This is a genomic window from Streptomyces sp. NPDC029296, from assembly GCF_055569255.1.
The window spans coordinates 262,591-306,731 of the sequence record NZ_JBVHXT010000003.1 but is presented as its reverse complement, the minus strand read 5'-3'; the positions used below and the strand labels follow the sequence as shown (position 1 = coordinate 306,731).

General features: G+C 72.9%; 41 protein-coding genes (1 of these 41 running past the window's edge). 30 read left to right on the top strand and 11 right to left on the bottom strand.

Going from position 1 to position 44,141, the window contains the following annotated elements:
* The first annotated feature begins 1,042 nt into the window (after positions 1–1,042).
* From ACZ4W9_RS04390 to ACZ4W9_RS04350, 9 genes are read left to right on the top strand one after another with little or no spacing between them, the layout of a single operon-like run.
* Positions 1,043–1,693, top strand: a complete 651-nt coding sequence (locus ACZ4W9_RS04390) for a hypothetical protein (protein WP_467933087.1) — start codon at positions 1,043–1,045, stop codon at positions 1,691–1,693.
* Positions 1,680–3,416, top strand: coding sequence for a GH3 family acyl-acid amido synthetase (locus tag ACZ4W9_RS04385; protein WP_467933086.1), 1,737 nt, complete (start codon positions 1,680–1,682; stop codon positions 3,414–3,416). The genes ACZ4W9_RS04390 and ACZ4W9_RS04385 overlap by 14 nt, the downstream gene beginning before the upstream one ends.
* A complete protein-coding gene (locus ACZ4W9_RS04380; protein ID WP_467933084.1) occupies positions 3,413–4,270 on the top strand; it encodes a class I SAM-dependent methyltransferase in 858 nt (285 codons plus the stop codon). The genes ACZ4W9_RS04385 and ACZ4W9_RS04380 overlap by 4 nt, the downstream gene beginning before the upstream one ends.
* Before the next feature lies 1 nt (position 4,271).
* Positions 4,272–5,690: an NAD(P)/FAD-dependent oxidoreductase gene (locus ACZ4W9_RS04375; protein WP_467933083.1), complete on the top strand. Its 1,419-nt coding sequence runs from the start codon at positions 4,272–4,274 to the stop codon at positions 5,688–5,690.
* Positions 5,687–6,835 (top strand): hypothetical protein, encoded by a 1,149-nt coding sequence (locus ACZ4W9_RS04370; protein ID WP_467933082.1) that lies wholly within the window; start codon positions 5,687–5,689, stop codon positions 6,833–6,835. Before ACZ4W9_RS04375 ends, ACZ4W9_RS04370 begins: the two co-directional genes overlap by 4 nt.
* Positions 6,832–7,557, top strand: coding sequence for a DUF6182 family protein (locus ACZ4W9_RS04365; RefSeq protein WP_467933081.1), 726 nt, complete (start codon positions 6,832–6,834; stop codon positions 7,555–7,557). Before ACZ4W9_RS04370 ends, ACZ4W9_RS04365 begins: the two co-directional genes overlap by 4 nt.
* A 15-nt stretch (positions 7,558–7,572) precedes the next feature.
* Positions 7,573–8,211: a LysR substrate-binding domain-containing protein gene (locus ACZ4W9_RS04360; protein WP_467933079.1), complete on the top strand. Its 639-nt coding sequence runs from the start codon at positions 7,573–7,575 to the stop codon at positions 8,209–8,211.
* The gene (locus tag ACZ4W9_RS04355; RefSeq protein WP_467933077.1) at positions 8,208–8,972 is read left to right on the top strand and encodes an alpha/beta fold hydrolase; all 765 of its coding nucleotides are present in this window, start codon (positions 8,208–8,210) and stop codon (positions 8,970–8,972) included. The genes ACZ4W9_RS04360 and ACZ4W9_RS04355 overlap by 4 nt, the downstream gene beginning before the upstream one ends.
* Entirely contained in the window at positions 8,966–9,805 is an 840-nt protein-coding gene (locus ACZ4W9_RS04350) for a class I SAM-dependent methyltransferase (RefSeq protein WP_467933076.1), read from the top strand. Before ACZ4W9_RS04355 ends, ACZ4W9_RS04350 begins: the two co-directional genes overlap by 7 nt.
* Positions 9,806–9,846: 41 nt before the next feature.
* Here ACZ4W9_RS04350 and ACZ4W9_RS04345 read toward each other — a convergent pair whose 3' ends face one another.
* From ACZ4W9_RS04345 to ACZ4W9_RS04305, 9 genes are all read right to left on the bottom strand, one after another.
* Positions 9,847–11,373: a long-chain-fatty-acid--CoA ligase gene (locus ACZ4W9_RS04345; RefSeq protein ID WP_467933074.1), complete on the bottom strand. Its 1,527-nt coding sequence runs from the start codon at positions 11,371–11,373 to the stop codon at positions 9,847–9,849.
* Positions 11,370–12,617, bottom strand: a complete 1,248-nt coding sequence (hemA, locus tag ACZ4W9_RS04340; RefSeq protein ID WP_467933072.1) for a 5-aminolevulinate synthase — start codon at positions 12,615–12,617, stop codon at positions 11,370–11,372. Before hemA ends, ACZ4W9_RS04345 begins: the two co-directional genes overlap by 4 nt.
* A 42-nt stretch (positions 12,618–12,659) precedes the next feature.
* The gene (locus ACZ4W9_RS04335; RefSeq protein ID WP_467933071.1) at positions 12,660–14,240 is read right to left on the bottom strand and encodes a class I adenylate-forming enzyme family protein; all 1,581 of its coding nucleotides are present in this window, start codon (positions 14,238–14,240) and stop codon (positions 12,660–12,662) included.
* Between the two features lie 102 nt (positions 14,241–14,342).
* Entirely contained in the window at positions 14,343–15,170 is an 828-nt protein-coding gene (locus ACZ4W9_RS04330) for a class I SAM-dependent methyltransferase (protein ID WP_467933070.1), read from the bottom strand.
* Positions 15,171–15,194: 24 nt separating this feature from the next.
* Positions 15,195–15,434, bottom strand: a complete 240-nt coding sequence (locus tag ACZ4W9_RS04325) for a phosphopantetheine-binding protein (protein WP_392202426.1) — start codon at positions 15,432–15,434, stop codon at positions 15,195–15,197.
* Positions 15,415–15,831 (bottom strand): holo-ACP synthase, encoded by a 417-nt coding sequence (locus ACZ4W9_RS04320; RefSeq protein ID WP_467933068.1) that lies wholly within the window; start codon positions 15,829–15,831, stop codon positions 15,415–15,417. The genes ACZ4W9_RS04325 and ACZ4W9_RS04320 overlap by 20 nt, the downstream gene beginning before the upstream one ends.
* The gene (locus ACZ4W9_RS04315; RefSeq protein WP_467933067.1) at positions 15,828–16,673 is read right to left on the bottom strand and encodes a class-II aminoacyl-tRNA synthetase family protein; all 846 of its coding nucleotides are present in this window, start codon (positions 16,671–16,673) and stop codon (positions 15,828–15,830) included. Before ACZ4W9_RS04315 ends, ACZ4W9_RS04320 begins: the two co-directional genes overlap by 4 nt.
* Positions 16,670–17,539, bottom strand: coding sequence for a diiron oxygenase (locus ACZ4W9_RS04310; protein WP_467933066.1), 870 nt, complete (start codon positions 17,537–17,539; stop codon positions 16,670–16,672). Before ACZ4W9_RS04310 ends, ACZ4W9_RS04315 begins: the two co-directional genes overlap by 4 nt.
* A gap of 73 nt (positions 17,540–17,612) precedes the next feature.
* Positions 17,613–19,025, bottom strand: a complete 1,413-nt coding sequence (locus ACZ4W9_RS04305; protein ID WP_467933065.1) for an NAD(P)/FAD-dependent oxidoreductase — start codon at positions 19,023–19,025, stop codon at positions 17,613–17,615.
* Positions 19,026–19,264: 239 nt separating this feature from the next.
* Here ACZ4W9_RS04305 and ACZ4W9_RS04300 point away from each other — a divergent pair, with 239 nt between their 5' ends.
* The 17 genes from ACZ4W9_RS04300 (at position 19,265) to ggt (ending at position 37,592) form a co-directional block, all read left to right on the top strand.
* Positions 19,265–20,764: a carboxylesterase/lipase family protein gene (locus tag ACZ4W9_RS04300; protein WP_467933063.1), complete on the top strand. Its 1,500-nt coding sequence runs from the start codon at positions 19,265–19,267 to the stop codon at positions 20,762–20,764.
* A 48-nt stretch (positions 20,765–20,812) separates the two neighbouring features.
* Positions 20,813–22,933, top strand: coding sequence for an aminodeoxychorismate synthase component I (gene pabB / locus ACZ4W9_RS04295; protein ID WP_467933062.1), 2,121 nt, complete (start codon positions 20,813–20,815; stop codon positions 22,931–22,933).
* 27 nt (positions 22,934–22,960) lie between these two features.
* Positions 22,961–23,086 carry a hypothetical protein gene (locus ACZ4W9_RS04290; protein WP_467933061.1) on the top strand — a complete coding sequence of 42 codons (126 nt, stop codon included), beginning with the start codon at positions 22,961–22,963 and terminating at the stop codon, positions 23,084–23,086.
* 170 nt (positions 23,087–23,256) lie between these two features.
* Positions 23,257–24,057, top strand: coding sequence for an aminotransferase class IV (locus tag ACZ4W9_RS04285; RefSeq protein ID WP_467933059.1), 801 nt, complete (start codon positions 23,257–23,259; stop codon positions 24,055–24,057).
* Positions 24,058–24,129: 72 nt separating this feature from the next.
* Positions 24,130–24,459: an ArsR/SmtB family transcription factor gene (locus tag ACZ4W9_RS04280; RefSeq protein ID WP_467933058.1), complete on the top strand. Its 330-nt coding sequence runs from the start codon at positions 24,130–24,132 to the stop codon at positions 24,457–24,459.
* 54 nt (positions 24,460–24,513) lie between these two features.
* Positions 24,514–25,701 (top strand): 3-deoxy-7-phosphoheptulonate synthase, encoded by a 1,188-nt coding sequence (locus tag ACZ4W9_RS04275; RefSeq protein ID WP_467933057.1) that lies wholly within the window; start codon positions 24,514–24,516, stop codon positions 25,699–25,701.
* A 110-nt stretch (positions 25,702–25,811) separates the two neighbouring features.
* Positions 25,812–27,191 carry an MFS transporter gene (locus tag ACZ4W9_RS04270; protein ID WP_467933055.1) on the top strand — a complete coding sequence of 460 codons (1,380 nt, stop codon included), beginning with the start codon at positions 25,812–25,814 and terminating at the stop codon, positions 27,189–27,191.
* Between the two features lie 499 nt (positions 27,192–27,690).
* Positions 27,691–28,695 (top strand): helix-turn-helix transcriptional regulator, encoded by a 1,005-nt coding sequence (locus ACZ4W9_RS04265; RefSeq protein WP_467933054.1) that lies wholly within the window; start codon positions 27,691–27,693, stop codon positions 28,693–28,695.
* A gap of 252 nt (positions 28,696–28,947) precedes the next feature.
* Positions 28,948–30,252 carry a bifunctional 3-oxoadipate enol-lactonase/4-carboxymuconolactone decarboxylase PcaDC gene (gene pcaDC / locus ACZ4W9_RS04260; RefSeq protein WP_467933053.1) on the top strand — a complete coding sequence of 435 codons (1,305 nt, stop codon included), beginning with the start codon at positions 28,948–28,950 and terminating at the stop codon, positions 30,250–30,252.
* A 38-nt stretch (positions 30,253–30,290) separates the two neighbouring features.
* Positions 30,291–30,926, top strand: a complete 636-nt coding sequence (locus ACZ4W9_RS04255; RefSeq protein WP_467933051.1) for an MBL fold metallo-hydrolase — start codon at positions 30,291–30,293, stop codon at positions 30,924–30,926.
* A 35-nt stretch (positions 30,927–30,961) separates the two neighbouring features.
* Positions 30,962–31,741 (top strand): exodeoxyribonuclease III, encoded by a 780-nt coding sequence (locus tag ACZ4W9_RS04250; RefSeq protein ID WP_467933050.1) that lies wholly within the window; start codon positions 30,962–30,964, stop codon positions 31,739–31,741.
* A gap of 15 nt (positions 31,742–31,756) precedes the next feature.
* Positions 31,757–32,176 carry a DUF6278 family protein gene (locus ACZ4W9_RS04245; protein WP_467933048.1) on the top strand — a complete coding sequence of 140 codons (420 nt, stop codon included), beginning with the start codon at positions 31,757–31,759 and terminating at the stop codon, positions 32,174–32,176.
* 128 nt (positions 32,177–32,304) lie between these two features.
* Positions 32,305–33,048 carry an amino acid ABC transporter ATP-binding protein gene (locus ACZ4W9_RS04240; protein ID WP_467933046.1) on the top strand — a complete coding sequence of 248 codons (744 nt, stop codon included), beginning with the start codon at positions 32,305–32,307 and terminating at the stop codon, positions 33,046–33,048.
* Positions 33,049–33,065: 17 nt separating this feature from the next.
* Positions 33,066–33,977, top strand: a complete 912-nt coding sequence (locus ACZ4W9_RS04235; protein ID WP_467933045.1) for a glutamate ABC transporter substrate-binding protein — start codon at positions 33,066–33,068, stop codon at positions 33,975–33,977.
* Between the two features lie 11 nt (positions 33,978–33,988).
* A complete protein-coding gene (locus ACZ4W9_RS04230) occupies positions 33,989–34,633 on the top strand; it encodes an amino acid ABC transporter permease (RefSeq protein ID WP_467933044.1) in 645 nt (214 codons plus the stop codon).
* Positions 34,630–35,508 (top strand): amino acid ABC transporter permease, encoded by an 879-nt coding sequence (locus tag ACZ4W9_RS04225; RefSeq protein ID WP_467933043.1) that lies wholly within the window; start codon positions 34,630–34,632, stop codon positions 35,506–35,508. The genes ACZ4W9_RS04230 and ACZ4W9_RS04225 overlap by 4 nt, the downstream gene beginning before the upstream one ends.
* Positions 35,509–35,789: 281 nt before the next feature.
* Positions 35,790–37,592, top strand: a complete 1,803-nt coding sequence (gene ggt, locus ACZ4W9_RS04220; protein ID WP_467933041.1) for a gamma-glutamyltransferase — start codon at positions 35,790–35,792, stop codon at positions 37,590–37,592.
* Positions 37,593–37,635: 43 nt separating this feature from the next.
* Here ggt and ACZ4W9_RS04215 read toward each other — a convergent pair whose 3' ends face one another.
* Both ACZ4W9_RS04215 and map read right to left on the bottom strand, forming a co-directional pair.
* Complete coding sequence (locus tag ACZ4W9_RS04215) at positions 37,636–40,212, bottom strand: ATP-dependent Clp protease ATP-binding subunit (RefSeq protein WP_467933040.1); 2,577 nt, start codon at positions 40,210–40,212, stop codon at positions 37,636–37,638.
* Positions 40,213–40,396: 184 nt separating this feature from the next.
* Entirely contained in the window at positions 40,397–41,173 is a 777-nt protein-coding gene (gene map / locus ACZ4W9_RS04210) for a type I methionyl aminopeptidase (RefSeq protein ID WP_467933039.1), read from the bottom strand.
* Positions 41,174–41,244: 71 nt separating this feature from the next.
* On the opposite strand from map, the gene ACZ4W9_RS04205 reads away from it, so the two are divergent.
* The 4 genes from ACZ4W9_RS04205 to hydA form a co-directional block, all read left to right on the top strand.
* A complete protein-coding gene (locus ACZ4W9_RS04205) occupies positions 41,245–41,496 on the top strand; it encodes a helix-turn-helix domain-containing protein (RefSeq protein ID WP_467933037.1) in 252 nt (83 codons plus the stop codon).
* 177 nt (positions 41,497–41,673) lie between these two features.
* A complete protein-coding gene (locus tag ACZ4W9_RS04200; protein ID WP_467933036.1) occupies positions 41,674–42,516 on the top strand; it encodes a nitrilase-related carbon-nitrogen hydrolase in 843 nt (280 codons plus the stop codon).
* A gap of 29 nt (positions 42,517–42,545) precedes the next feature.
* Positions 42,546–43,796, top strand: a complete 1,251-nt coding sequence (locus tag ACZ4W9_RS04195; protein WP_467933127.1) for an aspartate aminotransferase family protein — start codon at positions 42,546–42,548, stop codon at positions 43,794–43,796.
* Between the two features lie 61 nt (positions 43,797–43,857).
* A protein-coding gene (gene hydA, locus ACZ4W9_RS04190) for a dihydropyrimidinase (RefSeq protein WP_467933035.1) crosses the window boundary here: on the top strand, positions 43,858–44,141 show its beginning. 1,111 nt of this gene lie beyond the right edge of the window; 284 of the gene's 1,395 nt are visible here — the first part of the coding sequence; it begins with the start codon at positions 43,858–43,860; its stop codon lies off the right edge, out of view.

The following is a 44,141-nucleotide window of genomic DNA, read 5'->3' as shown; positions in this document are numbered from 1 at the left end:
CGTCGTCCGCCGGGCCGCTGGCTGGGTCCGGTTCCTGTGTCTTGTCCGCCGGGCCCCGCAGGGGTGCTACGCGCCGTACGTCGATCCCGTCGGCCCACGGGTCACCGGTCCCGCTGGGTCACCGCCCCCGGACACCGGTGCCGTCGTCCGCCGGGCCGCTGGCTGGGTCCGGTTCCTGTGTCTTGTCCGCCGGGCCCCGCAGGGGTGCTACGCGCCGTACGTCGATCCCGTCGGCCCACGCGTCAGCGGTCCCGCTGGGTCACCGCCCCCGAGCACCGGTGCCGTCGTCCGCCGGGCCGCTGGCTGGGTCCGGTTCCTGCGTCTTGTCCGCCGGGCCCCGCAGGGGTGCTACGCGCCGTACGTCGATCCCGCCGGCCCACGCGTCACCGGTCCCGCTGGGTCACCGCCCCCGAGCACCGGTGCCGTCGTCCGCCGGGCCGCTGGCTGGGTCCGGTTCCTGTGTCTTGTCCGCCGGGCCCCGCAGGGGGTGGCGCGCGTCGTACGCCGGTCCCGGCGGTCCGTGTGAGGCCGGCCCCGGCGAGCCGCGCCCCCGAACTCCCGCACCGAAGGGGAGTACACCGCCGCCGCACGACACCTCGGGCGGCGGCGGGGTGGCGGGAAGCGACCCGGTCGCACGGCGGCGCCGGGGACGCGAAGGCCATTGCGGAACACCGGTGTTCGCCTACGGCAACATCGCGGCACCCGACACCGAGGCAGCCTCCGGGACCGGACCGGCGGTCAAGGACGCTCCGTGCCGTCGCCGGACACGCGAGCCGGCGCCGGCTTCCGCGTGCCGCCGTCACCCACCCCGCCCCCGGCCCCGCCCGCGTCCTGCGCGCCCGGCCACCTCGCCCGGCCCCCCATCGACACCCCACCCCCGCCCCACCCCGGGTCAATCACCCCCGCAGACAAGCGCGTTACCAGCCGGTGGCAGTGGGGAGAGTCCGCCGTTCCCGGCCTCTGTTTGCATGATCGAAGCGGTTGGCCGGTCGTCACGGTCCCCAGCCGCCTGATCATCTGACGCCGTGCAGGGGGAGGATCGATGACCGTCGGCAGTGGGGGACACCCGCCGTTCTGCGTACTGCTCGGGCCCGACTACGCGGGCAAGTCCTCGGCGCTGGACCGGCTCGGCCGGAACGCGCCCGGATGGCGGGTGCTGTCGCTCGACGACGCGTTCCTCGGCCCGGAGCACGCGCTGATCGGCCGGCTGCGGCGGCACGCCCTGCGGGACGTCGCGGCCCACCCCGCCGCCTGGTCCCCGGAGTTCTTCGCCACCCTGGTCCAGACCGGGGTCGTCCACCTGCGCGACCAGTTGTGCCAGGGCGACCCGGACACCCCGGTGATCGTGGACTCGTACTACTACAAGCTGCTCGCCAAGTGCCGGCTCGCCGGCGCGCCGGACGGCCCGCCGCTCACCTGGTGGCGCACCTTCCCCCGGCCCCGCCGGATCCTCTACCTCGACGTACGCCCCGAGACGGCCTGGCGGCGGGCCCGGTACGGCGCCGCCCTGAACCTCCTGGAGCACTACGGACCACGGCCGGACCGGGACGGCTTCCGCCGCTACCAGCGCGACCTGGCCAAGCTCCTGCACGACGAGATCCGGCACCTGCCCGTGACCGTGCTGCCCGAACGCGACCGCCCCGAGGACACCGTGGCGGAGATACGAGAGGTGCTCACCCGTGAGTTCCGCTGAATCCGCCCCCGCCGTCCCGGACTGGACCGACCCCGGCCGCCTGCGCCGCTACCGCGACCGCGTGCTCGGCGAACGCCGCCGCCTGCGCGCCGCCTTCGCCGGCCCCGAGGCCGAGCAGCGCCGCGTCCTCGCCGACCTGCTGGAGTTCAACTCCCGCACCGAGTTCGGCAGACGGCACGGCTTCGACCGCGTCCGCACCCTCGACGACTACCGTGAGGCCGTCCCCCTCCAGACGTACGACGACCTCGCCCCGTACATCGAACGCGCCGCCGCCGGCGAACCGGACGTGCTGACCGCCGACCGGCCCGCCCTCTTCTTCACCAGCAGCGGCAGCACCGGCGCGCACAAGAAGATCCCGGTCACGCCCCGCTTCATGCGCACCACCTTCTTCCCCTTCTACTACGCCGCCTGGGCACCCCTGATCGAACACTTCCCGGACGTCCTCGCCCACCCGGCCGCCGTCCTCAACCTCAAGCACGATCCGGTCTCCGCCCCGCCCACCACCGCCTCCGGCCGCCCCCATGTCGGCGCCAGCCAGGCCGACTTCGGCCGCTTCTTCGGCGAGCCGCTGTCGGCCGAGCCTGGCACCGGCGCACCCTGGGCGATGCTGCCGGTGCCGGTCGCGGCCGGCGCACACACCGAGAAGATGTACCTGCGGCTGCGGCTGGCCGTGGAGCACGACGTGCGCTGCGTCATCGGGATCAACCCCGCGATGGTGGCGGCCCTGCCGTACCAACTGCGCCTGTGGTGGCCGAGGATCGTCAAGGAGGTCCGCGACGGCACCCTCGGCGGGTCGCCGTACGGCTCGCCGAACCCGGAGCGCGCCGCCGGACTGGAGCGGATCGCCGCCCGCCACGACACGATCCGCCCGGCCCACGTCTGGCCCCGGATGCGCGCCCTGTTCTGCTGGACCACCGCCGCCGCCGCGCTGTACCTGCCCCGGCTGCGCGAGGAGTACGGCGTCCACGTCACCGCGCTGCCCGCCCCGGTCGCCGCGTCCGAGGGCCCGGTCGGCGTCGCCCTGGACCGGCATCCCACCGCCGGCAGCCTCGTGGTGACCGCCTCGGTGTACGAGTTCCTCGACGCGGACGAGGACCCGGCCCCCGACTCCGTCACCCTGCGCCCGCACGAGCTGGAGCCGGGCCGCGACTACCACGTGGTCTTCAGCCACGTCGGCGGCCTGTACCGGTACGCCGTCGGCGATGTCGTACGGGTCGTCGACCACCTCGACGGCGTCCCCCGCCTGGAGTACGCCGGGCGTGCCGGCCGCTCGGACCACGCCGGGGAACGCCTCAGGGACGCCCAGGTGATCCGCTCGCTGGACGCCGCCCTGCGCGCCACCGGCCTCGAACTGCGCGGCGCAGCCTGCCGGGTGACCGCGTCCGGGGCGGGACCCGCCGGCTACGAGTTCGCCGTCGCGCCGCTCACCCCGGTCACCCCGGAGGAGTCGCGCCGTTTCACCGGGCTGCTCGACCAGGCCCTCGCCCGCGAGTCCGCCGGCTACCGCGCGGCCCGCGCCCGCGGCCTGCTCGCCGCCCCGGCCCTGCACCCGCTGGACCGGGACGCCTTCCAGCGCGACTGGCAGGCCCGGGTCGACGGCGGCACCCGGCCCACCCAGGTCAAGGACCGGATCTTCCGCCAGGACCCGGAGCAGTGGGCCTCGCTGACCGGCCGCGCGCCCGCCCGGCACCCCGCCACCACCAAGGAAGAGGCACTCTCATGACGACCCAGCTGGACGCCGTGGAACGGACCGCGCTGCTGACCGCCGCCCTGCGGGCCGCCGAGACCCGGCGCCCGGACCGGCTGTACGAGGACCCGTACGCCGAGCGGCTCGCCGGCGAGATCGGGCCGGACCTGCTCGCCGAGGTACGGGCGGCCACCTTCCCGCCCGGACGCGAGCGCACCCTGCCCAGCACCCCCGACTACAACGCGATCCGCACCCGGTTCTTCGACGACTTCCTCCAGGAGGCCGTCCGGGACCCGGACACCACCCAGATCGTGCTGGCCCCCGCCGGCATGGACTCCCGGGCCTACCGCCTCGACTGGCCGGACCGCGTGCGCTGGTTCGAGGCGGACCGGCCGGCCGTCCTCGCCCACAAGGACGCGTGCCTCGCCGGCGCCGAGCCCCGGGTCCGCCACCACAAGGTGGCCGTCGACCTCACCGACGACGACTGGCCCGACCGGCTGTGCGAGGCCGGCTACGACCCCGCCGTCCCCTCCACCTGGCTCCTGGAAGGGCTCCTCTACTACATCCCCGAACCCGACGCCCACCGCATCCTGGAGCAGGTCGCCGCGCTCTGTGCCCCGGGCAGCCGGATCGCCGCCGACATCGTCAACGCCGCCGCGCTCACCCTGCCCGGCATGCGCGGCCTGCTCGACGTGTTCGCCGGCTGGGGCTGCCCCTGGCTGTTCGGCAGCGACGAACCCGAGGCGCTCTTCGACGCCTACGGCTTCACCGTGCGCGCCGCCCAGCCCGGCGAGGAGGACGCCGACTACGGCCGCTGGCCCGACCCCGTGCCGCCGCGCTCCGCACGCGAGGTACGGCGGGTGTTCTTCGTGCACGGCAGGCGGCGCTGACATGCCGACCGCAGTCGTCGCCGGAGGCGGGGTCGCCGGACTGGCCGCCGCCCTCGCGCTCAGCCGCCTCGGCCTGACCGTCCTGGTCCTCGACGGCGCCCCCGCCCCGCCCGAAGGCCCCCTCGGCGAGGCGGTGGAGCGCTGGCAGCACCGGCCCACCGTGCCGCAGGCCCACCACTCGCACACCCTGACCTCGCTCGGCGTACGCGTGCTGCGCACCCACGCCCCCGACATCCTGGCCGGGGCGCGGGCGGCGGGCGCCCCGCTGCTCCGCCTCACCGACGCCCTGCCCGCCGCCGACCGCGCGCCCCGGCCGGGCGACGACGACCTGGTGGGCCTCGGCTGCCGCCGCCCCACCCTGGAACTCCTGCTGTACCGCACGGTCCGCGACCTGCCCGGCGTCACCGTCCGGCACCGCACCACCGTCGGCGGCCTGGAACTGGACCGCGCCGCATCCCGCGTCCGCGGCGTCGTCACCACCGACGGCGAGCGCGTCCCGGCCGACCTCGTCCTGGACGCCACGGGCCGCCGCGCCCGGTCCCGCGTCTGGCTGGAGCAGGCCGGCGTCCCGGTCGCCGCGGACCTCACCAGCCCCTCCGGGCTGGCCGGCCACACCCGGTTCTACCGGCTGCGCACCGCCGTCCGGCCGGGCCCGCTGAACCGGGGCAACGCGGCCGGCGACATCTTCGCCCACTACGCCGGCGTCCTCCACCCCGGCGACCACGGCACCTTCTCCATCGCCCTCGGCACGCTCCCCGGCGACCGCGCCCTGGACGCCCTGCGCACCCCGGCCGGGTTCACCGCCGCCGCCCGCGTCACCCCGGGCCTCGCCCCCTGGCTGGACGCCGCCGTGAGCACGCCTGCCTCCCCGGTCCGGTCGATCACCATGCCGGCCAACGTGCTGCGCGGCGTGGCCGGACCCCTCCAGCGGCCGGTGGCGGGCCTGTTCTCCGTCGGGGACGCGGCCTGCGTCACCAACCCGCTGTTCGGGCGGGGCATGTCCCTCGCCCTCGACCACGCCTTCCGCCTCGCCGCCCTGCTCGCCCGCATGCCCGACATCACCGTGGAGCAGCACCGGGCCGCCGCCGCGCTGACCGACGGGCTGTTCAGGCCCTGGTACGAGCACGCCACCGCCGCCGACCGGGCCCGCGTCACCCGCTGGCGGGCCGCCGTGGAAGGCGTCGAACCCCCCGCCGCCCCCGCCACGGCCGAGCGGATCGCCGCCGCGGCCCGCACCGACGGCGCCGTGTGGCGGGCGCTGACCCGCATGCTGATGTCCCTCACCCCGCCCGCCGACCTGTACGGCGACCCCGCTCTCCTGGAACGGGCCCGCCGGGCCCCGGCCGCCCCGCCTCCCTCCGGCCCGGACCGCGCCGGCCTCGTGCGCTGCGTGGCGGCGGCGGAAGGAGCCCCCGTATGACCGCCCTCACCACCGCACCGGCGGCCCCCTGGGCGCCGCCGGACACCACCCGCCGGGTGCTGCTCGCCCCCATCACCATCACCCCGTCCAAACCGCTCACCCCGAGCCACCTCAAGGGCCTGCTGTGGACGGACGTGATGTACCGGGCCACCCGCGCCCTGGCCGACGTCACCTACCGGTACAGCCACACCGCCTACCACCCCACCGAACAGACCCTCGGTTTCTGGGAGTTCCTCGACCGCACCGAGGGCGACACCGACTACGACGACCTCACCGAGGAGGACATCGGCACCCTGTACGTGGCCTTCCGCGCCGCCCCGCGCCCCGACGCCCGGCACCTGCGGCCGTACGCCGAAGCGGTCGAACACGGCTGGGTGCACCCGGCGAGCACCCGCGTTTTGTCCCTGTGGAGCGGGCACTACGCCCGCCTCGGTCTGCACGACCCCGGGCTGCTCGAACACCAGCCGCCCGGCCTCGGCCTGCAGGGCGCGCTCGACCGGCTCGCCGCCCTCGGCATGTGCCTGGACCAGCGCGCCGTGGGCGGCCCGGTCTTCCTGGACCTCACCCGCCACGGGCTGCCGCTGCGCCGCCTGGTCACCGCCGACGGCCACCCCAACTACCTGGCCTGCGCCCTGCGCGACCTGCTCCCGCTCGCCCCCGCCTACGACGAGATCGTGCTCCTCTACGACACCGAACTCGACGCCGACCACCGGCTGCTGGCGCGCGTCCTGACCGAACTGGGGCCCGGCGTCAGGCGGGTTCCCGTCGGCCGGGTGCCCGTCGACGGCACCGTCCGCTCCGCCCGGCACGGCGGCTGGCGGGACGTGCACGCCGGCGCGCTGCTCGCCGCCACCGCCGACGAGGACCCGGCCGTCGTACGCCTCGGCCTGCGGCTGTACTTCATCGCCGTCCTCGGGCCCGGACAGGGTGAGTCGTTCCGGCCCGACCTGCTCGCCCAGAGCCTGAAACGGGCCGGACGCCTCCTGGCGGCGGCCGGGCGGGAGCGGACCGAGCCGCTGCCCGCCCGCCTCGCCCGGCACCGCAAGGACCACCTCCACGTCGACCCCTACCGGCTCACCTCCGGACTGCTCGGCAGACGCCGGGCCGCCCCCGGACTCGACCTCCTGACCTCGGTGTACCTATGACCCCGACCCAGCGGCTGCTGCACGAGCACACCGCCGCCCGCATCCGGGCGGCCCGTCCCGGCCTGGCCGCCCGGTACGACCTCGCCGCCCACGACGGTCTCCTCGCCGCCCACCGGCACCTCGCCGAGGAGGACGGCCGGACCCTGGCCGCCGTCGTGGTCCGGGACGTCGACCTGGCCCGCTGGGCGCGGGACACCTGCGCCTTCGTCCTCGCCCTGCCGCCCGGACCGGCGGCCGACTGGCGGGCCGCCTTCACCCGCACCGTGTTCCTCGCGGGCAACCCCGACCACCTGCGCGACCGGTTCTCCTTCGCGCACCGCGCCGCCGACGGCTCCGCGGCCTGGACCGCGCCCGGACCCGCCGCCGGCAGCGCGACCCTGCGCAGGCTGCTGAAGCTGTTCGACGCCCCGGACGAGGTGCCGTCCGGCCCCGCCCGGACCGTCACCGTCCCCGGTGGCCCGCCACCGGGACGCGCCCCCGCCGCGCACGGCCTGTACCTCGCCACCGCCGGCTGCGCGGTCGCCGAGGCCCTGGTCCACCTCAACCACGTCCTCGCCGAAGCCGTCCTCGACGGCCTCGTCGGCCCCGGCGACCGGATCACCCTGCACCGCGTGCCGCGCCTGACCGCCCTGCCCGGACCCCTCACCCGGGTGCGCGCCGTCCCCGACCCCTGGCTGCCCGGCCGGCTCCGGGCCGCCGCCGCCCTGTCCGCACACCACTGACCGAGGAAGCCCGCCATGCCCGAAGCAGCCCCGACCGTCCTCGACAGCCGGCTCGTCCGGCTCGGCTACCACGGCTCCGCCTCCGTGGCGTCCGACATCATCCGGCTCGCCGGCCGCGACGAGACCGGTGTCCACTTGAGCGAGTACGACATCGCCGACCCGTTCCGGGCCGTGCGCGCCGGCCGGCAGGACGTGATCATCGCCAAGTTCGCCGTCCGGGAACCCGATCTGGCCACCACCCGCACCCTCGCCCGGGACGCCCGCGCCGTCGTCGTCGCGGCCCACCATCCGCTCGCCGCCCACGACCGCGTCTCCGTGGAGGACGTCGCCGCCTACGACTGCTTCGACCGGCCCGGCGACTTCCCCGCCTACATCTGGGACGAGGTGGTCCCGCCGCTCACCCCCGCCGGACGCCCCCTGCGCCGCCGGCACCGGGTCGCGACCGTCCCCGAGATGATGCGCCTGGTGGCCGGCGGCGCGGGCGTGCACCTGTCGGTGCTCTCCCTCGCCGACCTCGCCCCGGCCGGCGTCCGCGTCGTCCCGGTCCACGACCTGCCACCCGCCCCGGTCACCCTCGCCTGGCCCCGCTCCCGCGAACTTCCCGCACACATAAGGGACTTCATCGCGACGGCGGAACGGCGGGCCACCCGATGACCACCACCCCCGTCGTGCTGCTGCACGCCCTCACCCTGCACGCCGGCATGTGGCGCGAGACCGCCGACGCGCTGCGTGCGCACGGGCACCCGGTGCTCGCCGTCGACCAGCGGGGCTTCGGCACCGCCCCCCTCGGCACCGCCCCGCCCTCCCTCGACGTCCTGGCCGACGACCTGGCCCGCACCCTCGACGCGCACGGCGCCGGCCGGGCGGTCCTGGTGGGCTCCTCCATGGGCGGCTACACGGCCATGGCGTTCCTGCGCCGCCATCCCGGCCGGGTCGCCGGCCTCGCCCTGCTCGCCGCCCGGGCCACCGCCGACACCCCGGAGGCCGCCGCCCGGCGCCACCGGTTCGCGGACCTCGTCCAGCAGGACGGACCCCGTCGTGAGCTCCTGGCGCGGACCACGCCGGCGCTGGTCGGCGCCACCACCCGGGCCACCCGCCCCGACGTCCTCGCCCGCGTCCACGCCGACGCGGCGGCGGCCGACCCCGCCGCGCTGGCCTGGGCCCAGCGGGCCATCGCGGACCGGCCCGACTCCACCGACGTGCTGCGCACCGCCCGGGTGCCCGCCCTCGTCGTCGCGGGGGAGGAGGACGCGCTGGTGACCGCCGCCGAATCCCGGCACGTCGCCGGCACCCTCCCGCTGGGGCGCCTCGTCACCGTGCCCGGCGCCGGCCACCTGCCGCCGCTGGAGACCCCCGAGGCCGTCACCGGCGCCCTGCACGCCTTCCTCGCCGAGGCCGGAGCCCCGGCATGGTGACCCGCGACCACCAGGAGTGGGGGTACACCACCTCCACCGGACTCGGCTTCACCCACCACACCGTCGTCGACGCCCACTTCCGCGCCTGCGAGGACACCTATCTGAGCCTGCTCGCCGAGGCCGGACTGCCGGCCGGCGGGCACATCCTGGACGCGGGCTGCGGCCCCGGCGACTACCTGCCGCACCTCGCCGCCCGCACCGGACCGGCCGGCCGGATCACCGCCGTCGACCTCGCCGGGGAGAACGCCCGGCTCGCCGCCGAACGCGCCGCCGCCTGGCGGCTGGTCTGCCCGGTGGAGGTGCGGCAGGCCGACCTGCTCGCCCTGCCGTACCCCGACGACGCCTTCGACGCCGCCTGGTGCGCCAACACCACCCAGTACCTGGACGACGACCAACTCACCGTTGCCCTGGCTGAGTTGCGGCGCGTCGTACGCCCCGGCGGGATCGTCGCCGTCAAGGACCTGGACGCCCGCCTGATCACCGCCCGCCCCGGCGACCCCTACCTGTTCACCGACTTCTTCCGGGCCGCCGGCACCGGCCCCGGCTACGCCCGCCAGCTCCTGCGCACCCGCGACCTGGACCGCCACCTCAAGCGCGCCGGGCTCACCGAGGTGCGCCGGCGCACCGTCCTCATCGAGCACCACGCCCCGCTGACCGAGGCGGCCCGGGACTTCTACGCGGCGGCCTGCGCGCGGATCGCCCACCAGGCCCTCGCCCTCGGGCAGAGCGATGCCTGGCGGCGGTTCACCGACCCGGCGGGACCCGGCCACCCGCTGGACGACCCCGACGCCTACATCAGCGAGGGCAACGTCCTCGCCGTCGGCACCGTGTGAGTCCACGGCCGGGTGCGCCCCGCGCACCCGGCCCGGGCGCCCTACGCGTAGCGCTCCACCAGCCGGCGCTTGAGCACCTTGCCGCTGTGACCGGTGGGCAGCGCCTCCACGAACTCCACCCGGCGCGGACACTTGTAGCCCGCCAGCCGGTCCCGGCCGAAGGCGACCAGGTCGGCGGCCAGCGCGGCACCGGGCGCGAACCCGGGACGGGGCACCACCACCGCGCACACCTCCTCGCCCAGCCGCTCGTCCGGAAGGCCGATCACCGCGGCCTGCTCCACGGCGGGATGGCGCAGCAGCACCTCCTCGACCTCCCGGGGATAGACGTTGTAGCCGCCGCGCAGCACGACGTCCTTCTTCCGGTCGACCAGCCGCAGCAGGCCGTCCTCCTCCAGCACGCCGAGGTCCCCCGAGCGGAACCAGCCGTCCACGAGCACGGCCGCCGTCTCCTCGGGCAGCCCCAGGTAACCGGCCATCACGTTGTGCCCGCGGATCACGACCTCGCCCACGGTGCCCGCGGGCAGCAGCTCGATGCGGCCCTCCAGCCCGGCGCGGGCGATGCCGACCTCCACCCCGGCGATCGGCGTGCCGACCGTGCCCGGCCGGGTGACCGAGCCCGGCTGGTTGTAGGCGACGCACGGGGAGGTCTCGGTCAGCCCGTACCCCTCGTACACCCGGCAGCCGAAGACCTCCTCGACCCGCTCCAGCACCGGCACCGCCAGCGCCGAACCCCCGCTGTACACCCGGCGCAGCCGCGGGGCCGGGACACCGTTCGCCACCGCCTCCAACAGGGCGTGGTACATCGTCGGCACCCCCATGAACACCGTGCAGCCGTGCCGGACCATCAGCTCCAGCGCGGCGCCCGCGTCGAACCGGGGCATCAGCACGACCGTCGCCCCGGTGTGGAACGCCACGCCCATCACACAGGTCTGGCCGAAGGTGTGGGACAGCGGAAGGGCGCACAGCAGGACGTCGTCGGACCGGGCGGCGAACGGGGAGACGGCCGTCACCTCGATGTTGGTCACGACGTTGCGGTGCGTGAGCACGGCCCCCTTGGGGCGGCCGGTGGTGCCCGAGGTGTACAGGATCGCCGCGATGGCGTCCGGCGCCACCGGCACGTGGCCCGGGAGGAGGGGAGCGGGGTCGGGCGGGTCCAGCCGCACCCCGTCGGCGAACCCGGCGCCGAACGTGAACAGCGTGGCACCGGTGGCCGCCGCCGCCTTCGCGCCCTCCTCCACCGTCGTCTCCGCGCAGATCAGCCCCCGCGCGCCGCTGTCGGCGAGCACGAACTCGATCTCCCCGGCCCGGAAGCGGGCGTGCAGCGGGACCACGGTGGCACCCAGCGCGAGCACGCCGTAGTAGGCCACCGGGAACCGCGGGCCGTCGGGCAGCAGCAGCGCGACCCGGTCGCCCGGGCCGATCCCGTGCCGGCGCAGCTCGGCCGCACAGCCGCGGGCCCGTTCCCACAGCGTCCCGTAGCCGACGGTGGTGGACCCGAAGACCAGCGCCGGCGCGTTTGGCCGCCGTGCCGCGGTGTCGGCGAGCACGGCGGCCAGCGGTCGGGTCACACCGGTTCCTTCACGTCCGCGGACTCCTTCGCCCGCACCGAGGCGGACGGGATGGACAGCTCCAGCCAGATGCCCGCGAGCGCCTCTGCGAACTTCTTCACGTCGGTCGTCGTGTGCGACGCCGACGGCGCGATCCGCAGCAGCTCGTCGCCCTCCCGCACACTGGGGGCGTTGATCGCCTGCACATAGATGCGGTGCCGGTCGAGCAGCAGCGCGGACGCCTGCTTGCACAGCGCGTCGTCGCCGACCAGCGCCGAGACGATGTGCGAGTCGGAGGACTTGTACGGGATGTCGGCCTCGTCCAGCAGCCGGTGCAGCAGACGGGCGTTCTCCGCGAGCCGCCGCCGCTCCTCCTCGGACCCGCGCAGGTGCCGCACCGCGGCGAGCGCGCCCGCCGCCGTGGCCGGCGGCAGCGAGGTGGTGAAGACGAACGCCCGGGAGACGGCCCGGACGTAGTCGATCAGCGCGTTCGGCCCGGCGATGTAACCGCCCACCGTGCCGATCCCCTTGGCCAGCGTCCCCATGATGACGTCGAACCGGTCGGCGATGCCCTCGCGCGCCGCGACCCCGGCGCCCTCGGGCCCGTACATGCCGATCGCGTGCACCTCGTCCAGGAACGTCGTGGCCCCGTACCGCTCGGCCAGGTCCGCCACCTCGGCCAGCGGGGCGACGTCACCCGACATCGAGTAGATGGACTCCAGCACGATCAGCTTCGGCAGCGCCGGGTCGGTCTCGGCGAGCAGCCGCTCGAGGTGACCGACGTCGTTGTGCCGGAAGATCCGCTTCGTGGCGCCGCTGTGCCGCAGCCCGTCGATGATCGAGGCGTGGTTCAACTCGTCGGAGAACACGACCGTGTTCGACGGCGTGCCGGCGAGGACGGTCAGCGCGCCGTCGTTGGCGGTGTACCCGGAGGTGAACAGCAGCGCCGCGTCCTTGCCGTGCCAGTCGGCGAGTTCCCGCTCCAGCTCGACATGGCAGTGGTTGGTGCCGCCGATGTTGCGCGAACCGCCCGACCCCGCGCCGAACTTGGCGACGGCGTCGTGCACGGCGGCCAGCACCAGCGGATGCTGCCCCATGCCGAGATAGTCGTTGCTGCACCACACGCTCACCTCGGTGTCCCCGTCGGGGACCCGTGCCACGGCGCTCGGGAAGTGCCCGGCGCGCCTGCCGATCTCGAGGAACGTGCGCGTGCGCGTCTGCTCCGGAGGGACCTCGGTGCTGAAATATTCCAGATGGCTGGGCATGATGCTCCGAATCGTCGGTGAGGATCGGTGTCCTGCCTGCTGTCAGGCGTGCGACGCGTGTTCCAGTCGCAGGCGTGGTTTGTCGGGCTTGCCGGCGGCGTTCAGGGGGATCTCGTCCAGGACGAGGACCCGTTCGGGGACATGTGCCGGCGAGAGGATGTTGCCGAGGTGGCCGCGCACCGCGTCGACACCCACACGGGCGCCCGGGCGCAGGGTGATCGCCGCGTGCAGATGCTCGAAGCCGTCCTCGCCGAGGAAGCCGTACACGACCGACTGCGCGATCCCCGGGATCGTCAGCATCGCGCGCTCGACCACCGTGGGGTACACCTTGACCCCGTCGATCTTGACCATGTCGGCGACCCGGTCCAGCAGCCGCAGATAGCCGCGCTCGTCGCGGTAGCCGATGTCGCCGGTGTGGTACCAGCCGTCCCGCAGCACCTGCCTGGTCAGCGCCTCGTCCAGATAGCCGTCCATGACGTGCGGGGAGCGCACCCGCACCTCACCGACCTGCCCGTCGTCGAGCGGGGCGCCCGTCTCCAGGTCGCTGAAGCCGATCTCCACCCCGGGGAACGGACGCCCCACCGTCGCCAGCAGCTCCGGATCGGTGTGGTCCTCCCCCGACAGACAGGTGATCCGGGCGCTCTCGGAGGTGCCGTACTGCTGGAACAGCCCGGCGCCGAACAGCTTCACGGCCTCGGCGAGCCGGGCCGGAGCCGCCGGGCTGCCCGCGTAGTCGATGCGGCGCAGGCTCGCCAGTCCGGCGGCCTCCGTGTCCCGCAGCCCCAGCTCCTCCAGGCGGTCCAGCAGCCGGTACAGATGGCTGGTGGCCATGAAGGTCCGCGTCCCCGTGTGCTCCCGGACCGCGCCGAGGAAGGCGTCCGGGGTGAACTCCTCCAGCAGCACCAGCCGGCCCCGGTCGATCAGCGCGGCATCGGCGAGCTGCCCGACCGTCTGGCCCAGCGGGGTCACCACCACCGCCGTGATCTCCTCGGCCTCCCGGCCCAGGGCGATCGTGCCGTACGCCACGCTGTCCCAGGACCGCCGCGACTTCCTGATGCCCTTCGGCCGCCCGGTGCTGCCGCTGGTGAACGCGATGGCCGCGAGATCCTCCGGCGACCACGGCACGACCTTCGCCGGTCCCGGATCGTCCCCCGGTACGACGTGCCGGGCACCGGGCACCCGGGGCCCGATCAGCGGTACGCCGGCCAGCTCCGCCAGCTCGGCCGCGCGTCCGGCGCTGTCCGCGTCGGCGTACAGCACGGCCGCGCCGGTGGAGCGCAGGATCTCCAGCTGGTCGTCGACCGACAGCATCGCCGTGCTCGACCCCGGGTTGGTCGACCGCAGGTGCGCGACCGCGGCCCGGTGCAGATGGGCCGCGTGCCGCACCCCGAGGATCTCCGGGCTGTTCGACGAGGTCAGCACCCCGACGACCGTGCCGTGGCCCACGCCGGCCTCGTGCAGCGCCCGGTAGATCCCGGTCACCGAGCCGATGTGCGCGCCCCCGGTCACCCAGGAACCGCGGTAGTGCAGGACCGGCCTGTCCGGTTCCATCGCGAGAACGGTGAGCAGTTCGGCCACGTAGCCTCCCGCCGCCGCCCACCATTCCCCGCTGTCGGTCGCCATACCGATCTCTCCCTTCGACCCGGAATCCTTGACTGACAGGGGGAGTCCTCACGGGTGGACCCGAGGGGGTACGGACGGGGCCCCCGCGTCAGGTGTGGGCGCTCAGCCGCCCACGTACTCGGCGCGCACCAGCCAGCTGCGCGAGGGACCCTTGCGGTCCCGGGGCTGCACCTGGAACGGCCAGTCGTCGTGCGCGGTGCTCGGCTCGCCGGGCTCCTTCACGTCGCGCGCCTTCCAGCCGAGGCCGGCCAGATACTCCTCGGGCTCGTCGGTGCCGAACAGCCACGGCGTGCCGTCCTCCTCCAGCTTGCGCCGGAAGTCCCGGGAGAACGGGCTGCGCAGCAGCGCCTGGCTGACGAAGTCCACGCCCAGCCAGCTGCCCGGCGCCGACGCCGAGCCCAGCGCCCGCAGCAGACCGGTCGCCTGCTCCTCGGTGAGGAAGAACAGCAGCCCCTCGACGATCCACAGGGTGGCGCCGTCCCGGTCGAACCCGGACCGTTCGAGGTCCGGCAGCCAGTCCTTGCGCAGGTCGACGGCCACCTCGCGGCGGGTCACCCGCGGCCGGGCGTCCAGCGCGGCCAGCCGGCGGCGCTTCTCCTCGAGCAGCGCCGGGAAGTCGACCTCGTACACGATCGCCTCGTCCGGCCAGTCGAGCCGGAAGGGGCGGGTGTCCATGCCGGCGGCGACGAACACGATCTGCCGGATGTCGTTGTCCGCAAGGATCTGCGCGATGCTCTCGTCCAGATATCGGGTGCGGATGGCGATGAACGTGGCCAGTCCACTGCCCTGGTTCTTCTCCAGCAGCTCGAATCCGCGGGGCGCGGCCAGCGCGCGGGCGAAGGGGTCGCGCAAGGTCGCCCGGTCGCCGCGTTCGGTCTCCAGCGCGCGCGCCGCGGCCGTCCATTGGGCGGTGTACGAGACGGCTTCCATCAGTTGCCTCTCTCCTGGTGCCGGTCAGGCCGCGACGAAGAACGCCTTCTCGATGGCGGCCAGGGTCTGGAAGTCCTGGATGTCGATGTTGTCGAAGTCGATCTCCACGCCGGTCGCGTTCTCGATGACGTAGACCAGCTCCACGAAGGTCAGTGAGTCGACCAGACGGGTCTGGATCAGGTTCTCCTCGGCGTCGATGGTCTGCCGCTCCGGATGGCGTTTGAGGATCCAGTTGCGGACCTCGTCAATGCCTGTCGCTGCCATCTCCACTCCTGTTCTCTGGGTTGCAGGCCGTGAACGCCACGGCCACGGCACAGGGTTCGTCGTGGCTGATGCTCACCGAGATGTCCTCGATGCCCGCCTGCCGGGCCAGCTCGGCGGCCCGGCCGGCCAGCCGCACCACCGGATGGCCGCCGTCGGCGGTGAGGATCTCGATGCCGCGCCACGGCAGGGTCTGGCCGGCCGCGTGGAAGAGCTTGAACACCGCCTCCTTGGCGGCCAGCCGGCCCGCGATCCCCGGGATGTCCGGCCCGGTGTCGCGGTGGGTGAGCCGGATCTCCTCGGGGGAGAGCATCCGGGTCAGCAGGGACGCGTCGCGCGCCAGGTCCCGTACGCGGCCGAACGGAACCATGTCGATGCCGACCCGGCCGGTCACCGTCACCGGTCCCGCGCGGCGGCGTCCCGGACGGCCGCCAGGGCCTTCGGCGCGGAGCCGTGGGCGTCCAGCAGCACGGCCAGCCAGCGCTCCAGCCCGAACGCCACACAGCTGGTGTAGGCGTAGCCGGATTCGCCGGCGAGGCGGATGCGACAGCGCTCGCCGAAGAAGTTGCGGTGGGTGTTGACCGACGCGATGGCCAGGTCACCGGCCTGGAACTCGTACTTCACCGGGCTGAGCCGGGACAGCAGCGCCCGCGCGCCGTCGTTCTCGAAGAACGGGTCGCTCGCGGCCACCCGGTCCAGCTCCACGCCCACCGCCGCGCCGAACGCGGTGATCCGGTCGGTGAACTCGGCGAGGAGGCGCTGGGTGTGCTCGAAGGAGCCGAGCGCCACGATCTCCCGCATCTGGAAGCTGGCCAGCCGGCGCAGCGGGACGTAGTGGTCCTCGTTGCGGAAGCACCGGTTCACCAGGGTCACCAGGGTGTCCCGGTCGAGTTCCGCCTCCTCGTAGAAGAGGTAGGCGCCGAAGCAGGTCGCGTGCGGCAGGCCGAGCCGGGCCTCGTGGAGCGCGGCCGGGGCGAAGGCGCCGTCCCCGGGGGCGGCCGGGCCGTCCGCCAGGTCCAGCGGGGCGGCGACCAGGGCGAGGTGCGGGAAGTTGGTGTACACGTCGAACTTCTGCAGGTCCGCCACCGGATACAGCGGCGGCGGCAGGATCTCCCGGGCGCCGGCGGCCCGGCCCCAGCCGGTGAACACACCGTCCAGCTCGCGCAGCAGATCGGTCTGGTCGGGGTCGAGAACGGCCGGCGCGTCGGCACGGGCGGCGACCGGTGCGGCATCCGCGGTCATGAAATGATCCCGATCTTCTCGAGGAACTTCGAGGTCTTGCGGAAGATGCCCTGCTCGAACTCCGCCCGCCCGGGCGACTCGAGCAGTTGCTGGCGCACGTCCAGCGGGTCGGCGAGACCGGCGTCCCGGTAGACGTGCGGGTTGAACAGCGACTCGAAGCTGTACGTCAGGTACCGGCGCAGATAGCCGGAGATCTCGCCCAGTTCGTGCTCGGTGGAGGTGCGTTTCACCTGGGCGTACAGCGCGGTCACCAGCTCGCGGCCGAAGGCGATGTGCCGCGACTCGTCCTGGTGGTGGATCCGGTTGATGGCCCGGATGGTCTCGTGCAGCCGGTCGTCCGCGGCCATCCGGGAGTTGAAGTGGTCCACCAGCTCCTCGAAGATCAGGATGCGGGCGAAGACCAGCAGGCTCTCCACGTCCGACTTCGGGATCTCCACGTTCGCCCCGGCCGGCTGGCGGTAGATCTTCCCGCCGTAGCGCAGACAGAACTCCGCGAAGAACCACATGTGTTCGTTCTCCTCACCGATGAAATGGTGGAAGAACTCCGACGGCGTCTCGAATCCCCTGGTGTGGATCCGCCGGGTCACCTCGATGAGCAGTTCCCGGATCCCGTGCACGTTCAGGCTGTAGAAGTTGATGCTCTCGTACTTCGAGAGCGCGAACAACTGCTCCTCGGTCAGGGACGTGCCGAGCGGGCTGCCATGGGTGGTGGTCAGTTCGGGACTCATCCACCACATGGAATCCGGCAGGCTGTCCGGCCATGCGAAGAGCCGATAGGGATTGTAGTAGTCCTCGATGGATTTGTTGGTCAGCCGGTCGAGGATCTGCAGGAAACGGTCGTCGGAATTGATCAGTTCACTGACCATGGTGCGCCACTCCCTTTGCGTCTGGCTGTGGTCGGACCCGGAGGGGAGCCCCATGCCTCACGGCGCCACGGGGTCACTCGGCCTCGGCCGGCTGCCCGGTCCGCCGGATCCGCAGCTTCGGCTCCAGTTCGAGGTACAGCCCGCCCACGGCCTTCTCCGGCGAGGCCGGCATCGAGTTCATCGCCTCGTTGTGGCCGGCCAGGATGCCGCCCTCGGTGTCCAGGTCGCCCTGGTCGCGGATGCGTTCCGCGACCTTGTCCAGCGCGCTGGTGCCGTCCTGGGTGTCGTCCAGGTCCTCCACGCCGGTCACGATGTGCAGGAACGATTCGTACAGGTTCAGCATGTGCCGTTCGCGCCGGGTCAGCTTGTCCGCCTCGAAGAACTGCGACTGGCGGTTGTAGCTCTTGTAGAAGAAGGACACCACCACCAGCAGCCGCTCGTACGCCTGCCGGTACGCCCGGCCGAAGAAGGAGGTCGCCTCCTCCTCCGTCAGGTCGCCGTCCACCACGGCGGAGATGGCCGCGGCGGCCAGCAGCGCGCTGAAGGTGGCCAGGTGCACGCCGGTGGACAGCAGCGGGTCCAGGAAACAGGCCGCGTCGCCGATCATCAGATAGCCCGGACCGGTGAACTGCTGCGAGCTGTACGAGTAGTCCTGCTCGACCTTCAGTTCGGGCAGCCGGGTCGCGCCGTCCGTCATCCCGAGGATGCGCGGGGCCTGGGCGAGCGCGTCGAAGTACACCTGCTCGATGCCCCCGAGGCGCTCCCGTTCGGCGTCGAACACCGTCTTCTTGGCGACCAGGCCGATCGAGTGGGTGCCGTCGTGCAGCGGGATCGACCAGAACCACCCGTACGGCACCGAGCACACCGCGATCGCGCCGGCCGGCCCGCGGTCCAGCGGCTTGACGTCACGCCAATACGACCACACCGCGATGTTCTTGAAGGCTTCCTGGTAGTGCCGGTTCTTCAGGTACTTGGTCGCCATCACGCCGGCCCGCCCGGAGGCGTCCACCAGGAAGTCGAAGGAGATCTCGCCGGTGACCGACCGGTCGCCGGTGGCGGCCCAGCGGGCCTTGACCGGCCGGCCCTCGCTGAACTCGATGTCGGTGACCTTCACCCCCTGCCGCACGTCCACGCCGAGGTCGGCGGCGTTGTCCAGCAGGATGTGGTCGAACTCCGAGCGGACCACCTGGTAGCTGTACCGGCCGGAGCCGGTGAGGTGGTCGAAGTTCAGGTCCCAGTTCTCCGGGCCCCATTCGAAGTAGGCGCCGTCCTTGCGCACGAAGCCGTGCTTGTCGACCTTCTCGCGGACCCCGAGCAGGTCGAGTATCGGAAGCACCGACGGCAGGATCGACTCGCCGATGTGGTACCGCGGGAAGGTCGCGCTCTCCAACAGGGTCACCCGGATGCCCTGTCGTGCCAGCAGTCCGGCGGCCGTACTCCCCGCCGGCCCGCCGCCGATCACCAGTACCTGGGTACTTTCCCCCATCAGCGATTCCTCGTCTCGGTAGGCACCGACATTCGGACGCACGAGACGCTAGATATCCGGAGTGGAAAACCGCAACAACCTAAAGAGGCTGGCCGCATGCGGCCAGCGCGGCTCGGCGACCGCCCCAGTGGCCGTGTCCGGCCAGCCACTTCCGGCAATTGCTATCGCCGATGCGCCGTCCTTAGGGTTTGCGCAGCGACGCCCCGGTGCCGGGAGATCGTTTCTGGAAAGGACCAGCTTTGACCGCACAGGAGAACGCGAAAAAACCGGCTCTGGCGACCACGACCTCGGGGGTCGTCGCGGGCCGGGTCCACGAGGGCGTCATCTCCTTCAAGGGAATCCCGTACGCGGCCGAGCCCTACGGCGAGAACCGGTTCCAGCCGCCGAAACCGCCGCGGCCGTGGGACGGGGTGCGGGAGGCGTTCGAGTTCGGCGCGTGCGCGCCGCAGCCCCACACCTACTCGCTCACGGACGCCACACCGCTGTATCCCTGGGGGACCGACTGCCTCACCCTCAATGTCTACACCCCCGAACTGGGGGCGGCGGCCCGGCTGCCGGTCATGGTGTGGGTGCACGCCGGCGGCTACATCTCCGGCAGCGCCGCGACCCCCTGGGCGGACGGGTCGGTCTTCGCGCGCGAGGGCGTCGTCATGGTGGCGATGAACTACCGCCTGGGCGTGGACGGTTTCCTCAACGTGCCCGGCGGCACCACCAACGCGGGCATGCGCGACGTCGTCGCCGCCCTGCGCTGGGTGCGGGAGAACATCGAGGCGTTCGGCGGCGACCCGGACGCCGTCACCCTCTTCGGCAACTCCTCCGGCAGCGCCATCATCTCGGCCATCGCCAAGACCGTGGCCGGCGAGGGGCTCATGCACCGGGCCATCCTGCAGAGCCCGTGCCTGTCGGTGATCGCCGAGGCCGAGGAGGGGCACGCGCTCGCCAAACGCGTCCTCGCCGACCTCAGGGCCGAGACCGGCCTCGCCGACGTCCCGCTCCCGGAACTCCTCGGCCGCCGCCAGCGCCGCCTGGACGTGCGCTTCCGCGACGCGAGCGTCTGGCACCCGTACACCTACTGGTTCAGCCCCTACATGCCGGTCGTGGACGACACCCTGTTCACCGACTCGGCGCTGACCGAACGCATCCCGCCCTCCGTCGACCTGCTGATCGGCACCAACCGCGACGAATCGCGCTACTTCCTGATGCGCAACGGGCAGTTCAGCACCGCCACCGAACAGGACCTGCGCGACGCCCAGAACGCCTACGACCTGCCCGACGCCTGCCGGGCCGCCGCGCGGTCCCTGTACGGGCACCTTCCGCTCGGCGAACAGCTCGCCGAGGCGGTCACCAACTGGGTCTTCCGCGGCAGTGTCGTCGAACTCACGCGGATCCACGCCGCCGCCGGCGGCAACACCTACGCCTACGAGTTCACCTGGCAGGACTCGCCCGCCTTCGACGGTCACTACGGCGCCGCGCACTTCCTCGAAGTGCCCTTCCTCTTCGACCAGCTCGACGATCCCGCCTTCGCACCCCAGGTCGGACCCGACGCCCCCGCCGGACTCGGCGACACCATGCGCCGCGGCTGGATCCGGTTCGCCAAGACGGGCGACCCCGGCTGGCCGCGCTACGACGAGCGGCAATCGGTCATGATCTTCGACAACTCCTGCCGCGTCGAGTCCGACCCCCGCGAACACCACCGTGCCGCCTGGGACGCTCGAGCCGCCAGACCCACCACCGCTTAGGTGACCATGCCGACGCCGCATCCCGGCGTCCCGTCTGGGAGTATGCCGATGCGTAGCCTGATCATCGACAATTACGACTCGTACACCTTCAACCTCTTCCAGTTGATCGCGGAGGTGAACGGACGCGAGCCGGTCGTCGTGCGGAACGACGATCCGGCGCTGACCACGCTGGACCTCGCGGAGTTCGACAACATCGTGATCTCGCCGGGTCCCGGCAGTCCGACGATCCCGCGCGATCTGGGCCACGTCGGGGACGTGCTGGCCCGGGCGGACCTGCCGGTGCTCGGGGTCTGCCTCGGTCATCAGGCGATCGCCCACGCCGCCGGGGCGACGGTCGGCCGCGCCCCGCGGCCGCGGCACGGCCATCTCACCCGGGTGCGGCACACGGGGGAGGGCGTGTTCGCCGGCATCCCGCAGGACTTCACCGCCGTCCGCTACCACTCGCTGTGCGCCGACGAGCCGCTGCCCGCCGCCATCGAGGCCACGGCCTGGTCGGAGGACGGCGTGGTCATGGGCATCCGGCACCGCACCCGCCCCCAGTGGGGCGTGCAGTTCCACCCGGAGTCCATCGCCTCCGAGTACGGCCGCGAGATCATCGCCAACTTCAAGGCGCTCACCGCCGCCGGCGCCCGGTACACCGCCCCCGCGGCCCCCGCCCGCCCGCCCGGCGAGCCGGCGCACGCCACCACCGCCGAACCGGCGGACAGCGCCTACCAGTTGCTCGACCTCACGGTCCCCGGCGCGGTGGACACCGAGACGGCGTTCACCGAACTCTACGGCCAGTCGCCGTACGCGTTCTGGCTCGACAGCAGCCGGGTCGAACCGGGACTGTCCCGGTTCTCCTTCCTCGGCGACGCCTCCGGCCCGCTCAGCGAGGTGCTGACCTACCGGCTCGCCGACCGCGCCGTCCTGGTGCGCGGCGCCGGGGAGGTGTCCACGCAGGACGGCACCATCTTCGACGTCCTGGAGCGCCGCCTCGCCGAACGCCGGATCGCCGACCCGGGGCTCCCGTTCGACTTCACCAGCGGCTACGTCGGCTACTTCGGCTACGAGCTGAAGGGCGACCTCGGCTCCCGGAACCGGCACACCGCCGAGACCCCCGACGCCGCCTGGATCTTCGCCGACCGTCTGATCGCCGTCGACCACGAGCGCGGACTCACCCATGTCGTCGCGCTGCACCGCGGCGACGCGGAGACCCACGCGTCGGCCAAGCAGTGGATCGACGACACCGCGGGCGCCCTGGTCGCGCTGCTCGGCCGGGCCGACGCCGACGAGAAGGCCGACGACGGGACCGAGCCGGCCGACGACACCGCGGACCCGCGCCCGTGGCTGGTCCGGGACACCGACGGCTACGCCCGGGACATCGAGGAGTGCCAACGCCAGCTCGTCGCCGGCGAGAGCTACGAGATATGCCTGACGAACAAGGTGAAGGTCCCCTTCGACGGCGGCGACCTCGCCTACTACCGCAGACTGCGCGCCTCCAACCCGGCCCCCTACGCCGCACTGCTGCGCCTCGGTGACGTCACGGTCTTCAGCTCCTCGCCGGAACGATTCCTCAAGATCGACGCCGAGCGCGTGGTGGAGACCAAGCCCATCAAGGGAACGGCGCCCCGCAGCGCCGACCCCGCCCGCGACGCGGCGCTGGCCGCCGAACTCGCCGACAGCGCCAAGACCCGGGCCGAGAACCTGATGATCGTCGACCTGCTCCGCAACGACCTGGGCCGCGTCTGCGAGATCGGCAGCGTCGGCGTGCCCCGCTTCATGGCGGTGGAGTCCTACGCCACCGTGCACCAACTGGTCTCCACCGTCAGGGGGGTGCTGCGGCCGGACGTCGGCGCGGTGGAGTGCGTACGGCACTGCTTCCCGGGCGGTTCGATGACCGGGGCGCCGAAGCTGCGCACCATGGAGATCATCGATGGGCTGGAGACGGAGGCCCGGGGCATCTACTCGGGCGCGCTCGGCTATCTGGGGCTGACCGGCACGGCCGACCTCAACATCGTCATCCGCACCGCCGTCCGGCACCGCGACGAACTGAGCATCGGCGCGGGCGGGGCCATCGTCCTCGACTCCAGCCCCGCCGGCGAGGTGGACGAGATGCTGCTCAAGGCCAGCGCCGCCCTGCGGGCCCTGCCACCCCTGCCGTCCCGGCCCGCGGGACACGCGCGGTGACCGGCGGGGAGGCGGAGGACAAGGCTGGTGCCGGTGGTGCCGGTGGTGCCGGTGGTGCCGGTGGTGCCCGTGGTGCCGGTGGTGCCGGTGGTGCCGGTGGTGCCCGTGGTGCCGGCGGTGCGCCCGGCGCGACCGATGCGGGCGATGCCGTGAGTGCCCACGGCGCCGGTGGCGTCGGTGCCGCCGGGGGAGACGGTGCCGCCCGTGCCGGTGGTGCCCAGGGCGCCGGGGCACGTGCCGGTGGCGCCGGAACAGGCGGTGCCGGTGGGGCGGGCAGGGCCGACGGGGCCGGCGGTGCGACCGGTGCGGCTCCTGCCGACGACGTGGGCGACCGGCGCTGGCGCTGGTGTGAGCCCGCCGGTCGGTTCGTCGCCGTGGCGCGGGGCGGCCCGGTCGGTGTCGTCGACTCCTTCCTGGTCTTTGACGGGACGGTGATCGCGCTCGACGCGCACATCGAGCGGTTCACCGCAGCCTGCGCCGCGCTGTTCTCCCTCCCGCGCGAGCGCACCGCCGCCTTCGCCCGCGCCGCCGTCGGCCGCCTCCCGGACACCGGCCGCTGGTTCCCCCGCCTGGAACTGGGCGTCCTCGACGGGGAGCCGGTCTTCCACCTGTGGCTCCGGCCGGCGCCGCCCCGGACCGGGTCCGTCCGGCTCCGGGTGCACGACGGCCCCGACCTGCGCCGGCATCCGACGGTGAAGGGACCCGACCTGCCCTGGCTCGCCGAGGCCCGGTCGGCGGCCGTGCGGCAGGGCGCCGACGAGGCGGTCCTGCTGACCGAGGACGGCCTCCTCGTCGAGGGCGTGACGACCAGCCTGCTCTGGTGGCGCGGCGACACCCTCTACGCGCCCGACGCCGAACGGCTGCCCCTGCTGCCGAGCGTCACCCGGCGGACCCTGCTGCGCCTCGCCGCCGCCTCCGGGACCCCCGTGGCCTACGCCCGCGCCCGGCCCGAGGACCTGGCCGGACTGGAGACCTGGGCGGTGAACGCGCTGCACGGCATCCGGCCGGTGCGGGAGTGGACCGGCCGCCGTGCCGAGGCCGGCCCGGCGCCGCGTGCGGGCCTCTGGCAGGCGCGGCTGGCGGCCCTGGCGACCGCCATCCGGCGGGAACCGGCCACCCGCTGAGCCCCGGAGACGCACGGACGTTTCATTGTTCGGCAATCCCGTACAGTCGAACTATGTGTTATGGTCATGGACATGCGACCGCTGCCCGAGCCCGCACCAGAGTCGCTGACGCTCGCTTCCGTGCTGTACGCGCTCGGCGATCCGGTCCGTCTCGAACTGGTGCGGCGGACCTTCGCCCATCCCGGACGGACCTGTGCCGTCGAGGATCTCGGTGTGCCGAAATCGACGCTGACCAGTCACTGGCGGATCCTGCGGGAGGCCGGCGTGGTCAGGATGGCCGTGGACGGCCGGTACCGGCGCATCTGGCTGCGGGCCGATGAACTGCGGGACCGTTTCCCGGAGCTGATGGACGTGATTCTGCGGCTGTGTGCCGAGGAATCGCCGTACAGCACGCTGCCGTAGAGCAAGATCGCGCTCGTTTCCGTTTTCCGGTAGGTCTCCGACGGGGGATTGCTGATGGACCGTTTCGAAGTGTCCGCCGCCCGCCAGCGCAGCCACCAGCCGGACTGGCCGGCGCCGGCCGAGCTGCTCCGGGCCCGCGCCGCACTCACCCGGGCCGCGCCGCTGGTGCCGGCCGCGGAGATCCGCCGGCTGCGCGCCCGGCTGGCCGAGCCGGCGTTCCTGCTGCACGCGGGGGACTGTGCCGAGACCTTCCGTGACAACACCCGGCCCTCGGTGGCGAACAGGGTGTCGCTGTTACGCGGTATCTCCGGTGCGATCGAGGCGCAGTGCGGCCGTCCGGTGGTGACCGTAGGGCGGATCGCCGGGCAGTACGCCAAGCCCCGCTCGGCACCGGTGGAGCGCCGGGCCGGAACCACCCTGCCGTCCTACTTCGGCGACGCGGTGAACGACGCCGAGTTCACGGCCGCCCGGCGGACCCCCGATCCCTGGAACATGGTCCGGGCCTACGAACACTCCGGTAGAACCCTCTCCTATCTGGAGAACTCGGGCCTGTACACCTCGCACGAGGCGCTGCTGCTCGACTACGAACAGCCCCTGACCCGCCGCAGCGCGGACGACGGCATGCTCTACGACCACTCCGCGCACCTGCTCTGGATCGGCGAGCGCACCCGCTCCCCGGCCGGACCCCACCTGGCCTTCGCCGCGCGCATCGCCAATCCCGTCGCGGTGAAGATAGGGCCCGGCGCCACGGCGGCCGACCTCGTGGCCCTGCACAACGCGCTGAATCCGGCCAATGTCCCGGGGCGGCTGGCCTTCATCTTCCGCCTGGGCCGGCACCGGGCCTACGACCTCGCCTACGCCATGCTGAGCCGCATCGTCGCCGAGGGCTGGACGGACCGCGTCCTGTGCGACCCGATGCACGGCAACACGGTCACCAGTCCGGCCGGAGTCAAAACGCGCGTGGTCACCCAGATCGAAGAGGAAGTGCGCGCGTTCTTCGGCGCCTGCAACGACACGGGAGTGCCTCCGGGCGGAATTCACCTGGAGGTGAGCGGTGACTACGTCAGCGAATGCGTCGTCACCCGTGTCGACGACACGTATCTCGCCACAAACTACCGCAGTGCCTGCGATCCCCGACTGAATCCGGAACAGACCCTGTATCTGGCCCAGGTGGTGGGGGATCTGCTGGCGCGGCACCGCGACTTCAGCCCGTGGCTGGAAGTGGCGATGTCGTCCCGCTAGCGCCCGGCCGCCGTCTCCCGGCGTCGTGCGCATTCATCGAGATCAGCAGTGGTAAAAGGGGTCGTCCTGTGTCCGTAGAAGTCCGATCGAATCGAGCAGTGGTGCTCGCCATGAGCTGCGTGGGACAGTTCATGGTGCTGCTCGACAGCACCATCGTGGGGGTGGCGCTCCCCGACATGCAGAAGCGCCTGCACACCGAATTATCCGGTCTGCAGTGGATCGTGGACGCGTACGTCCTGCTGGTCGCCATGCTGTTGCTGACCGGTGGCGTCTTCGCCGACCGCTTCGGCCGCAAGCGGGTGTACCTGTCCGGCACCGTGGTGTTCACCCTCGCCTCCCTGGCGTGCGCCGTCGCGCCCTCGCTCGGCTGGCTGATCTTCGGCCGGGTGCTCCAGGGCATCGGCGCCGCGGCGATGAGCCCCGGCTCGCTGGCCCTGCTGGCCGCCGCCTACCCCGTTCCGCAGGAGCGGGTGAAGGCGATCGGCCTGTGGGCCGGCATCAGCGGCATCGGCCTGGCCGCGGGCCCGCTGGCCGGCGGCATCCTGGTGGAGGCCTTCGACTGGCGCGCCATCTTCCTGGTCAACCTGCCCATCGGGGCGGCCCTGCTGCTGGCCGCGCTGCCGACGCTGGCCGAGTCCCGCAACCCCAACGCGCCGGCCATCGACGTCCCGGGCACGGTCCTGTCCATCCTGGGCGTCGGCGCGCTGACCTACGGGCTGATCGAGGGCGGCGCCAAGGGCTGGACCTCGCCCGCCATCCTCGGCAGCTTCGCCGCCGCGGCGGTGATCATCGCCGCGTTCATCGTCGTGGAGGCCCGCAGGCGCGCTCCCATGATGCCGCTGCGGCTGTTCGGGAACCGCCTGTTCACGACGGCCAACACGGCCATGCTCATGGTCGGTTTCTCGCTCATGGGCTCGGTGTTCTTCTTCTCCCAGTTCTTCGTCGCCGTGCAGGGCGACTCGATCCTCAGCTCCGGCCTGAAGACCCTGCCCATCTCGCTCGGCATGGCCCTGGTCAGCCCGTTCGCGGGCCGGCTGGCCGCCAGATACGGCTTCCGGATCGTGGTCACCACCGGCCTGGTGGTGGCCGGGGCCGGGCTGCTGGCGCTCGGCTTCGTCCACGCGGACACGCCGTACTGGAACCTGTGGTGGCGCCTGGCGGTCAGCGGTGTCGGCTTCGCCCTGGCCATGTCGCCGCTGACCGGCGCCGCCATCCAGGGCGTCAGCCCGCAGGAGGGCGGTCTCGCCTCGGGCATCAGCAGCACGGCCCGGCAGATCGGCGCGGTGCTCGGCGTGGCCGTGCTCGGCGCCATCGTGCTCAGCCGGCAGTCCGGGGGCGCCTCCTTCGAGGCCGGCCTCGACAGCGCCTTCATCACCGCCGGCATCGCCACCTGGGTCACCGCGATCGTCACCGGCCTGTGGCTGGTGAAGTCCACGCCCGCGGCGGCCGCCGTCCCGGAGCCCCGCCCGCAGGCGCAGACGACCGAGTGAGGCGCGCCGCGGCGCCGGCCTGACCGGCGCGGCCGCGTCATCCGGCCCGGACACGGGCGGCGGCCCTTCCCCGTGAAGGCCGCCGCCCCGTGTCCTGCTGGCCGAAACAGAGCGGGTCGTGGCCCGATGATGTCATGTAGTTTTCAAAGTAGAGCCGTGGCGTCTTCACCGACGCTCCTGTCAGACTGTCTATCGATCGGTTTTTCACGTCTCCGTCAGCCTGGCCGGGCAGGGGAACACCGGCCCGGGAGTCGCCTCGACCGTCAGGAAAGGCACAGGCGCCGCGACGCCGTGCCGGTGGCCGGAGCCGCAAGTCGGCCACCCGCTTCCTGGCCAATTCTGAGAAGGCGTCCGCGCATTCGCCTCGGTGCGTGCACTGAAACCAGGCTGAGCAAGAAAGGAATGCGCACGTACTAGTTCTCGGAAGGTGCGGGTTTTGAAAAACGATTACGTTCTCGGCAGCATATCGGACACGGTCGGACAGCTTGTGTTCCAGAGCGTGGGTGCGGAGCTGGACGAAGAACTGGCCGTCCGTGTCTACGAATACACCCTGGCGAACCAGCCGGTCACCGCCCACCAGGTGGCGGCCGGACTGCGCCTTTCGGCATCGGAGGCCACGCAGATCATGGATCTGCTGCACGGCCTGGGGCTTTTGCGGTACTGCGAGGCCCTGGAGAGTTTCAGCGCCATGTGCCCCGAATCGGCGCAGAACGAGCTGATCCTCCCGCTCCAGCGGGCGGTGAACGACAAGAGACGCGAACTCGCCGGAATCCACGAGCGGTTGCAGACACTCTCGGGCATCTTCAACGGCTTGCGCCGATCGAGACCACAGGAGAAGGTGGTCCGCCTGCTCGATCCGCAGCAGGCGTGGGCGCATCTGGCCGACTCCCTGCGCCAGTGCACCACCGAGGTCCTGGTGATGCAGCTGTTCGACCGCGCGCCGAACCGGAGTTTCCCCCCGCCGGAACTGCCCCTGCCGTCGAACGGGGTGCCGGTCCGGCTGGTCGGCCCGCATTCGGCCCGGGCCAGGACGACCACCCGGGCCCGGCTGCGCCAGCTGGCCGACTCCGGTGCCCAGGTCCGTACCGCCAACCACATCTTCGACAACATGGTCCTGGTCGGCGACGACGTGGCGTTCGTGACCGACCAGTCGACGGACGAGGACATCCCCGCCGTCATCGCCGTCTACGAACCGGTCGTCGTCTCCCTGCTGCGCCGGGTCTACGAGTTCGCCTGGCAGGCCGGCACGGACTTCGACGCCGACGCGGTCTCCTACGGCGAGACACTGACCGATCTCAACGCCGGCATCCTCAGCCTGATGGCCCGGGGGCTCAAGGACGAGGTCGTCGCCCGCCGCATCGGTGTGGGGTCGAGGACGTTCCGCCGGCACATCTCCAACATCATGGACGGCCTGGGCGCCACCACCCGGTTCCAGGCGGGCGTCGTCGCGGCCCGCGCCGGACTCATCGACGGCCAGCCGGTCGTGGAACTGCCCCGGCCCTGACACCCCCCACCCGCCCCGGCCACCCTCCCGCGATCCGCGGACAGCCCCGTCGGCACCATCCCGACGGGGCTGCCCGGGAACCGGCCCGGTCCGGCCGGTCGCCCGGCGGATGTGCCCGTTCGGGTGAGCGGGACCCGCTGCCTGAGCGACAATCGGCACGAGACGGCCGGAGCGCCCGGCATCGCTTCAGGGCCCTGTCACCGGGTTCCCCCGGCCGTGTGCGACGTCGTGATACGTGAGAGGGTCTGACGGGTGAGCGAGACACCACCGAACACCCTGCAATACCGCTTCGACGGGCCGGAAGAGGCTCCCGTCCTGATCCTGGGTCCCTCACTGGGTACCACCTGGCACATGTGGGACCGTCAGGTGCCGGAGCTGGCCAAGCAGTGGCGGGTCTTCCGGTTCGATCTGCCGGGGCACGGCGGCGCCCCCGCGCACCAGGCCGGTTCCGTCGCCGACCTCGTCGGCCGGCTGCTGGCCACCCTGGACGCGCTCGGCGTGCAGCGCTTCGGCTACGCGGGCTGCGCGCTGGGCGGCGCCGTAGGCATCGAACTGGCCCTGCGCCACCCCGAGCGGCTCGCCTCGCTCGCGCTGGTCGCGGCCTCCCCCCGGTTCGGCACCCCGGACGAGTTCCGCCAGCGCGGGGTCGTGGTCCGCACCAACGGCCTGGACCCGATCGCCCGGACCGCCCCCGACCGCTGGTTCACCGGCGGGTTCGCCGCCGCCCAGCCCGCGATCACCGAGTGGGCCGTGCAGATGGTCCGCACCACCGACCCGGGCTGCTACATCGCCGCCTGCGAGGCCCTCGCCTCCTTCGACGTACGGCCCGAGCTGGGCCGGGTCGGCGTACCCACGCTGGTCCTGGTCGGCTCCGACGACCAGGTCACCGGTCCCGCCGAGGCCCGTACCCTGGTCGCCGGCATCCCCGACGCCCGGCTCGCGGTCGTCCCCGGCGCCTCCCACCTGGTGCCGGTCGAGCAGCCCGCCGCCGTCACCGACCTGCTCGTCCACCACTTCTCCACCGCCTGGCAGCAGCCCTTCGACACCGGGCAGACCGCCCTGCCGGCCACCCCCGCCGCCACCGCCGTCCCGGCGGCCGCCCCGGCCGTGCCGGCGCAGGCCGCGCCGGTCGCCGAGATCGCCCCGGCGGCCGTACCGGACCGGGCCGACGGCCCGCCCGACCGGTACGAGACCGGGCTGAAGATCCGCCGCGAGGTGCTCGGCGACGCGCACGTGGACCGCACGCTGGCGGAGTCCGACGCGTTCGCCGGGGACTTCCAGGAGTTCATCACCCGCTACGCCTGGGGCGAGATCTGGGACCGCCCGGGCCTGGACCGCCGCACCCGCAGCTGCGTCACGCTCGGCGCGCTGGTCGCGGGCGGTCACCTGGAGGAGCTGGCCGCCCACACCCGCGCGGCCCTGCGCAACGGGCTGACCCCGGCCGAGATCGGCGAGGTGCTGCTGCAGACCGCCGTCTACTGCGGGGTGCCGGCCGCGAACAGCGCGTTCCGGGTGGCCCAGCGGGTCATCCGCGAGGAGACCACACCCGCCGGGTAGCGGCACGCGCGGCGGACGCGGGCGTGAAGATGGGTGACATGAAGCTCACGAAGAAGTCCCACGCCTGCGTCCGCCTCGACAAGGAGGGCCGGACGCTCGTCATCGACCCGGGCGGTTTCTCCGAACAGGACGCGGCCCTCGGCGCGGACGCCATCCTGGTCACGCACGAGCACCCGGACCACTTCGACGAGTCCCGGCTGCGGGCCGCCATGGAGGACAACCCGGCCGCCGAGATCTGGACCCTCGGGTCGGTCGCCGAGCGGATCACCGCGGCCTTCCCCGGCCGGGTGCACACCGTCGGCCACGGCGACACCTTCACCGCCGCCGGATTCGACGTCCAGGTGCACGGCGAGCTGCACGCGGTCATCCACCCCGACCTGCCGCGCGTCACCAACGTCGGCTATCTGATCGACGGCGGCGCGGTCTTCCACCCCGGCGACGCCCTCACCGTCCCCGGCCGGCCGGTGGAGACGCTGCTGCTCCCGGTGATGGCCCCCTGGAACAAGATCTCCGAGGTGATCGACTACGTCCGCGAGGTCCGCCCGCGGCGCGCCTTCGACGTCCACGACGCCCTGCTCACCGACCTGGCCCGCCCCCTCTACGACGGCCACCTCGGCCGGCTCGGCGGCACCGACCACCAGCGGCTGGCACCCGGGGCGGCCGCGCAGCTCTGAGCCCGGTGTCACAGGCTCCGGGTAGGTTGTGGGACATGCGCATCGCTACCTGGAACGTGAACTCGATCACCGCCCGCCTGCCACGGCTGCTGGCCTGGCTGGAGAGCAGCGGCACCGACGTGCTGTGCCTCCAGGAGGCCAAGGTCGCCGAGGAGCAGTTCCCGTTCGACCAGCTGCGCGAGCTGGGCTACGAGTCGGCGGTGAACGCGACCGGCCGGTGGAACGGCGTGGCGGTGCTCTCCCGCGTGGGCCTCGAGGACGTGGTCAAGGGCCTGCCCGGCGACCCCGGCTACGACGGCGTGACCGAGCCGCGCGCCCTCTCGGCGACCTGCGGCCCGGTCCGCGTCTGGTCGGTGTACCTGCCCAACGGCCGCGAGGTCGGGCACCCGCACTACGCCTACAAGCTCCAGTGGTTCGAGGCCCTGAAGGCGGCCGTGTACGGCGACGCGCGGGGCGGCCGCCCGTTCGCCGTCATGGGGGACTACAACGTGGCGCCCACCGACGACGACGTCCACGACGTGGCGGCCTTCGAGGGCTCCACCCACGTCACCCCGGCCGAGCGCGCCGCGCTCGCCTCCCTGCGCGAGGCGGGCCTCGACGACATCGTGCCGCGCCCGCTCAAGTACGACCGGCCGTTCACGTACTGGGACTACCGCCAGCTGTGCTTCCCGAAGAACCGCGGCATGCGCATCGACCTGGTGTACGGCAACGAACCCTTCGCCCGGGCCGTCAAGGACGCCTACGTCGACCGCGAGGAGCGCAAGGGCAAGGGCGCCTCCGATCACGCGCCCGTGGTGGTCGACCTGGACGTGTGATGCCACGCTGGGGGCATGCGTCTTCCGTTCCTGGGCCCCCGGCACAAGAAGATTGGCGCGGCGGCGCCGCCCGCCGATCCCGAGGCGGTCGCCGCGCTGCTGTCCGAGTGCGATCTGCTGCGTGCGCAGGCGGCCCGGGGCGGCGTCCGCCTCGACGACACCCCGGCCTCCCTGGAGGCCCTGGACCAGATGGTCCCGCGCTGGCGCGACGACCACGAGATCCTGCCCTGGCTGGGCCACGACGCGGGGCTGTACCTGGGCACGGTCGTGGTGCGCACGGTGCCCGGCGCCGCCTGGCTGATCCGCTCCGACGGCGAACCCGTCGTACGGCTCGCCTCCGGCCGGACGGTGGAGGTGGTGCCGGCCGGGCAGGAGTGGGCCGCGAGCGGCGTCCCCGAGCTGTCCCAGTGGTACGCCGGGATCGCCGGGGACTGAGCCCGCCCCGGCCGCCCGGCGGCGTAAATACGGCTAATGCCCTGGGGGTGCGTGTCGTCCCTCCACCGCACCGCCCGCTGGATAGGTTGCGGCAACCACGACACAGCCGAGAGCGAGTGGGGCTGCGGATGGCCGTCGATCCGTTGATCGAACTGCGGAACGTCAACAAGTACTACGGGGAGCTGCATGTCCTGAGGGACATCGACCTCACGGTCGGCAAGGGCGAGGTGGTCGTGGTCATCGGCCCGTCGGGATCGGGCAAGTCGACGCTGTGCAGGACGATCAACCGGCTGGAGGCCATCGAGTCCGGCACCATCACCCTCGACGGGCAGCCGCTGCCCGCGGAGGGCAAGGCCCTCGCCCGGCTGCGCGCCGAGGTCGGCATGGTCTTCCAGTCCTTCAACCTCTTCGCCCACAAGACCGTCCTGCAGAACGTCTCCCTCGCCCAGGTGAAGGTGCGCCGGCGGGGGCAGGCGGAGGCCGACCGGCGCTCCCGTGAACTCCTGGACCGGGTCGGCCTGCTGAACCAGGCCGACAAGTACCCCGCCCAGCTCTCCGGCGGCCAGCAGCAGCGCGTCGCCATCGCCCGCGCGCTCGCCATGGAACCCAAGGCGATGCTCTTCGACGAGCCCACCTCCGCCCTCGACCCCGAGATGATCAACGAGGTGCTGGAGGTCATGCGGCAGCTCGCCCGGGACGGCATGACGATGGTCGTCGTCACCCACGAGATGGGCTTCGCCCGCGCCTCCGCCAACCGGGTCGTCTTCATGGCCGACGGCCGGATCGTGGAGGACCGCAGCCCGGACGAGTTCTTCACGGACCCGCGCAGCGACCGCGCCAGGGACTTCCTCTCCAAGATCCTCAAGCACTGACCGGGGGACCGCGACCCATGTGCCGTACCGCCCGTGTGCCCCGCGCCCTGTGCGCGCTCCTCGTGCTGCTGGCCGCCGCCTGCGGCAAGGAGGGCAGCCCGCCCGGCAAGGGACCGGCCGCCGGAAGGCTCCCGCACTACCAGGTGGCCCGGGACGTCCGCCTGCCCGCCTCCCGGACCTGGATGCGGGCGAAGCGGCGCGGCCACTTCGTCGTCGGCGTCAAGGAGGACCAGCCCTACCTGGGCGAGAAGGACCCCGCCACCGGCACCTACTCCGGCTTCGACATCGAGATCGCCAAGATGATGTCCGCCTCCCTGGGCCTGGCGCCGAAGACCATCCGGTTCCGCACCATCGCCTCCGCCAACCGCGAGACCGCCCTGCAGAACGGCCAGATCGACTACTACGTGGGCACCTACACCATCAACCCCAACCGCAAGAAGCTGGTCGGCTTCGCGGGCCCCTACTACATGGCCGGCCAGTCGCTCCTGGTCCGCGAGGACGAGGACACCATCCACGGCCCGCGGGACCTCGCCGGCAGACGCGTCTGCTCGGCGGCGGGCTCCACGCCGTACCAGCGCGTCAAGGCCGACTACCCGAAGGCGGTCCTGGTCGCCTACGACACCTACTCGGTCTGCGTCGACAACCTCCTCACCTACCAGGTCGACGCGGTCACCACCGACGACGCCATCCTGATCGGCTACGCGGCCAAGGTCCCGAGCGAACTGAAGCTCGCCGGCAAGCCGTTCTCGAAGGAGCCCTACGGCATCGGCGTCCCGCACGGCGACAACGCCCTGCGCCTCGCCCTCGACGACGCCCTGGCGGCCCGCGAGAAGAACGGCGACTGGAAGAAGGCGTACGACGCCACGCTCGGCCTGTCCGGCGTGCCCGCCCCCCACCCGCCCGCCGTCGACCGCTACCGGGCGGGCTGAGCGAGGACGCCATGAACGTACTGACAGACAACTTCTCGGCCTACGGCGCCGGTTTCCTCGGCACCCTCGAACTGACCGTCTACGCCTCCCTGCTGGCCCTCGCCCTGGGCTTCCTGATGGCGTCCTTCCGGGTCGCGCCCGTCGGCTCCCTGCGGACCTTCGGCACCGTGTGGGTCGCCGTGCTCCGCAACACCCCGCTCACCCTGCTGTTCTTCGCGGTGCTGCTCGGACTGCCCCGGTTCGGGCTCGTGCTCCCCTTCGAGGTGTTCGCGGTCCTCGCCCTCGGCTGCTACACCTCCGCCTTCGTCTGCGAGGCGCTGCGCTCCGGCATCAACACCGTGCCCACGGGACAGGGGGAGGCGGCCCGCAGCCTCGGCATGACCTTCGGGCAGACCCTGTCGGTGGTCGTGCTGCCCCAGGCGTTCCGGTCCGTGATCCCGCCCATCGGCTCCACCCTCATCGCGCTCGCCAAGAACTCCGCGATCGCGGGCGCCTTCAGCGTGACCGAACTCCTCGGCACGTACAAGACGCTCAACGAACTCGGGTACGACATCGTGTGGACGTTCGTCTGGATCGCCGCCGGCTACCTGATCATCACGCTCGCCATCAGCGCCCTGTTCCACGCGCTGGAGCGGAAGTGGGGGGTCGCCCGATGACCGGGGCCTCGGCGCTCTACGACATCCCGGGCCCGCGCACCCGGCGACGGCACGCGGTCTACGGACTGCTGTCCGCCGTCATCCTCCTCGCGCTGCTCGCCTGGATCCTGTACCTGCTGTTCCACACCGGCCAGTTCACCGCCACCAAGTGGGCGCCCTTCGAGTACCAGGGCATCCAGCGCCTGTTGCTGCGCGGCCTCGGCAACACCCTGAAGGCGTTCGCGACCGCGGCCGTCCTCTCCCTCGTCCTCGGCGGGGTGCTGGCCTCGGGCCGGCTGTCGGACCACCGGCCGGTGCGCACGCTCGCCACGCTCCTCGTGGAGTTCTTCCGGGCCATGCCCGTCCTGGTGATGATCTTCTTCGTCTTCGTCGCGCTGAAGGTGCAGCCGCTGCCCGCGCTGGTCGCCGGGCTCACCCTCTACAACGGCTCGGTGCTCGCCGAGGTCTTCCGCTCCGGTGTGCACGCCGTCGAACGCGGTCAGCGGGAGGCCGCGTTCGCGCTCGGCATGCGCAAGACGCAGGTCATGGCGCACGTCCTCGTGCCGCAGGCGGTGCGCGCCATGCTGCCCGCCATCATCAGCCAGTTGGTGGTCGCCCTGAAGGACACCTCCCTCGGCTTCCTCATCACCTACGAGGAGTTTCTCCATGCCGGGAAACTCATCGCCTCCAACCTCGACTACGATTTGCCGTTCATCCCCGTGGTGATGGTGATCTCGCCGATCTACATCGGGATGTGCATGCTGCTCTCGTGGTTCGCCGGCTGGGTGTCCCGCCGTGAGCAGCGCAGCCCCAAGACCGAGGCGGTGGCTCACGCCCCGGCCGGCCCTGGGGCGCTGCTGCCCGGTGGGGAGCCCCCCATGGCCCCGAAACCCTGAGGGGGGCGGCAGTTCAACGGGCCAGGCTCGTCCGGCGGCAGCCGGAGATCACTGCTCGCGGAGCGGGACGGACACCTGTGACGGGCCGTCCCCGGGCGAGCAGAAGGTCAGCTGCGCGCCGGACGGGTTGTGCTCGGCGGTGTGACTTCCGCCACCGGCCCGACCACCCCGTGCCGTACGCGTGTTCGAGCCCCGGCATGGTGGGCCGGGATCCCGTCGCGTACTGTCGGTACAGCATCGTTCTGGTTACGCTGCGCGGACTGTCCCGACGGGAGGTACGCATGGGTCGCCCAGACAAGCGGAAACTTGCGGTTCTGGTGGTCTCGGCCGCCGTGGTGTCGGTGGGCGCGGCGGCGCCGCCCGCCGCGCCGGCGAGCGGGAAGGCCGCCAAGACGCCCGTCGCCGTCGGTTACGGCGGTGCCGTGGCCAGCGTCGACGCGGACGCCTCCGCCGCGGGGATCGAGGTCCTCGAGCGCGGCGGCAACGCGGTGGACGCGGCCGTCGCCACGGCCGCCGCGCTCGGCGTCACCGAGCCCTACTCCGCCGGCATCGGCGGAGGCGGCTACTTCGTCTACTACGACGCGCGGACGCGCACGGTCCACACCATCGACGGCCGGGAGACCGCGCCGCTCGCCGCGGACTCCGGCCTGTTCACCGAGCACGGCAAGCCGCTGCCCTTCGCCGACGCCGTCAGCAGCGGTCTGAGCGTCGGCACCCCGGGCACGCCCGCCACCTGGCAGAAGGCCCTGGAGGAATGGGGCAGCGAGAACCTGCGCACCGTGCTCGAACCGGCCGAGCGCATAGCCCGCGCCGGCTTCACGGTGGACGAGACCTTCCGGGCGCAGACCGCGGCCAACGAGACCCGGTTCCGCTACTTCCCCGACACGGTGAAGCTGTTCCTGCCGAACGGCGAGCTGCCCGTCGTCGGCTCCACCCTGAAGAACCCCGAACTGGCCCGCACCTACGAGCAGCTGGGCCGCGAGGGCACCGCCGCCGTCTACCGCGGGGACATCGGCGACGACATCGTCAAGACCGTCGAACACCCGCCCGTGGACCCCGCCTCCGGCTGGAACGCCCGCCCCGGCAAGCTCGCCGAGAAGGACTTCGCGGTCTACCGCGCCAAGCTCCAGGCCCCGACCAGGACGTCGTACCGCGGCCTGGACGTCTACTCCATCGCCCCGTCCTCCTCCGGCGGCACCACGGTCGGCGAGGCCCTGAACATCCTGGAGCGGACGAACCTGTCGAAGGCGAGCCGGGTCCGCTATCTGCACCGCCTCATCGAAGCCAGCCGTGTCGCCTTCGCCGACCGCGGCCGCTGGGTCGGCGACCCCGCCTTCGAGGACGTTCCGGCCAGGCAGCTGCTGTCGCAGCGGTACGCCGACTCGCGCGCCTGCCTCATCAAGGACGACGCGGTCCTCACCAGCCCGCTCGCCCCGGGCGACCCGCGCCACCCCGCGCCCTGCGGCAAGGGCGGCACCGCGGCCCCGACGACGTACGAGGGCGAGAACACCACCCATCTGACCGTGGCCGACAAGTGGGGCAACGTCGTCGCCTACACGCTCACCATCGAGCAGACCGGCGGCAGCGGCATCACCGTTCCCGGCCGGGGCTTCCTGCTCAACAACGAGCTGACCGACTTCTCCTTCGCCCCCGCCAACCCGGCCGTCCACGACCCCAACCTGCCCGGCCCGGGCAAGCGCCCGCGCTCCTCGGTCTCCCCGACCATCGTGCTGGACCGGCACGGCAAGCCCGTGGTGGCGCTCGGTTCGCCCGGCGGCGCGACCATCGTCACCACCGTGCTCCAGACCCTGACCGGCTTCCTCGACCGGCACCTGCCGCTGGTCGACGCCATCGCCGCACCGCGCGCCAGCCAGCGCAACACGGCGAAGACCGAGCTGGAACCGGGACTCTACGACAGCGAGCTGAGGAGCCGCCTGGAGGCCATCGGGCACGTCTTCAGCCCGAACCCCGAGATCGGCGCCGCCACCGGCGTGCAGCGCCTGCCGGACGGCAGGTGGCTGGCCGCCGCCGAGAAGGTACGGCGCGGCGGCGGCTCGGCGATGGTGGTGCGCCCGGCGCGGTAGCCCCCCGGCCGCCGGGCGGCGTGACGCCCCCCGGCGGCCGGATTCACCGCTCCGGTGCGGGCGGCTCAGTGCCGGTCTCCGACGCGGGCGGGGCCGCCGCCTGGCCGGCCCGCCGGTCGGCGCGGAAGTCCAGCCGCCCGTCCCGGACGTCCACCGTGACCCGGCCGCCCTCGGAGACCGTGCCGTTCAGCAGCAGCCGGGAGAGCTGGTTGTCCACCTCGCGCTGGATGGTGCGGCGCAGCGGCCGGGCGCCGTACTCCGGCTGGTAGCCGCGCTCGGCCAGCCAGTCCACGGCCGCGCGCGTGAACTCCACCGACACGCCCTGTCCCTCCACCAGCCGGCGGGTGTTCTCCAGCAGCAGCTCGGTGATCCGCCGCAACTGGTCGCCCGTCAGCTGCCGGAAGACCACGATCTCGTCGATCCGGTTGAGGAACTCCGGCCGGAAGTGCTCGCGCAGCGGCCTGAGGATCCGCTCGCGCCGGGCCTCCTCGTCGGCGTCCGCGCCGCCCGGCCCGAACCCGATCCCGGCACCGCGCCGGGTGATCGCCTCCGAGCCCAGGTTGCTGGTCATCACGATGACGGTGTGGGTGAAGTCCACCGTGCGGCCCTGCGAGTCGGTGAGCCGGCCGTCGTCCAGCACCTGGAGCAGGATGTTGAAGACGTCCGGGTGCGCCTTCTCCACCTCGTCCAGCAGGAGCAGCGAGTACGGGTGCCGGCGCACCACCTCGGTGAGCTGCCCGGCCTCCTCGTGGCCGACGTACCCGGGCGGGGCGCCCACCAGCCGGGAGACGGTGTGCCGCTCCTGGTACTCGCTCATGTCCAGCCGGACCATCCGTTCCTCGCTGCCGAACAGCGCCTCCGCGAGCGCCCGGGCCAGCTCGGTCTTGCCGACGCCGGTCGGGCCGAGGAAGAGGAAGCTGCCGATGGGCCGGTGGGGGCTCGCGAGCCCGGCGCGGGAGCGCAGCACCGCCTCCGAGACCACGGCGACCGCCTCCTCCTGGCCGATCACCCGCTGGTGCAGGTGTTCCTCCAGGCCGAGCAGCCGCTCCTTCTCCTCCTCGGTCAGCCGGCTGACCGGGATGCCGGTCTGCCGGGACACCACCTCGGCGATGGCCTCCGCCGTCACCTCCAGCTGCCCCTCGTCGGCCTTCCCCTCCTCGCTGGCCGCCGTGATCCGCTGCTTCAGCTCGGTGATCCGGTCGCGCAGCTGCTTGGCCTGCTCGTAGTCCTCGTCCGCGACCGCCTGGTCCTTGTCCCGGACCAGCTGCTCCACCTCGCGCTCCATGGCGCGTACGTCCGTGCCCTTCGTCCGGGCGCCGAGCCGCACCCGGGCGCCGGCCTGGTCGATCAGGTCGATCGCCTTGTCGGGCAGCCGCCGGTCGGTGAGATACCGGTCCGACAGCTCCACGGCGGCGACCAGCGCCTCGTCGGTGTAGCGGACCTGGTGGTGGGCCTCGTAGCGGTCGCGCAGCCCGCGCAGGATCCCGATCGTGTCCCCGGCCGTCGGCTCGGGCACCAGGATCGGCTGGAAGCGGCGGGCCAGCGCCGCGTCCTTCTCGATCCGGCGGAACTCCTCCAGCGTGGTCGCGCCCACGATGTGCAGCTCTCCCCGGGCCAGGGCGGGCTTGAGGATGTTCCCGGCGTCCATGCCGCCGCCCTCGCCGCCGGAACCGGCGCCGACGACGGTGTGCAGCTCGTCGATGAAGACGACCAGCCGGTCGGAGTGGGCGCGGATCTCCTCCACGATGGTGTTCAGGCGCTCCTCGAAGTCGCCCCGGTAGCGGGTGCCGGCCACCACCCCGGTCAGGTCCAGGGCGACCACCCGCCGTCCGGCCAGCACGTCGGGCACGTCGCCGTCGGCGATGCGCTGCGCGAGCCCCTCGACGACGGCCGTCTTGCCGACGCCCGCGTCACCGATCAGCACCGGGTTGTTCTTGCCGCGCCGGGACAGCACCTCGATGGTCTGCTCGATCTCGGTGTCCCGGCCGATCACCGGGTCGACCCGGCCCTGCCGGGCCAGCTCGGTCAGATCACGGCCGTACTTGTCCAGGGTGGGCGTGCCGGTGGGCCGCTGCCGCTCCGGGCGCGGCTGCGTGCTCTCCGGGGCCTCCGGCGGCAGGGAGCGCGGCTGGAACCGGGCCGCGTGCAGGATGTGCCCGGCCGCCGAGTCCGGGTTCGAGGCGAGCGCGCTGAGCACGTGCTCGGGGCCGATGTACCCGGCGCCGCTGGCCCGCGCCATGTCGTGCGCGTCCAGCAGGGCCCGCTTGACGGCCGGGGTCAGGGACAGCGAGGTCGGCGGCGGGGCCTCGCCCGGCGGGTGCTGCACCGGGCCCGCCCGGTCGTCGATCTCCGAGGCGAGCGAGTCCGGGTCCGCGCCCGCCCGGCTCAGCAGGCTCCGGGTGGGCTCCGTCGACACGGCCGCGCGCAGCAGGTGCTGGGTGTCCAGGTCGCGGCTGCCGTGGTCGGCGGCGTACTGGGCGGCTCCTCTGACCATCTCCCGGGCCGGCTGGCTGAGCAGGCGGCCGATGTCGATGTGGCGTGGCGCCCCGCCGCCGGCGGCTCCGCCGAAGAAGCGGGCCAGGAAGTCACCGAAGGGGTCAGGAGGGTAGCCGTTGGTCATGGCGTGGGGTTCCTTCACTGACGACATGCGGAGCGGCCGGGTAACCCGGGGGCGGGTTGCTCATGCCCACGATGGCACGATCCGTGGGGGCGGGCATGTTCGCCCACGGGCGGTGAGGGGGCCCGTCCGGGCGGCGGTGGCCGCGGGTCTCCCGGGCCGCGCCGCCGCTGGGCTCCGCGGCCCGTCAGGGTGTCTGCCGGGCCGTGAGGATCCGGGGGCCCGCCTCCGTGACGGCCACCGTGTGCTCGACGTGGGCCGCGCGGGAGCCGTCGTCGGTGCGCAGGGTCCAGCCGTCCGGGGCCTCGTGGTAGCCGTCCTTGCCGCTCGCGATCAGCATGGGCTCGATGGCGAGGACCATGCCGGGGCGCAGCGGCAGACCGCGGCCGGGGCGGCCCTCGTTCGGGACCTCGGGGTCCTCGTGCATGCGGCGGCCCACGCCATGGCCGCCGAAGCCCTGCGGGATGCCGTAGCCGGCCGTGCGGCAGACCCGGCCGACGGCGTGCGCGATGTCCCCGATGCGGCCTCCCGCCACGGCCGCCTCGATGCCCGCGGCCAGCGCCCGCTCGGCGGTCTCCACCAGCCGCAGGTCCGCCGGGCGGGCGCGGCCCACCACGAAGCTGATCGCGGAGTCGCTCGCCCAGCCGTCCAGCACGGCGCCGCAGTCGACGGAGAGCAGGTCGCCGTCGCGGAGCCGGTAGCCGGTGGGGATGCCGTGCACGATCGCGTCGTTCACCGAGGCGCAGATCACCGCGGGGAAGGGGGTCGGGGCGAAGGAGGGGCGGTAGCCGAGGAACGGCGAGGACGCGCCCGCCTCGCGCAGCACCTCCCGGGCCACCTCGTCCAGCTCCAGCAGCGAGACGCCGACGCGCGCGGCCTTCCGCACGGCCGTCAGGGCACGCCCGACGACCTGGCCCGCCGCGTGCATCGCGTCGATCGATGTTTCGGTCTTCAGTTCCACCATGCCAATTACTATACCGGTATTTTAATTGGGTGAACGGAGGGGCCGGCGCGGGGGAGGGGCAGAATGGGGGCATGGTGCGCACCCCACTCACTCCCGAAGAGCGCGAACGCGGCGAGCGGCTCGGGCAGCTGCTGCGCGAGGCGCGCGGCGACCGGAGCATGGCGGACGTCGCCGCGGCGGCGGGCGTCTCCGCCGAGACGCTCCGCAAGATCGAGACGGGACGGGCGCCGACGCCGGCGTTCTTCACCGTCGCCGCGCTGGCGGGCGCGCTCGGGCTGTCCATGGACGAGCTGGTGACCCGGTGCGCCCTGGTGCCCCTCTGAGCCGCCCGCACGGCGCGCCTCGCCGGGCCCGTTCCTCCACGGGGGTGTGAAACATGATCGGCCCCGCGGGTTGACGACGGGTGGTCTTGGCAAGGGCCGCCCGGGGGCTTACGTTCGTCCCTCTACCGCCTGCTCTACGGGCGTAGAGGCTCTGACGTCGCGTCGAAGGAGCAGCTCATGGCCAACGTCGTCCGCGCCGCTCTGGTCCAGGCCACCTGGACCGGAGACACCGGGTCCATGATCGCGAAGCACGAGGAGCACGCCCGCGAGGCGGCCCGCCGCGGCGCGCGGATCATCGGATTCCAGGAAGTCTTCAACGCCCCCTACTTCTGCCAGGTCCAGGAGCCCGGGCACTACCGCTGGGCGGAACCCGTGCCCGACGGCCCGACCGTGCGCCGGATGCGGGACCTCGCCCGGGAGACCGGCATGGTGCTCGTCGTCCCGGTCTTCGAGGTCGAGCAGTCCGGCTTCTACTACAACACCGCGGCCGTGATCGACGCCGACGGCGGCTACCTCGGCAAGTACCGCAAGCACCACATCCCGCAGGTGAGGGGCTTCTGGGAGAAGTACTACTTCAAACCCGGCAACCTGGGCTGGCCCGTCTTCGACACCGCCGTCGGCAAGGTCGGCGTCTACATCTGCTACGACCGCCACTTCCCGGAGGGCTGGCGGCAACTCGGCCTGAACGGCGCCCAGATCGTCTACAACCCCTCCGCCACCCACCGGGGCCTGTCCGCCCACCTGTGGCGGCTGGAACAGCCCGCCGCCGCCGTCGCCAACGAGTACTTCGTCGCCGCCATCAACCGCGTCGGACAGGAGGAGTACGGCGACAACGACTTCTACGGCACGTCGTACTTCGTCGACCCGCGCGGACAGTTCGTCGGCCCGGTCGCGAGCGACACGAGCGAGGAACTCCTCGTGCGGGACCTGGACCTCGGCCTCGTCGACGACGTGCGGCGGCAGTGGGCCTTCTACCGCGACCGGCGCCCCGACGCCTACGAAGGGCTGGTGCGGCCGTGACCGGCCTCCACTCCCGCCACCGCGGGGTCATGCCCGACTGGCTCGCCCTCTACTACGACGACCCGATCGAGATCACCCACGGCGAGGGCCGCCACGTCTGGGACTCCTCGGGCCGCAGATACCTGGACTTCTTCGGCGGCATCCTCACCACGCTGACCGCGCACGCCCTGCCCGAGGTCACCAAGGCGGTCGCCGAGCAGGCCGGCCGGCTGCTGCACTCCTCGACCCTCTACCTCAACCGGCCGATGGTCGAACTCGCCGAGCGCATCGCCCAGGTGAGCGGCATCCCGGACCCCCGGGTGTTCTTCACCGCCTCCGGCACCGAGGCCAACGACACCGCCCTGCTGCTCGCCACCGCCTACCGGCGCAGCAACACCGTCCTGGCCATGCGCAACAGCTATCACGGGCGCTCCTTCGGCGCGGTCGGCATCACCGGCAACCGCGGCTGGTCCCCGACCTCCCTGTCCCCGGTGCAGACCCTGTACGTGCACGGCGCCGTGCGCACCCGCGGCCCCTTCGCCCACCTGGACGACCGCGCGTTCATCGACGCCTGCGTCGCCGACCTGTCGGACGTCCTCGGCCACACCCGGCCCCCGGCCGCGCTGATCGCCGAACCCGTCCAGGGCGTCGGCGGGTTCACCTCGCCGCCCGACGGCCTGTTCGCGGCCTTCCGCGAGGTGCTGAGCGCCCAGGGCATCCTGTGGATCTCCGACGAGGTGCAGACCGGCTGGGGCCGCACCGGCGACCACTTCTGGGGCTGGCAGGCACACGCCCGCGGCGGCCCGCCGGACATCGTCACCTTCGCCAAGGGCATCGGCAACGGCATGTCCATCGGAGGGGTCGTCGCCCGCGCCGAGATCATGAACTGCCTGGACGCGAACAGCATCTCCACCTTCGGCGGCACCCAGATCACCATGGCCGCGGGCCTCGCCAACCTCACCTACCTCCTCGAACACGACCTCCAGGGCAACGCCCGGCGCGTCGGCGGACTGCTCGCCGAACGGCTGCGGGCGGCCACCGCCGGGCTGCCCGGAGTGCGCGAGGTGCGCGGACGCGGACTGATGATCGGCATCGAGCTGGTGAAGCCGGGCACGGACGAGGCCGACCCGCGGGCCGCCGCCGCCGCGCTGGAGGCGGCCCGCCGGGACGGCCTGCTCATCGGCAAGGGCGGCGGCCACGACAGCAGCGCCCTGCGGATCGCCCCGCCGCTCTCCCTGACCGCCGCCGAGGCCGAGGAGGGCGCGGCGATCCTGGAGAGCGCGCTCAGGAGCCTCCACTAGGGACGGGAGCGCACGAGCCGCCGACGGCACCCCGACCCGCCCCGAGTGACCGAGGAGCAGCATGAGCAGCCGTACCGTCATCCGCCACGGCCTCGTCATCACCGCGTCGGACGAGATCCACGCCGACGTCCTCATCGAGGACGGCCGCGTCGCCGCCCTGGCCACACCCCGCTCGCAGAACTGGACCGCGGACCGCGAGATCGACGCCACCGGCCGGTACGTCATCCCGGGCGGCGTCGACGTGCACACCCACATGGAGCTGCCGTTCGGCGGCACCCACGCCTCCGACACGTTCGAGACCGGCACCCGGGCCGCCGCCTGGGGCGGTACGACCACCATCGTGGA

Bases quoted from the DNA above. Each gene is read 5' to 3' on its own strand.
- ACZ4W9_RS04355 (WP_467933077.1), top strand. From the start codon at position 8,208: ATGACCACCACCCCCGTCGTGCTGCTGCACGCCCTCACCCTGCACGCC.
- ACZ4W9_RS04365 (WP_467933081.1), top strand. From the start codon at position 6,832: ATGACCCCGACCCAGCGGCTGCTGCACGAGCACACCGCCGCCCGCATC.
- ggt (WP_467933041.1), top strand. From the start codon at position 35,790: ATGGGTCGCCCAGACAAGCGGAAACTTGCGGTTCTGGTGGTCTCGGCC.
- ACZ4W9_RS04315 (WP_467933067.1), bottom strand. From the start codon at position 16,673: ATGACCGCGGATGCCGCACCGGTCGCCGCCCGTGCCGACGCGCCGGCC.
- ACZ4W9_RS04310 (WP_467933066.1), bottom strand. From the start codon at position 17,539: ATGGTCAGTGAACTGATCAATTCCGACGACCGTTTCCTGCAGATCCTC.
- ACZ4W9_RS04250 (WP_467933050.1), top strand. From the start codon at position 30,962: ATGCGCATCGCTACCTGGAACGTGAACTCGATCACCGCCCGCCTGCCA.
- ACZ4W9_RS04280 (WP_467933058.1), top strand. From the start codon at position 24,130: ATGCGACCGCTGCCCGAGCCCGCACCAGAGTCGCTGACGCTCGCTTCC.
- pabB (WP_467933062.1), top strand. From the start codon at position 20,813: ATGCGTAGCCTGATCATCGACAATTACGACTCGTACACCTTCAACCTC.
- ACZ4W9_RS04335 (WP_467933071.1), bottom strand. From the start codon at position 14,240: ATGGCGACCGACAGCGGGGAATGGTGGGCGGCGGCGGGAGGCTACGTG.
- ACZ4W9_RS04380 (WP_467933084.1), top strand. From the start codon at position 3,413: ATGACGACCCAGCTGGACGCCGTGGAACGGACCGCGCTGCTGACCGCC.
- ACZ4W9_RS04195 (WP_467933127.1), top strand. From the start codon at position 42,546: ATGCCCGACTGGCTCGCCCTCTACTACGACGACCCGATCGAGATCACC.
- ACZ4W9_RS04350 (WP_467933076.1), top strand. From the start codon at position 8,966: ATGGTGACCCGCGACCACCAGGAGTGGGGGTACACCACCTCCACCGGA.
- ACZ4W9_RS04245 (WP_467933048.1), top strand. From the start codon at position 31,757: ATGCGTCTTCCGTTCCTGGGCCCCCGGCACAAGAAGATTGGCGCGGCG.
- ACZ4W9_RS04305 (WP_467933065.1), bottom strand. From the start codon at position 19,025: ATGGGGGAAAGTACCCAGGTACTGGTGATCGGCGGCGGGCCGGCGGGG.
- ACZ4W9_RS04200 (WP_467933036.1), top strand. From the start codon at position 41,674: ATGGCCAACGTCGTCCGCGCCGCTCTGGTCCAGGCCACCTGGACCGGA.
- ACZ4W9_RS04230 (WP_467933044.1), top strand. From the start codon at position 33,989: ATGAACGTACTGACAGACAACTTCTCGGCCTACGGCGCCGGTTTCCTC.
- ACZ4W9_RS04360 (WP_467933079.1), top strand. From the start codon at position 7,573: ATGCCCGAAGCAGCCCCGACCGTCCTCGACAGCCGGCTCGTCCGGCTC.
- ACZ4W9_RS04225 (WP_467933043.1), top strand. From the start codon at position 34,630: ATGACCGGGGCCTCGGCGCTCTACGACATCCCGGGCCCGCGCACCCGG.
- ACZ4W9_RS04390 (WP_467933087.1), top strand. From the start codon at position 1,043: ATGACCGTCGGCAGTGGGGGACACCCGCCGTTCTGCGTACTGCTCGGG.
- ACZ4W9_RS04240 (WP_467933046.1), top strand. From the start codon at position 32,305: ATGGCCGTCGATCCGTTGATCGAACTGCGGAACGTCAACAAGTACTAC.
- ACZ4W9_RS04375 (WP_467933083.1), top strand. From the start codon at position 4,272: ATGCCGACCGCAGTCGTCGCCGGAGGCGGGGTCGCCGGACTGGCCGCC.
- ACZ4W9_RS04325 (WP_392202426.1), bottom strand. From the start codon at position 15,434: ATGGCAGCGACAGGCATTGACGAGGTCCGCAACTGGATCCTCAAACGC.
- ACZ4W9_RS04215 (WP_467933040.1), bottom strand. From the start codon at position 40,212: ATGACCAACGGCTACCCTCCTGACCCCTTCGGTGACTTCCTGGCCCGC.
- hemA (WP_467933072.1), bottom strand. From the start codon at position 12,617: ATGCCCAGCCATCTGGAATATTTCAGCACCGAGGTCCCTCCGGAGCAG.
- ACZ4W9_RS04205 (WP_467933037.1), top strand. From the start codon at position 41,245: ATGGTGCGCACCCCACTCACTCCCGAAGAGCGCGAACGCGGCGAGCGG.
- ACZ4W9_RS04255 (WP_467933051.1), top strand. From the start codon at position 30,291: ATGAAGCTCACGAAGAAGTCCCACGCCTGCGTCCGCCTCGACAAGGAG.
- ACZ4W9_RS04270 (WP_467933055.1), top strand. From the start codon at position 25,812: ATGAGCTGCGTGGGACAGTTCATGGTGCTGCTCGACAGCACCATCGTG.
- ACZ4W9_RS04330 (WP_467933070.1), bottom strand. From the start codon at position 15,170: ATGGAAGCCGTCTCGTACACCGCCCAATGGACGGCCGCGGCGCGCGCG.
- ACZ4W9_RS04370 (WP_467933082.1), top strand. From the start codon at position 5,687: ATGACCGCCCTCACCACCGCACCGGCGGCCCCCTGGGCGCCGCCGGAC.
- ACZ4W9_RS04275 (WP_467933057.1), top strand. From the start codon at position 24,514: ATGGACCGTTTCGAAGTGTCCGCCGCCCGCCAGCGCAGCCACCAGCCG.
- ACZ4W9_RS04235 (WP_467933045.1), top strand. From the start codon at position 33,066: ATGTGCCGTACCGCCCGTGTGCCCCGCGCCCTGTGCGCGCTCCTCGTG.
- map (WP_467933039.1), bottom strand. From the start codon at position 41,173: ATGGTGGAACTGAAGACCGAAACATCGATCGACGCGATGCACGCGGCG.